The 57,360-nt window shown below is 71.1% G+C and carries 50 protein-coding genes (2 of these 50 only partly in view); 31 read left to right on the plus strand and 19 right to left on the minus strand.

Going from position 1 to position 57,360, the window contains the following annotated elements; genetic code table 11:
- Both AB0K28_RS04115 and AB0K28_RS04120 read right to left on the minus strand, forming a co-directional pair.
- Positions 1-151 carry the beginning of a MurR/RpiR family transcriptional regulator gene (locus AB0K28_RS04115; RefSeq protein WP_364364839.1) on the minus strand. 710 nt of this gene lie to the left of the window's left edge, so the window shows 151 of its 861 coding nt (coding positions 1-151); its start codon is at positions 149-151; its stop codon lies off the left edge, out of view.
- Positions 148-1,578 (minus strand): glycoside hydrolase family 3 N-terminal domain-containing protein, encoded by a 1,431-nt coding sequence (locus AB0K28_RS04120; RefSeq protein ID WP_364364842.1) that lies wholly within the window; start codon positions 1,576-1,578, stop codon positions 148-150. Before AB0K28_RS04120 ends, AB0K28_RS04115 begins: the two co-directional genes overlap by 4 nt.
- 86 nt (positions 1,579-1,664) lie before the next feature.
- Between AB0K28_RS04120 and AB0K28_RS04125 the strand changes: the two genes are divergently transcribed.
- On the plus strand, positions 1,665-3,194 hold the full coding sequence (locus AB0K28_RS04125) for a family 10 glycosylhydrolase (RefSeq protein WP_364364845.1): 1,530 nt from the start codon (positions 1,665-1,667) through the stop codon (positions 3,192-3,194).
- Positions 3,195-3,355: 161 nt separating this feature from the next.
- On the opposite strand, the gene AB0K28_RS04130 is transcribed toward AB0K28_RS04125, so the two are convergent.
- Complete coding sequence (locus AB0K28_RS04130; RefSeq protein ID WP_345396031.1) at positions 3,356-4,003, minus strand: FHA domain-containing protein; 648 nt, start codon at positions 4,001-4,003, stop codon at positions 3,356-3,358.
- A gap of 181 nt (positions 4,004-4,184) precedes the next feature.
- Here AB0K28_RS04130 and AB0K28_RS04135 point away from each other — a divergent pair, with 181 nt between their 5' ends.
- The 7 genes from AB0K28_RS04135 (at position 4,185) to AB0K28_RS04165 (ending at position 11,827) form a co-directional block, all read left to right on the plus strand.
- Complete coding sequence (locus tag AB0K28_RS04135; protein ID WP_364364848.1) at positions 4,185-5,306, plus strand: citrate/2-methylcitrate synthase; 1,122 nt, start codon at positions 4,185-4,187, stop codon at positions 5,304-5,306.
- Positions 5,303-5,602, plus strand: a complete 300-nt coding sequence (locus tag AB0K28_RS04140) for a DUF3017 domain-containing protein (protein WP_364364851.1) — start codon at positions 5,303-5,305, stop codon at positions 5,600-5,602. The genes AB0K28_RS04135 and AB0K28_RS04140 overlap by 4 nt, the downstream gene beginning before the upstream one ends.
- A gap of 53 nt (positions 5,603-5,655) precedes the next feature.
- Positions 5,656-6,873 (plus strand): NADP-dependent isocitrate dehydrogenase, encoded by a 1,218-nt coding sequence (locus AB0K28_RS04145; protein WP_364364854.1) that lies wholly within the window; start codon positions 5,656-5,658, stop codon positions 6,871-6,873.
- Between the two features lie 76 nt (positions 6,874-6,949).
- Positions 6,950-7,258 (plus strand): hypothetical protein, encoded by a 309-nt coding sequence (locus AB0K28_RS04150; protein ID WP_364364857.1) that lies wholly within the window; start codon positions 6,950-6,952, stop codon positions 7,256-7,258.
- Positions 7,259-7,432: 174 nt separating this feature from the next.
- Positions 7,433-8,461, plus strand: a complete 1,029-nt coding sequence (locus AB0K28_RS04155) for a polysaccharide deacetylase family protein (protein WP_364364860.1) — start codon at positions 7,433-7,435, stop codon at positions 8,459-8,461.
- Positions 8,462-8,622: 161 nt separating this feature from the next.
- A complete protein-coding gene (locus AB0K28_RS04160; RefSeq protein ID WP_364364863.1) occupies positions 8,623-10,770 on the plus strand; it encodes a transporter substrate-binding domain-containing protein in 2,148 nt (715 codons plus the stop codon).
- Positions 10,771-10,828: 58 nt separating this feature from the next.
- Positions 10,829-11,827, plus strand: a complete 999-nt coding sequence (locus tag AB0K28_RS04165) for a malate dehydrogenase (protein WP_364364866.1) — start codon at positions 10,829-10,831, stop codon at positions 11,825-11,827.
- Positions 11,828-11,895: 68 nt separating this feature from the next.
- Here AB0K28_RS04165 and AB0K28_RS04170 read toward each other — a convergent pair whose 3' ends face one another.
- Both AB0K28_RS04170 and galE read right to left on the minus strand, forming a co-directional pair.
- Entirely contained in the window at positions 11,896-12,048 is a 153-nt protein-coding gene (locus AB0K28_RS04170; RefSeq protein ID WP_364364868.1) for a hypothetical protein, read from the minus strand.
- 37 nt (positions 12,049-12,085) lie between these two features.
- Positions 12,086-13,033, minus strand: coding sequence for a UDP-glucose 4-epimerase GalE (galE, locus tag AB0K28_RS04175; protein ID WP_364364871.1), 948 nt, complete (start codon positions 13,031-13,033; stop codon positions 12,086-12,088).
- 86 nt (positions 13,034-13,119) lie between these two features.
- Here galE and AB0K28_RS04180 point away from each other — a divergent pair, with 86 nt between their 5' ends.
- Both AB0K28_RS04180 and trpS read left to right on the plus strand, forming a co-directional pair.
- Positions 13,120-14,433, plus strand: a complete 1,314-nt coding sequence (locus AB0K28_RS04180; RefSeq protein ID WP_364364874.1) for a hemolysin family protein — start codon at positions 13,120-13,122, stop codon at positions 14,431-14,433.
- Between the two features lie 14 nt (positions 14,434-14,447).
- A complete protein-coding gene (trpS, locus tag AB0K28_RS04185; RefSeq protein WP_345396061.1) occupies positions 14,448-15,446 on the plus strand; it encodes a tryptophan--tRNA ligase in 999 nt (332 codons plus the stop codon).
- A gap of 99 nt (positions 15,447-15,545) precedes the next feature.
- Here trpS and AB0K28_RS04190 read toward each other — a convergent pair whose 3' ends face one another.
- Entirely contained in the window at positions 15,546-15,758 is a 213-nt protein-coding gene (locus AB0K28_RS04190; RefSeq protein ID WP_345396064.1) for a hypothetical protein, read from the minus strand.
- A gap of 89 nt (positions 15,759-15,847) precedes the next feature.
- Positions 15,848-17,038 (minus strand): helix-turn-helix transcriptional regulator, encoded by a 1,191-nt coding sequence (locus AB0K28_RS04195; RefSeq protein ID WP_364364879.1) that lies wholly within the window; start codon positions 17,036-17,038, stop codon positions 15,848-15,850.
- A 350-nt stretch (positions 17,039-17,388) separates the two neighbouring features.
- Between AB0K28_RS04195 and AB0K28_RS04200 the strand changes: the two genes are divergently transcribed.
- A complete protein-coding gene (locus AB0K28_RS04200; RefSeq protein ID WP_364364882.1) occupies positions 17,389-18,357 on the plus strand; it encodes a YihY/virulence factor BrkB family protein in 969 nt (322 codons plus the stop codon).
- Here AB0K28_RS04200 and AB0K28_RS04205 read toward each other — a convergent pair.
- Entirely contained in the window at positions 18,346-19,485 is a 1,140-nt protein-coding gene (locus AB0K28_RS04205; protein ID WP_345396073.1) for a D-alanyl-D-alanine carboxypeptidase, read from the minus strand. The genes AB0K28_RS04200 and AB0K28_RS04205 overlap by 12 nt on opposite strands.
- Positions 19,486-19,613: 128 nt before the next feature.
- On the opposite strand from AB0K28_RS04205, the gene AB0K28_RS04210 reads away from it, so the two are divergent.
- Positions 19,614-19,799 carry a hypothetical protein gene (locus tag AB0K28_RS04210; protein ID WP_364364885.1) on the plus strand — a complete coding sequence of 62 codons (186 nt, stop codon included), beginning with the start codon at positions 19,614-19,616 and terminating at the stop codon, positions 19,797-19,799.
- Here the strand turns inward: AB0K28_RS04210 and AB0K28_RS04215 are convergent.
- Positions 19,771-21,123: a peptide ligase PGM1-related protein gene (locus tag AB0K28_RS04215; RefSeq protein ID WP_364364887.1), complete on the minus strand. Its 1,353-nt coding sequence runs from the start codon at positions 21,121-21,123 to the stop codon at positions 19,771-19,773. The genes AB0K28_RS04210 and AB0K28_RS04215 overlap by 29 nt on opposite strands.
- Positions 21,124-21,667: 544 nt before the next feature.
- Between AB0K28_RS04215 and AB0K28_RS04220 the strand changes: the two genes are divergently transcribed.
- A complete protein-coding gene (locus AB0K28_RS04220) occupies positions 21,668-22,891 on the plus strand; it encodes a M20 family metallopeptidase (protein WP_364364890.1) in 1,224 nt (407 codons plus the stop codon).
- Positions 22,892-23,389: 498 nt separating this feature from the next.
- Here the strand turns inward: AB0K28_RS04220 and AB0K28_RS04225 are convergent, their stop codons facing one another.
- Positions 23,390-25,291, minus strand: coding sequence for a Xaa-Pro dipeptidyl-peptidase (locus AB0K28_RS04225; protein WP_364364893.1), 1,902 nt, complete (start codon positions 25,289-25,291; stop codon positions 23,390-23,392).
- Between the two features lie 298 nt (positions 25,292-25,589).
- On the opposite strand from AB0K28_RS04225, the gene AB0K28_RS04230 reads away from it, so the two are divergent.
- The 6 genes from AB0K28_RS04230 to AB0K28_RS04255 all read left to right on the plus strand — a co-directional run bounded on the left by AB0K28_RS04230 (position 25,590) and on the right by AB0K28_RS04255 (position 32,443).
- On the plus strand, positions 25,590-26,660 hold the full coding sequence (locus AB0K28_RS04230; protein ID WP_364364896.1) for a BMP family ABC transporter substrate-binding protein: 1,071 nt from the start codon (positions 25,590-25,592) through the stop codon (positions 26,658-26,660).
- 87 nt (positions 26,661-26,747) lie between these two features.
- Positions 26,748-28,355 (plus strand): ABC transporter ATP-binding protein, encoded by a 1,608-nt coding sequence (locus AB0K28_RS04235; protein ID WP_364364899.1) that lies wholly within the window; start codon positions 26,748-26,750, stop codon positions 28,353-28,355.
- Positions 28,355-29,497 carry an ABC transporter permease gene (locus AB0K28_RS04240; RefSeq protein WP_364364902.1) on the plus strand — a complete coding sequence of 381 codons (1,143 nt, stop codon included), beginning with the start codon at positions 28,355-28,357 and terminating at the stop codon, positions 29,495-29,497. The genes AB0K28_RS04235 and AB0K28_RS04240 overlap by 1 nt, the downstream gene beginning before the upstream one ends.
- Complete coding sequence (locus AB0K28_RS04245) at positions 29,494-30,774, plus strand: ABC transporter permease (protein ID WP_345396091.1); 1,281 nt, start codon at positions 29,494-29,496, stop codon at positions 30,772-30,774. Before AB0K28_RS04240 ends, AB0K28_RS04245 begins: the two co-directional genes overlap by 4 nt.
- Positions 30,771-31,166, plus strand: a complete 396-nt coding sequence (locus AB0K28_RS04250; RefSeq protein WP_345396094.1) for a cytidine deaminase — start codon at positions 30,771-30,773, stop codon at positions 31,164-31,166. Before AB0K28_RS04245 ends, AB0K28_RS04250 begins: the two co-directional genes overlap by 4 nt.
- Positions 31,166-32,443, plus strand: a complete 1,278-nt coding sequence (locus AB0K28_RS04255) for a thymidine phosphorylase (RefSeq protein WP_345396097.1) — start codon at positions 31,166-31,168, stop codon at positions 32,441-32,443. The genes AB0K28_RS04250 and AB0K28_RS04255 overlap by 1 nt, the downstream gene beginning before the upstream one ends.
- A 75-nt stretch (positions 32,444-32,518) precedes the next feature.
- Here AB0K28_RS04255 and AB0K28_RS04260 read toward each other — a convergent pair whose 3' ends face one another.
- From AB0K28_RS04260 to AB0K28_RS04270, 3 genes are all read right to left on the minus strand, one after another.
- On the minus strand, positions 32,519-35,005 hold the full coding sequence (locus tag AB0K28_RS04260; RefSeq protein ID WP_364364907.1) for an FtsX-like permease family protein: 2,487 nt from the start codon (positions 35,003-35,005) through the stop codon (positions 32,519-32,521).
- Complete coding sequence (locus tag AB0K28_RS04265) at positions 35,002-35,694, minus strand: ABC transporter ATP-binding protein (protein ID WP_364364910.1); 693 nt, start codon at positions 35,692-35,694, stop codon at positions 35,002-35,004. Before AB0K28_RS04265 ends, AB0K28_RS04260 begins: the two co-directional genes overlap by 4 nt.
- Before the next feature lie 136 nt (positions 35,695-35,830).
- Positions 35,831-36,217, minus strand: a complete 387-nt coding sequence (locus AB0K28_RS04270; RefSeq protein ID WP_364364913.1) for a MarR family transcriptional regulator — start codon at positions 36,215-36,217, stop codon at positions 35,831-35,833.
- Between the two features lie 135 nt (positions 36,218-36,352).
- Between AB0K28_RS04270 and AB0K28_RS04275 the strand changes: the two genes are divergently transcribed.
- The 10 genes from AB0K28_RS04275 (at position 36,353) to AB0K28_RS04320 (ending at position 49,562) form a co-directional block, all read left to right on the plus strand.
- Positions 36,353-37,711 carry an MFS transporter gene (locus AB0K28_RS04275; protein WP_345396106.1) on the plus strand — a complete coding sequence of 453 codons (1,359 nt, stop codon included), beginning with the start codon at positions 36,353-36,355 and terminating at the stop codon, positions 37,709-37,711.
- Between the two features lie 135 nt (positions 37,712-37,846).
- The gene (locus AB0K28_RS04280) at positions 37,847-38,224 is read left to right on the plus strand and encodes a YbaB/EbfC family nucleoid-associated protein (RefSeq protein ID WP_364364916.1); all 378 of its coding nucleotides are present in this window, start codon (positions 37,847-37,849) and stop codon (positions 38,222-38,224) included.
- A complete protein-coding gene (locus AB0K28_RS04285; protein ID WP_364364919.1) occupies positions 38,221-38,523 on the plus strand; it encodes a type VII secretion target in 303 nt (100 codons plus the stop codon). Before AB0K28_RS04280 ends, AB0K28_RS04285 begins: the two co-directional genes overlap by 4 nt.
- Before the next feature lie 6 nt (positions 38,524-38,529).
- Positions 38,530-44,517, plus strand: coding sequence for a proline-rich domain-containing protein (locus AB0K28_RS04290; RefSeq protein WP_364364922.1), 5,988 nt, complete (start codon positions 38,530-38,532; stop codon positions 44,515-44,517).
- A 36-nt stretch (positions 44,518-44,553) separates the two neighbouring features.
- Positions 44,554-45,111, plus strand: a complete 558-nt coding sequence (locus AB0K28_RS04295) for a hypothetical protein (RefSeq protein WP_364364925.1) — start codon at positions 44,554-44,556, stop codon at positions 45,109-45,111.
- 5 nt (positions 45,112-45,116) lie between these two features.
- Positions 45,117-45,467, plus strand: a complete 351-nt coding sequence (locus AB0K28_RS04300; protein ID WP_364364927.1) for a cupin — start codon at positions 45,117-45,119, stop codon at positions 45,465-45,467.
- A gap of 72 nt (positions 45,468-45,539) precedes the next feature.
- Positions 45,540-46,613, plus strand: coding sequence for an adenosine deaminase (locus AB0K28_RS04305; protein WP_345409532.1), 1,074 nt, complete (start codon positions 45,540-45,542; stop codon positions 46,611-46,613).
- The gene (locus AB0K28_RS04310) at positions 46,610-47,218 is read left to right on the plus strand and encodes a PH domain-containing protein (protein WP_364364930.1); all 609 of its coding nucleotides are present in this window, start codon (positions 46,610-46,612) and stop codon (positions 47,216-47,218) included. Before AB0K28_RS04305 ends, AB0K28_RS04310 begins: the two co-directional genes overlap by 4 nt.
- Positions 47,219-47,274: 56 nt before the next feature.
- Positions 47,275-47,760 carry a GyrI-like domain-containing protein gene (locus AB0K28_RS04315; protein WP_364364932.1) on the plus strand — a complete coding sequence of 162 codons (486 nt, stop codon included), beginning with the start codon at positions 47,275-47,277 and terminating at the stop codon, positions 47,758-47,760.
- A gap of 317 nt (positions 47,761-48,077) precedes the next feature.
- Positions 48,078-49,562 carry an MFS transporter gene (locus tag AB0K28_RS04320; protein ID WP_364364935.1) on the plus strand — a complete coding sequence of 495 codons (1,485 nt, stop codon included), beginning with the start codon at positions 48,078-48,080 and terminating at the stop codon, positions 49,560-49,562.
- Here AB0K28_RS04320 and AB0K28_RS04325 read toward each other — a convergent pair.
- From AB0K28_RS04325 to AB0K28_RS04345, 5 genes are read right to left on the minus strand one after another with little or no spacing between them, the layout of a single operon-like run.
- Positions 49,517-50,242 carry a hypothetical protein gene (locus AB0K28_RS04325; RefSeq protein ID WP_364364938.1) on the minus strand — a complete coding sequence of 242 codons (726 nt, stop codon included), beginning with the start codon at positions 50,240-50,242 and terminating at the stop codon, positions 49,517-49,519. The two genes, AB0K28_RS04320 and AB0K28_RS04325, sit on opposite strands and share 46 nt — an antisense overlap.
- A complete protein-coding gene (locus tag AB0K28_RS04330) occupies positions 50,239-51,882 on the minus strand; it encodes a phospho-sugar mutase (protein ID WP_364364941.1) in 1,644 nt (547 codons plus the stop codon). Before AB0K28_RS04330 ends, AB0K28_RS04325 begins: the two co-directional genes overlap by 4 nt.
- Positions 51,879-52,694, minus strand: a complete 816-nt coding sequence (locus tag AB0K28_RS04335) for a purine-nucleoside phosphorylase (RefSeq protein ID WP_345396140.1) — start codon at positions 52,692-52,694, stop codon at positions 51,879-51,881. Before AB0K28_RS04335 ends, AB0K28_RS04330 begins: the two co-directional genes overlap by 4 nt.
- A 2-nt stretch (positions 52,695-52,696) precedes the next feature.
- Entirely contained in the window at positions 52,697-54,001 is a 1,305-nt protein-coding gene (locus AB0K28_RS04340; protein ID WP_345396143.1) for a M20/M25/M40 family metallo-hydrolase, read from the minus strand.
- The gene (locus AB0K28_RS04345) at positions 53,998-55,002 is read right to left on the minus strand and encodes an Lrp/AsnC family transcriptional regulator (protein WP_364364945.1); all 1,005 of its coding nucleotides are present in this window, start codon (positions 55,000-55,002) and stop codon (positions 53,998-54,000) included. The genes AB0K28_RS04340 and AB0K28_RS04345 overlap by 4 nt, the downstream gene beginning before the upstream one ends.
- Before the next feature lie 110 nt (positions 55,003-55,112).
- On the opposite strand from AB0K28_RS04345, the gene AB0K28_RS04350 reads away from it, so the two are divergent.
- Positions 55,113-56,417 carry an MFS transporter gene (locus tag AB0K28_RS04350; protein ID WP_364364948.1) on the plus strand — a complete coding sequence of 435 codons (1,305 nt, stop codon included), beginning with the start codon at positions 55,113-55,115 and terminating at the stop codon, positions 56,415-56,417.
- Here the strand turns inward: AB0K28_RS04350 and AB0K28_RS04355 are convergent.
- Positions 56,414-56,866 carry a gamma-glutamylcyclotransferase gene (locus AB0K28_RS04355; RefSeq protein WP_345396149.1) on the minus strand — a complete coding sequence of 151 codons (453 nt, stop codon included), beginning with the start codon at positions 56,864-56,866 and terminating at the stop codon, positions 56,414-56,416. The two genes, AB0K28_RS04350 and AB0K28_RS04355, sit on opposite strands and share 4 nt — an antisense overlap.
- Before the next feature lie 72 nt (positions 56,867-56,938).
- On the opposite strand from AB0K28_RS04355, the gene AB0K28_RS04360 reads away from it, so the two are divergent.
- Positions 56,939-57,360: the 5' end (the start) of an NAD(P)H-quinone dehydrogenase gene (locus AB0K28_RS04360; RefSeq protein ID WP_364364951.1), read on the plus strand. 967 nt of this gene lie beyond the right edge of the window; only the first 422 of its 1,389 coding nucleotides appear in the window; the start codon lies at positions 56,939-56,941; its stop codon lies off the right edge, out of view.

Consider the following 57,360-nt stretch of genomic DNA (forward strand, 5'->3'; position numbering starts at 1 on the left):
TCCCCGACACGGCGCTGAACTCGGTGATCGTGCTGCGCACCACGAGGCCGGGGTCGTCCACGATGAGGCGGGCGATCGACTGCGCGGCGGGGGTGAGCGAGGGCAGGACGGCGCGTACGGACGCCACCGGGTTCGCCGGCTCGACGCTCATCGGGTCATCCACTCGGCCGCGGCCTGGGCCGACACGTGGGAGATGCCGTGCGTGTGGACGTGCGTGCCGCCTTCCGGCGTGGCGGGCACGCCGGTGTCCACCACGAACGCGTCGGGGCGGGCGGCCAGGGCCCGCGCGACCGTGTCGCGCACCTGCGGATGTCTGGCCGCGTCGTGCACCACCAGCACCACGGGACGCTCGCCGAACGCGGGCAGCTCGCCGCCCTGCTCCAGCCGCACCCGTGCGGTGCCCGGCAGCAGGGCGGTCAGCGCGGTGGCGACGCCGGTCGGCGTGTCGGCGTCGATGGCCTTGTTGAGCCGGGTGTTGACCTCGACGACCAGCGGGGCGCTCGTCAGCCTGCCGTCGCCGGTCGTGGTGATCGCGCGGCGGGCGGCGTCCAGGCCGACGCCCTCGTCCACGTCGCCGTGGGCCTTGGCGCGCAGCTCGGACTGGGCGGCGTACCAGGTGGACAGGGCCCGCACGCGGGCGGCGGCCTCGGCCAGCCGCTCCTCGGCCAGCCGGCCCTCGCGGACCGCCGCGACGATCGCCTCCGCGATCTCGCGCAGGCCGTGCTCGTCGCTCAGGCCGACGCAGACGGCGTCCACGCCGGCGGCGAGCGCGCGTACGGCGATCTCGCCGGGCGGCGCCATGGCGGCCACCGCCCGCATCTCGATCGCGTCGGTGACCAGCATCCCGTCGAAACCGAGCTCGCCCCTCAGGAGCTCGGTCATCACGGTACGGCTGAGCGTCGCGGGCACCGCGGGATCGAGTGCGGGCACGAGCAGGTGGCCTGACATGATCGAGCGCACCCCCGCCTCGATCGCGGCGCGGAACGGCGGCAGGTCGCGCTCCTGGAGCACCTCCCTGGTGGCGTGCACGGTGGGCAGGGCCAGGTGGGAGTCGGTGACCGTGTCGCCGTGCCCGGGGAAGTGCTTGGCGCAGGCGGCCACCCCGGCGCCCTGCACGCCCTCGACGTACGCGGCGGTGTGGCGGGCGACCAGCTCGGCGGCAGGCCCGAACGAGCGCACGCCGATCACGGGGTTGGCCGGGTCGGCGTTCACGTCGGCGGAGGGCGCGTAGTCGAGCGTGATGTCCAGGTCGGCGAGCATCCTGCCGATCTGCCGGCCCACCTGCTCGGTGAGCCGCACGTCGTCCACCACGCCCAGCGCCCTGTTGCCGGGGAAGGAGCTGCCGTCCGCCACTTCGAGCCGGGTGACCGTGCCGCCCTCCTCGTCGATGGCGACGACGACGTCCGGGTTCTCGGCCCGCAACTGGCGAACGAGATCGGCGCCGATGGCGTTGCGGGCGAACAGCACGACGCCGCCCAGACCCTCGCCCAGCGCGCGGCGCAGCCAGTCGGGAGCAGAGGTCCCCTCGAACCCCGGATGCAGCACCGTCATCGCCAGTCTGTACAGGTCACCGCTCATCGGCATTTTCCTTCACGGTTGTTGATCTGAAGGTAATTTTCTGTCATCGTCGCCTTCGATACAACCACTTCCGAGAGGCACCCCCCATGCCCAGCAGAAGGACTCTCCTCAAGGGTCTCGCTCTCGCCGCCGCCGCATCGGCCGTTCCCCTCCCGGCCTTCGCCCAGCCCGGGTACGTGCCCCCGCTGCGCCAGATGCGCGGCATGTGGATCGCGTCGGTGGTCAACATCAACTGGCCGTCGAAGCCGGGACTGACCGCCGAGCAGCAGAAGGCGGAATACCTCGCCTGGCTCGACGTGGCCGTGCAGCGCAAGCTCAACTCGGTGTTCGTGCAGATCAGGCCCACGGCCGACGCGTTCTGGCCGTCGCCGTACGAGCCGTGGTCGCAATATCTCACCGGCACCCAGGGCCAGGACCCCGGCTACGACCCGCTCAAGTTCGCCGTCGAGGAGACGCACAAGCGCGGCCTGGCCTTCCACGCCTGGTTCAACCCCTACCGCGTCTCGATGCAGGCTGACCCGGCCCAGCTGCACCCCGACCACCCCGGGCGCAAGCACCCCGACTGGATCGTGCCGTTCGGCGGCAAGCTCTACTACAACCCCGGCATGCCCGAGGTCAGGAAGTTCTGCCAGGACGCCATGATGGACGCGGTCACCCGCTACGACATCGACGGCCTGCACTTCGACGACTACTTCTACCCGACCAACACCGCCGACTTCGACGACGCGGAAGAGTTCGCCGAGTACGGCGCCGGCTTCCCCGACCTCGCCGCCTGGCGCCGCAACAACGTGGACCTCATGGTCCAGGAGATGCAGCAGCGCGTGCTCAAGGCCAAGCCGGAGATCGCCTGGGGCATCAGCCCGTCCGGCATCTGGCGCAACAAGGGCACCGACCCGCTCGGCTCCGACACCAACGGCGGCCAGTCGTACGACAACCTGCACGCCGACACCCGCGGCTGGGTCAAGAAGGGCTGGCTCGACTACATCGCGCCGCAGCTCTACTGGTACATCGGGCAGCCGCCGGCCGACTACTCCAAGCTCGTGCCGTGGTGGTCCGACGTGGCCGCGGGCACCAAGACGCTGCTGTGGATCGGGCAGGCGGCGTACAAGGCGGGCGACCCGGCGCAGGCGGCCGAGTGGCAGGCGCCGGACGAGCTGTCCAGGCACCTGACGCTCAACCGCGACCACCCCGAGATCGGCGGCGACATCTGGTACAACGCCAACGACGTCAAGGTGGACAGGCTCGCCTCCGTCACGACCGCGGTCAACGACCACTACCAGCGGCCCGCGCTCGCGCCGGTGCTGCCCCGGCTGGCGGGCGGCAGGGCGCCGTCGCGGCCGGTGGTGGCGTACGCGCTGCGCCGCCACGGCGGGGTCGAGGTGCGGGCGGTGGCCACCGGGAAGGACGAGCCCTTCCAGTGGGCCGTCTTCCGCTTCGACCGGCCCGCGAACTCCCGCGCCTTCGACGACGCCCGCAACCTGGTCGCCGTCTTGCCGGGCGACCGGCAGCTGCGCTGGGTGGACGCCGAAGGCGAGCGCGGCCACCACTACTACGTCGTCGCGGTGGACCGGGCGAACAGGACCAGCAAGCCCAGCAACGGGTTCAGGGTGATCTGAGAGCGTGCTGCGCCCGGCTGCGTCGCCGGTCGGACCGGCGACGAGCCGCGGCGCCGCCCTGAGCAGGGCGTACGCCGTTGCTCGCGCCCCCGTAGGGGGTGATGTTCAGGTTCCGACGCTGCCGGAACCCCTCGCCGTGGCCCCGGTCGCGAACCTTGAGACTACGAAGCCCTGCGCCCGGCCGCCGAAGCCTGCTCGGGTGCGGCTCCCGACGACCTCTGCGGTGGCACCACAGGGGTCGGGCGGACCAGCCCGAGCGCGACGACCTCGTTGGCCAGCCGTGTGCGCCGGTTGGTGCCCTCGGGAATCCTGAACTTCTGGTAGAGCCGCAGCAGATGCTGCTTGACCGCGGCCTCGGTCACGACCAGGTCGTCGGCGATCTCGCGTGCCGTCGCCGGAGCGACGAACGCCTCGTCGGACAGCGCCGGCCGGCAGAGCGAGGTCAGCACATCGACCTCGCGCCTGGTCAGCTCGGGTGCCGCCGCCCTGCGCAGCTCGACCTCGGGGGTGAAGTCCTCACGGGGGACTCCACCGATCCGGCCGCGTGCCGCGCCGAAGGAGACGACGTCGCCGTCGTCAAGGACCCTCCGGGCGATCGGCCTGCCGTTCACCCGCGTGCCGTTCCTGGACAGCCCCAGGTCGACGACATACAGGTAGGGTCCTCGTCTGACGAACTCGGCATGGAGTCGAGACACGCTGGGGTCGGTGAGCCGGATGTCTACACCCCGGCCCCTTCCGACCGTCGTGATCTCGGGGCGCAACGGGACCACCTCGCCAGTGTCCTCGATGCGTATGAACGGCCCCTCCACGGCAGTTCCTCCCCAGGTAGCCCGCCGTAACTATTACTACAGCTCCGGCTTACCCAACCGAGGGGATGCGGAATCTCCTTTGCCGAAAGGAGAATCCGTCGTGAAATTGGTCTGGACCTTTGCCGTCGGTTTTGCCTGCTCACGGGTAGACTTCGGGCGGAGATAAGCGGAGGAAACACTCATGGCGGACAAGCCAACGAAAGGTCTGGCCGATGTCGTCGCCGCGTCCACAGCGCTGAGCGACATCGACGGAAAGGCCGGTCGCCTCTTCTACCGTGGATACGACATCCACGACCTGGCCGGCCGCGCGACGTTCGAGGAGACCGCGCACCTGCTCCAACGTGGCAAGCTGCCCACCCGCTCCCAGCTCGACGCCTACGGCGACGAGCTGGCACGGGGCCGCGAGCTGGGCGCCCTGGTGTCCGCGAACATCGCCGAGATCGCCGAGAAACAGAAACCCATGGAGGCGCTGCGCACGCTGGTCTCCCTGGCGGGCGCCGACGACGCCGACAAGGACTCCATCGACCCCGAGGCCAACCTGCGCAAGGCCGCCCGCCTGGTGGCCCAGCAACCGCTGCTCGTCGCCCGCTACCACGCCGCGCGCACCGGCTCGGAGGTGCCCGAGCCCGACCCGTCGCTGAGCATCGCCGCCAACTTCCTGCTCCAGGTCACCGGCCGCACCCCCGACCGGCGCGAGGTCGAGATCTTCGACGAGTGCCTGGTGCTGCACGCCGACCACACCATGAACGCCTCCACCTTCGCCGCCCGCGTGTGCGCCGCGACGCTGTCGGACATGCACTCCGCCATCGTCGCCGCCATCGGCACCCTCAAGGGCCCGCTGCACGGCGGGGCGAACGAGCAGGTCATGAAGACACTGGAGTCGCTGTCGCCGGGCGGCGTCGCCCAGGCCGTACGCGACAAGCTCGCCGCCGGCGAGAAGATCATGGGCTTCGGCCACCGCGTCTACAAGACCGAGGACCCCCGCGCCACGCACCTGCGCCGCATGTCCGCCGAGCTCGGCGAGGCCGGCGGCGACGACACGTATTACCGGATGTCGAAGGAGATGGAGGAGGTCGTCTTCGAGACCAAGGGCCTCTATCCCAACGTCGATTTCTACGCCGCTTCCGTTTACCACTACCTTGGCATTCCGACAGACCTGTTCACGCCGGTCTTCTCCGTCAGCCGCATGTCAGGCTGGACGGCTCACGTGATCGAGCAGCACGCCGACAACCGGCTGATCCGCCCCGACAGTGAGTACATCGGTGAGACCGACCAGAAGTGGAAGCCGATAGAAGAGCGTTGAGCAACGGGACCGAACGCGAGACCTGGGGGCCGTACCCGCTGATCCTGGTGGGTGCGGCCGCCGGTGTGCTCGCCATGTTCATCGCCGACCCGCGCTGGGGCGGGTTCGTGCTGGGGGCCGTCATCATGATCGCGGCCGCGCTGCGTTTCGCCGGTTACGGCGGTCAGCTCGCACTCAGGAGCAAGAAGATCGACGTCATCACGCTGTCCGTGTTCGGATTCGTGCTGGTGCTGACCTCGCTCCTTCTCGGTAACAACGAGCTGAAAGCGATCATCCTGTCCCTTTTCGCCCCGTGACCAGACGGTCCGATAGCCTCAACGCATCCATTCATTGAAGGGGAACCATTCGCATGCCCAAGATCAAGGTGGAGGGCCCCGTCGTCGAGCTTGACGGCGACGAGATGACCCGGATCATCTGGCAGTTCATCAAGGACCAGCTGATCCTTCCCTACCTCGACGTCGACCTGAAGTACTACGACCTCGGCATCGAGCACCGCGACGCCACGGACGACCAGGTCACCATCGACGCCGCGAACGCCATCAAGAAGTACGGCGTCGGTGTGAAGTGCGCCACCATCACCCCGGACGAGGCGCGTGTCGAGGAGTTCGGCCTCAAGAAGATGTGGAAGTCCCCCAACGGGACCATCCGCAACATCCTCGGCGGCGTGATCTTCCGCGAGCCGATCATCATGTCCAACGTGCCGCGCCTGGTGCCCGGCTGGACCAAGCCCATCGTGGTCGGCCGTCACGCCTTCGGCGACCAGTACCGCGCGACCGACCTGAAGATCCCCGGTGAGGGCACGCTGACCCTGACGTACACGCCGAAGGACGGCTCCGAGCCGATCGAGCTCGACGTGTACGACTTCCCCGGCGGCGGCGTCGCCATGGCGATGTACAACCTCGACGAGTCGATCCGCGACTTCGCCCGCGCCTCCATGCGCTACGGCCTGGCCCGCAACTACCCGGTCTACCTCTCCACGAAGAACACCATCCTCAAGGCCTACGACGGCCGCTTCAAGGACATCTTCGCCGAGGTCTACGAGACCGAGTTCAAGGCCGACTTCGAGAAGGCCGGCCTCACCTACGAGCACCGCCTCATCGACGACATGGTCGCCGCGGCGCTCAAGTGGGAGGGCGGCTACGTCTGGGCCGCGAAGAACTACGACGGCGACGTCCAGTCCGACACCGTCGCGCAGGGCTTCGGCTCCCTCGGCCTGATGACCTCGGTCCTGATGACCCCCGACGGCAGGACCGTCGAGGCCGAGGCCGCCCACGGCACCGTGACCCGCCACTACCGCCAGCACCAGCAGGGCAAGCCCACCTCCACCAACCCGATCGCCTCGATCTTCGCGTGGACGCGTGGCCTAGCCCACCGCGGCAAGCTCGACGGCACCCCCGCCGTCACCGACTTCGCCGACAAGCTGGAGCAGGTCTGCATCGAGACCGTCGAGAGCGGCCAGATGACCAAGGACCTCGCGCTCCTGGTCGGCGGCGACGCCGCGTGGCTCACCACGCAGGACTTCCTCGCGGCGCTCGACGAGAACCTCAAGAAGAAGATGTCGGCCTAGCCGGAAACGGCCTCTACCTGCGACTACGCCGCATGGTGGGGGCCGTTTCGCATGCCTGGGCCGTCGTCACCCTCGCATGTCAGCAGTGATCGATACGCTCCTGCGCCATGTCGACATCATCTACGTCGCTGGACACGAACACAGCGGTGACCAGGAGCTTCTCGGGCGCGTGCGTATCGCGGTGGTCGCCGAGGCGTTCCGGGAGTTCCTGCACAGCAGACTGCCGCAGGATCTGCTCGCCGACCTCGGTGTGAGCCTCAAGGACGGCGACTTCGCGGTCAACGTCGAACTGCGTCGCGAGCCCACCGAGGACGAGCTTGACCAGCTCAACCGCGTGGTCCAGACCGCCACCGCCGAGTTCCGCCGCCGCGGCTCCGCGAGATGACATGCAGGAAGGGCCACGGCGGCTGCGTACGGCCTCTGCCTCCCCGGCAGGGGCCGGTCGTTTTGTCGGGCCCGGCGCGTTTTCCCAGCTCTTGACCCCGAGGGCGGCGTGGCGTAGTTGATCACGTGGGTAAGAGCCAGCTCAGAACAGTCGTACGCGTTTCGGGGGGTAAGGATGCGACTGCGTTATCTGAGTGGGCTGGGGGCGCTCATCGCCGCCGCTCTCCTCACGGGCTGCGACTCTCAGCCCGAGACCGCCAAGCTGACCAACAACAAGGTCGACGCGGCGGCCAAGGCCAAGGCGGACAGGGCGGCCAAGGTGAAGCGGGCCGCCGCGGTGAAGGCCAACGAGCTGGGGCAGATCCCGGTGCTGATGTTCCACCGCATCGTGCCCAAGCCGCAGACCACCGACGACCGGTCGCCCCAGCAGTTCAGGGCCGATCTGGAACGCCTGGTGAAAGAGGGCTACGTGCCCGTCTCGGCCGCCGAACTCGTGACCGGCAAGATCGACATCCCGGCCGGCAAGCACCCCGTGGTGCTGACGTTCGACGACTCGTCGCCCTCTCAGCTCACCCTGAACGCGATGGGCGTGCCGCAGAAGGACACCGCGGTGGCGATCCTGAAGGAGGTGGCCGCCGCGCACCCCGGCTGGAAGCCGAAGGCCACCTTCTACGTGACGCGCGACATGTTCGGCAAGACCGTGCGCGAGGAGCAGGCCCAGGCGCTGCTGTGGCTCAAGGACAACGGTTTCGAGCTGGGCAACCACACCCGCGACCACTTCAACCTGCGGGGCCGCTCGCAGAAGGAGGTCGAGGAGCAGATCGGCTCGATCGGCAAGGAGATCGAGGCCCTGTCGTACGTCAAGCCCGTCACCATCGCCCTGCCGTACGGCAACCAGCCGAGCAAGAAGAACTGGGCGCTGCGCGGCAAGGCGTACAAGCACGCGGGCGCGTTCCTGGCCGGCTACACCCCGGCACCGGCGCCGTTCAGCAAGGCGTTCGACCCGGCCGGCATCCCGAGGATCAAGGTCATGGAGAAGAAGGGCGACTGCGCCCAGTTCTGCTCCGAGGCGTGGCTCGACTGGCTGAAGAAGAACCCGGACATGCGCTACACCTCCGACGGTGACCCGCGTACGGTGGCGTATCCCAAGTTCAAGGCGCCCTCGCTGCGCAAGGCGTTCGCGACCTGGAGCCTGCCCTACTGATCGGCCTCACCCGCGACCCACGTCAACCCCGGCGCCGGAGATCGGCGCCGGGGCGGGAAAGAGGCGAACCCGTGACGTACCTAAGCCTCAACCGATCCCTGAGAAGTTGCTGAGCGTCGTAAAGTTTGCGTCGATGGGTTCAGTACACGTGGGGATGACGAATGCCGCAGATCTCGCCGCTGGTCGCCGGCGATCCCACCGAGCTGGGGTCCTTCCGGCTGTCAGGACGGGTCGGGGAGGGCGGGCAGGGCATCGTCTATCTGGGGGTCAACAACCAGGGTGAGCGGGCCGCGATCAAGCTGCTGCACGTCAAGTTCAGCGGTGACACGATCGCGCGCTCGCGCTTCGCGCGGGAGCTGAAGGCGGCGCAGCGGGTGGCGTCGTTCTGCACGGCGCGGGTCATCGAGGCCGACCTCGACGGTGACACGCCGTACATCGCGAGCGAGTACATCGACGGCCGGCCGCTGCGCGAGATCGTCGAGACCGACGGGCCGCTCACCGGCACCGTGCTCGACCGGCTGGCCATCGGCACCGCCACCGCGCTCACCGCCATCCACCACGCCTCGATCGTGCACCGCGACTTCAAGCCCGACAACGTGCTGATCGCCGCCGACGGGCCGCGCGTGGTCGACTTCGGCATCGCCCGCATCATCGACTCCACCGGTACGATCACCAGCCGCGCCATCGGCACGCCCGCCTACATGGCGCCCGAGCAGATCGCCGGCGACGACATCGGGCCCTACACCGATGTGTTCTCCTGGGGCGCGACCATCGCGTTCGCCGCCACGGGGCAGGTCGCCTTCGAGGGCAAGTCGATCGCGGTCGTGCTCAACCGCATACTCAACCACGAGGTCGACGTCACCATGATGGCCGAGCCGCTGCGCGGCGTGGTGAGCTCGGCGCTGGCGAAGAACCCGGCCGACCGGCCGTCCGCCGACCAGATCCTGCTGCGGCTGCTCGGCCAGTCGTCCACGGCGGGCGCCTCGACGGCGGTGCTGACCAAGGGCGTGCAGGTGGCGAGCGACGACACCACGCCGTTCCTGCGGGTGTCGGCGGGTTCGATCACCGACCGTCCCGGCGTGACGGGCGCCTCCCCGGCCCAGCCCGCCCCGACCGGCCCCCAGACCGAGCAGAGCCCCCAGCCCGCGCAGAGCCCCCAGACCGGCCCCCAGACCGGCCCCCAGACCGGCCCTCAGACCGGCGGCCCTCCAACCGGCCCCCAGACCGGCTCCCACACGGGCTCGCAGGCCGTCCCAGGTCCGCACACCGGCGCCCAGGTCCCGCATCTGCCGGCTCCCCACGCGGCTCCCCACACGGCTCCCCACGCTGGGGCATCAGCGCTCCAGAACGCGCCGACCGGCCCCGGGCAGCACCCGGGCGGCGTGGGGCCGGAGGGGGGTGCGGCGCCGTACGCGCCGACCGGGCCCGCCGCGCCCGCACGGCGCGGGCGGGCCAGGCTGTGGATCGCGGTGGCCACCGTGCTCGTGCTGCTCGCCGCCGCCGCACTGGCGCTGTTAGCGAACGGCTGGCGCCCGCTCGCCTTCTTCGAGCAGGTCGATCCGCCGCCGCAGGACTCCGGCGGTGCGGCCACGTCGGTCGTGGACAAGGTGGCCCAGACCGGGAAGATCGTGATCGGGGTCAAGGGCGACCTGCCGGGCATCGGGCTGCAGGACGGCGGCTCCTTCGAGGGCTTCGACGTCGACGTCGCCAAGCGCATCGCGGCCGAGCTGGGCGCCAGGGAGACGACGTTCGTCAGGGTCGGGCGGGACGACCGGGCGTCCGCGCTGGCCGAGGGCCGGGTCGACCTGGTCGTGGCGACGTACTCGATCGACAGGAGCGACACCCAGTTCGCCGGGCCCTACTACCTGGCCCACCAGGACGTCCTGGTGCGCGCCGGCGACATCGACGACATCGACGAGCTCAAGGGCAAGCGGGTGTGCGCGCTCAACAGCCCGTCGGTCGGCGCCGTCCAGGACCGCGTGCCGGTCAAGCCGGTCGCGGCCAGCGACTACGCCGCCTGCATGGACCTGCTGCGCACCGGCAAGGTGAGCGCGGTGCCCGGCGAGGACCTGATACTCGCCGGGTTCGCGGCCCGCGAGAACCAGCGCTTCAAGATCCTCGGCGCCAAGCTCAGCAACGAGCGCTACGCGGTCGGCATCAAGGACGGCGACGTCAAGACGTGCAAGGCCGTGTCGGGCGTGATCGCCGACATGTACGCCAAGGGCGTCATGGAGCAGCTCCTGACCAGCTATTTCGGCAGGGTCGACTTCAAGGAGGAGCTCAAGGTGCCCGCGATGGAAACCTGCTGATGACGAGCGGGTAACATCCCGAACGTCAATGATTCTCGCTGCGAGTTAGGGGAAGGCCATGGCGTCGTCAGCCACTGAGCCCGTCAAGGTGCCCGTCAAGGTGACCGTCACCGGAGCCGCCGGCCAGATCGGCTACGCATTGCTGTTCCGCATCGCGTCGGGGCAGCTGCTCGGCGCCGACACGCCGGTGAAGCTGAGCCTGCTGGAGATCCCGGCGGCGGTGAAGGCGGCCGAGGGCACCGCGATGGAGCTGGACGACTGCGCGTTCCCGCTGCTGTCCGGCATCGAGATCACCGACGACCCCAACGTGGCCTTCGACGGCGCCAATGTCGCGCTGCTGGTCGGCGCCATGCCCAGGAAGGCCGGCATGGAGCGCGGCGACCTGCTGGGCGCCAACGGCGGCATCTTCGGCCCGCAGGGCAAGGCCATCAACGACCACGCGGCCGACGACATCAAGGTCCTGGTCGTGGGCAACCCGGCCAACACCAACGCGCTGATCGCCCAGCAGAACGCTCCCGACGTCCCGGCCGAGCGCTTCACCGCGATGACCCGCCTCGACCACAACCGCGCGCTGTCGCAGCTCGCGGCCAAGCTCCAGGTGCCGGTCACCGAGATCAAGCACATGACGATCTGGGGCAACCACTCCGCGACGCAATACCCCGACCTGTTCCACGCGGAGGTGGGCGGCAAGGTCGCGGCCGAGCAGGTCGACGGCGACTGGCTGCGCGAGACGTTCATCCCGACCGTGGCCAAGCGCGGCGCGGCCATCATCGAGGCGCGCGGCGCGTCCTCGGCCGCCTCGGCGGCCAACGCCGCGATCGACCACGTCCACGACTGGGTCAACGGCACCGAGTGGACCTCGGCCGCCGTGGTCTCCGACGGCTCCTACGGCGTGCCCGAGGGGCTCATCTCGTCCTTCCCGGTGCGTGCGGCCGACGGCAGGTTCGAGATCATCCAGGGTCTCGAGATCGACCCGTTCTCCCGCGAGCGCATCGACGCCAGCGTGCGCGAGCTGGCGGAGGAGCGCCAGGCGGTCAAGGACCTCGGCCTCATCTGACGTACTTTCGCTGACGCGCGCCTTCCGCTTCGCGGGGGGCGCGCGTTCGCGTCCCGGGGGTCAGCCGGTCACGGAGTGGCCGCCTCGTCGCTCGGCGCGGGGTCGGCGGCCGGTACGGGGCCGGGCGTGGCGAAGACCACACCGGCGGCGGTCAGGAGGCTGCCCGTCACGACGAGGGCGACGAAGAGCAGCTTCGTGACCCTTGGTGAAAAGCTCCTCACATTTGCGTATCACAGCACAGATCGCACACGCGTAGGGTCATTTCCGAGAAAGCGCTCCCCAGGCGTCGGCGACGATGTCGCGCAGCGCCGGCCGCTCGGCCTTCCACCCCAGCTCACGCTGGATCTTCGCGGACGACGCCACCAGCACGGCGGGGTCGCCGGGCCGCCGCTCGCCGACCACCGCCGGGATCTCGTGCCCGGTGACCTCGCGGCAGACCGAGATCACCTCCTGCACGGAGAAGCCGGCGCCACTGCCCAGGTTGTAGATCTCGTGCCGGCCGGGCGTGATCGACTCCAGCGCGAGCAGGTGGGCCCTGGCCAGGTCGGCGACGTGGATGTAGTCGCGCACGCAGGTGCCGTCGGGCGTGGGGTAGTCGGTGCCGAACACGCTGACCGACTCGCGCTCGCCCGTCGCGACCTTGAGCACGTTGGGGATCAGGTGGGTCTCGACCGCGTGCCGCTCGCGGTAGCGGCCGTAGGCGCCGGCCACGTTGAAGTAGCGCAGGCTCACCGCGCCGAGGCCGCGCAGGCCCGCGTACGCGGTGAGCGCGCTGTCCACGGCCAGCTTGGTCGCGCCGTAGGGATTGGTCGGGCGCGTGGGATCGCTCTCTTCGATGGGCGAGCGCTCGGGCTCCCCGTACGTCGCCGCCGTCGAAGAGAACACGATCCGGCCCACGCCGTGCTCCCGCATGGCGTCGAGCAGCGCCAGCGTGCCGCCCAGGTTGTTGGCCCAGTAGCGCGCAGGCTGCTGCACCGACTCGCCGACCAGCGACTTGGCGGCGAAGTGCAGCACCGCGTCCACGCCGTCGAGCGCCTGCCCGGCCTCGGCGATGTCGGCGCGCACGAACCGCGCGCCCTCGGGCACCGCGTCCTCGTGCCCGGTGGACAGGTCGTCGAGCACGGTCACCTCGTGTCCCGCCTCGACGAGCTGGGCGGCGACGACACTGCCGACGTATCCGGCCCCTCCGGTGACCAGCAGTCTCATGTGCACTCCTGTGGAGATATGTTTGATTTTGTAAGGCTTGCCGTTCAGCATACGCGGGAGACCCGGCGAGTACGCTGCCAACCACCATGTTTGACACCGTCGCGGCCAACATCGCCCTGGTCCTGCTGTTCATTCTGATCGGGGGCTTCTTCGCCGCCGCCGAGATAGCCATGGTCTCCCTGCGCGACAGCCAGGTGCGCAAGCTCGCCCAGCAGGGCAGGCGCGGCGAGCGGGTGGCCAAGCTGGCCCAGGACCCCAACAGGTTCCTGTCGGCCGTGCAGATCGGGGTGACCGTGGCCACCATGCTGTCGGCCGCGTTCGGCGCCGACCGGCTCGCCGCCCAGTTCGAGCCCGTGCTCGTGAGCTGGCAGGTGCCCGAGGCCGTCGCGCCCGTGCTCGCGCTGGTGCTGGTGACGCTGGCGATCTCGTACGTGTCGCTGGTGCTCGGCGAGCTGGCGCCCAAGCGGCTGGCGCTGCAGCGCACCGAGGGCCTGTCGCTCCTCGTGGCGCCCTTCCTCGACCGCATCGCCGCCCTGTCGCGCCCGGTCATCTGGATGCTGTCGAAGTCGACCGACCTCGTGGTCCGGCTGCTCGGCGGCAACCCGTCGGCCGACAGGGAGGAGGTCACCACCGAGGAGCTGCGCGACATGGTGGTGGGACACACCGACCTGACCGCCGACGAGCGCAAGCTCATCGCCGAGGTGTTCGCCGCCGGGAAACGGCAGCTCAGGGAGGTGATGCTGCCGCGTACCGAGGTCGAGTTCATGGACGCCGACACGCCGCTGACCGAGGCCGCCAGGCTGGCCGCCACACTGCCGCACTCGCGCTTCCCCGTCTACCGGGAGTCGTACGACGAGGTGGTGGGCTTCGTCCACGTGCGTGACCTGCTGGACCCGGAGCTCATCGGGCGGACCGAGCCGATCAGCGCGGTGGTGCCGATCAGGACGGCCAAGTTCGTGCCCGCGTCCAAGCGCCTGCTCACCACGCTCAACGAGATGCGCGACGAGGGCCAGCACCTGGCGATCGTGGTGGACGAGTACGGCGGCACGGCCGGCATCGTCACCATGGAGGACCTGGTGGAGGAGCTGATCGGCGACATCAGGGACGAGTACGACCTCGAGGAGGACGTCGTCGTCCTGCCCGCCGGCGAGATCGAGATCGACGGCCTGACCAACCTCAACGACTTCGCCACCGAGACCGGCATCAGGCTGCCGGACGGCCCGTACGAGACGCTGGCCGGCTTCGTCATGGCCATGCTGGGCCACGTGCCCGCGGTGGGCGAGCGGGTGGAGTTCAGCGGCTTCGAGCTGGCCGTGACCGAGCTGGACGGCCGCAGGATCGCCCGCGTCAGGGTGAAACGCCGACCGGCCGTCGAGTCGGCACCTGAGCAGGATTCCTGACACAATTGCCTGCTATGGCCAGACCTCGTGTTCTCTCCGGCATCCAGCCCACAGCGGACTCTTTCCACCTGGGCAACTACCTGGGTGCGCTCCGTCAGTGGGTCACGTTGCAGGAGACCCACGACGCGTTCTACTGCGTGGTCGATCTCCACGCGATCACGGTGCCGACCGAGCCCGCCGCGCTGCGCCGCCGCAGCCGCGTGGCCGCGGCCCAGCTCTTCGCCGCCGGGCTCGACCCCGAGCGGTCGACGGTCTTCGTGCAGTCGCACGTGCGTGAGCACACCGAGCTGGCGTGGATCCTCATCTGCCTCACCGGCATGGGCGAGGCGGCCAGGATGACGCAGTTCAAGGACAAGTCGGCCAAGTTCGGCGAGAGCGCGGCCAGCGTCGGCCTGTTCACCTACCCGATCCTGCAGGCCGCCGACATCCTGCTCTACCAGGCCGACAGCGTTCCCGTGGGCGCCGACCAGAAGCAGCACCTCGAGCTGACCCGCGACCTCGCGCAGCGCTTCAACCACCGCTTCGGCGACACGTTCACGCTGCCCGAGCCGTTCATCCCGAAGGAGGTCGAGAAGATCACCGACCTCCAGGACCCGACGTCGAAGATGTCGAAGTCGTCCTCCAGCCCCGCGGGCATCCTCGACGTGCTGGAGCAGCCGGGGCCGCTGCGCAAGAAGGTCATGCGCGCGGTCACCGACACCGGTTCCGAGGTGCTGTTCGACGAGGAGAACAAGCCGGGCATCTCCAACCTGCTGCGCATCCAGTCCGCGCTGACCGGCACGCCCATCCCCGAGCTGGTGGCCCGCTACGAGGGCCAGGGCTACGGCACGTTCAAGAAGGACGTGGCGGAAGCGGTGGTCGAGACGTTCACGCCGATCAGGGAGCGCACGGAGAAGCTGCTCGCCGACGAGAAGGAGCTCGACCGGCTGCTCGCGATCGGCGGCGAGCGCGCGTCGGCGGTGGCCAGGCAGACGATGGAGCAGGTGCGCGACCGCGTGGGCTTCCTGCTCTGACCGCACCGGCTCGCTGAAGGGCCAGGACCGCCGTCGGCGGTCCTGGCCCTTCGCCGTCGCGGGCCGGGCGCGGGGAAGTGCCGGCTCGCGACGGGCGCACTAGGCGCACGGGCACTCCGGGTCGTGGCGGACGGCTCGGTGCACGCGCAGGATGGCGCGTAGGGCGGCCAGACTGGGCCTGTGCAGGCGGGTCCCGTCGCGGGTGGCGGTCCAGCCCGAGCGGTCGCGTTCGAACGACCATCCGGGGAACTCCCGCGTGGCCTCCTGGAGCAGGTGTTCCATGACGAAATCGGCACTCGGCGCTGTGGTCATGGACGCAGCGTGGCACTCCAGCGCCTGACGGTGACGAACTCCGGCGAAGGATCTCCCCGTTCGCAGTGACCGAACTCGGAGTTCGGGGTTCAGACCGTGATGTGGTGGCGCTCGGCGAGGTGGCGTACCTCGGGGGCCCACGACGGGCGGGCCCGCCGCGCCAGCGACCTGACCATCTCGCGCAGCAGCAGCTTGTGGTCGAGCTCCTCGGGGCTCTCCCGCTCGATGCGCAGCAGGTGGAGCAGGCTCGCGGCGTCGTCGCCGAGGTCCTCGCAGGCGCGGGCGACCTGGGCGAGATGGGTGGTGCGGCGCTCGATGGACGGGGTGCGGCGCAGGTCGATGTCGTCGGCGATGCGCAGCACGGCCTCGGGGCGGCCGATGTCGTTCTCGATGCTGGCCATGTGGATGGCGACGTTCGTGGGGCCGAAGAAGGCCAGGTCGTAGCCGCTTGAGGTGTCGTCGACCCGCTCGGCCAGCCGGGCGGCGGCGCCGCGCAGGCGCTCCTTGGCGGTGTCGTCGTCGCCCATGCGGGCCTCGCCGATGGCGGCGAGCAGGTGGAGCGCGCCGAGCGCCTTGGTGTGCCGCTCGTCGCCCTCGGCGAGGTGGGGTTCGAGGAGTTCGAGGCCGCGCCGGGCGACGTCGTACGCGATCTCGTGCATGTCGTCGGAGAGCATCGACTGCCCGAGGCTCCAGTACGCCCACGCCGTCATCAGCGGGTCCTCCGACTCCTCGGCGAAGCGCATCGCCCGGTCGGCGGCCAGGTGCGCGAGGTCCACCCTGCGCAGGTGCTTGAGCACACCTCGGGCCAGCAGATACGCGTCGGTCGCCACGCCGCAGGCCCGTGGCGTGCGCTCCAGGGCGAGGCTCTCGGCGTCGGTGATGATCGACGGCAGCGCGGCCATGAGGATGGAGTAGCGGTGCGTCGAGGCGAACCAGGCGTTGCGGGCGGCGGCCACCCGCTCGGCCAGCTGGTCGGCGTCGGGCGGCTCGATGTCGGGCGTCTGCGAGCGGCTGGTGAACAGGGCCCGCTCGATGTCGCCGATCTGCGGCCTGCTGGGCTCGTGCGAGTCGCGCGGGGTCTCGCCGAGCAGGACCGCGGTGCGGACGCCGAGCACTTTGGCGATCTCCCTGAGCAGGGGGAGCGAGGGGGTGCGCTTGCCGTGCTCGATCAGCTCGATGTGCCTGGGGGTGCAGCCGGACTGCGTGGCCAGCGCGGTGGTGCTCATGCCTCTTCGCTCGCGCTGGAGCCTGACCATGTGCCCGGTGCTGATTTCGGCCATGGGCGGGACGCCTCCTGGGTCGGTCGGAACATCCCAAAGGCTAGGGCTCCCGCTGTCCGGCCGTCCTGGTTTCCGCCCTGCTCAGAGGCCCTATCGGGGGGTGTGGAACGCGTGAAACGCTCGCGTTTTTCGGTCGGCGGAGGCGGCGCCCGCCGAGGGGCGCGAGGACCTCGCGGAGGGCGTCGGCCGCCTCGATGCGCTGCGGCTCTCTTCGTCGCCGGGCGTGCCGTCAAGTGTGCTGGGCAGTTGCTCCATCATGAGGTGGCGACGGTCGTCGCCGCCCTGGCCGACAATGCCCGCGCGGTGGTCGTGGCCTGATCACCGCCCCGGGCCCGGGGTGAGAGGGTGAGATGGCGAGTCTGACGGAGCGCGTGGCGGCGGCCAAGGCGCGGGGGCGCGGCAGGCTGAACGACTGGCGGGTGCGCCGGCCCGCGCTCGACCACCTCATCAGGGCGGTGCAGCGCTACCAGCTCCAGTCGGGCGACCGGCTGGCGGGCGCGGTCACCTACTTCGCGTTCCTGTCGTTCTTCCCGCTGGTGGCGCTCTCGTACGCGGTGCTCGGCTTCGTGGTGGCGACCAGCGAGACCACCAAGTACGCGCTCACCAAGGCCATCGAGGAACGCCTGCCCGGCATCTCCGACCAGCTCGACCTGACCGCCATCGCCACGGCCAAGGAGACCGCCGGCATCATCGGCCTGCTCGGCCTGCTCTACGCGGGTCTCGGGGCGCTCGACGCGCTGCGCGGCGCCCTGCGCGAGATGTACATGACCACCGTGCCGCCGCTCGGCTTCCTCGTCGGCAAGTTGCGCGACCTGGTCTCGCTGCTGCTGATCGGCGTGACCGCGATCTCGTCCGTGCTCGTCGCCGGGTTCGCCACCACGGCGACGAACAACGTCATGCACTTCCTGTTCGGCCAGGAGTCGGTGCTCGCCAACCTCGGCTTCCGCGCGGCGGGCGTGAGCGCCGGCGTGGGGGCCGACTGGCTGCTGTTCGTGATCCTGCTGGGCTGGGTGGCGCGGACCGGGCAGCCGTTCCGGGTGATCGCCAAGGGCGCGCTGCTGGGCGCGATCGGGTTCGGGGTGCTCAAGCAGATCGCGACGCTGCTGCTGGCCACCACGCTCGGCAACTCCGCCCTGTACGGCGTCTTCGCCGTCATCGTGGGTCTGCTGGTGTGGATGAACTTCTCGGCCAGGCTCGTGCTGTTCGTGGCCGCGTGGACGGCCACCGCGGGGTTCAGCCCGCCGCCCGCTCCGTCCCCCATTCCCGCCGTCGAGCAGGCTCAGGAGGAGGCGGAGCGGGCGCAGGCGTCAGAGACCTGAGCGGCCGCGCCTGCGGCGGATGCCGAACCCCAGCCAGATCAGCCCGAACAGCAGCCCGCCGCCGATCACGATCGAGCCGACCATCTTGGTGGAGTCGGTCTGCTTGGACGCGGCGGTGTCGAGCAGCGGCGGCTGCGCGGCCGGAGTGACGGACGCCCCGCCGGACGGAGCGGTCGTGGGAGTGGCTGTGGCGGCCGTGTGCGGGCCCGCGAGCGCGGTGGCGGGCAACGGGTCCACCAGGCGTCCCACGGGGGCCGCCTTGCCGCGTACGGAGAAGCCCCAGTCGAGCAGCTTGGACACCTCGTCCCAGAAGAAGCCCTCGTGCCGCATGATGCTCACCACGATCGTGTGGCCGCCCCTGGTGGCCGCGCCGACGAAGCTGGCGCGCGCCTTCGACGTCCAGCCGTTCTTGATGCCGATCATGCCGTCGTAGCGCCAGAGCAGCTTGTTGTGGTTGCTGATCTCGTAGTGGCCCTTGGGCGCCGGGAACTTCGCGGTCTTGGTGCTGATGTAGCGGCGGAAGTCGGGGTTGGCCAGGCCGGCGCGGGCGATGAGCGCCAGGTCGTACGCCGAGCTGCGCTGCCCCTTCTCGTCGAGGCCGCTCGGCGTCTTGGCCACCGTGTCGAACGCCTGCAGCCGCTTGGCCTCGGCGTTCATGTCGGCCATGGTCTTGGCCACGCCGCCGTTCGTCTCGGCCAGCGCCATCGCGGCGTCGTTGCCGGACGACATCATCAGCGCCCTGAACAGGTCCTCGATCTTGTACGACACCTTCGGTGACAGGCCGACCGCGCTGCCTTCCTGGTTGCACGCGTTCCTGCTGGGCTTGATCTTGCGGTTCTTGTCCAGCTTGGGGATCAGCGTGAGCGCGGTGAGCGTCTTCAGCGTGCTGGCCGGCAGGTAGTGCCCGTGGGCGTCCTTGGCCGCGAGCACCTGGCCCGTGTCGGCGTCCGCGATGACGTACGAAGTAGCCTTGCTCTTGGGCGGCTTCTTGACGCCTGCGGGGGCGACCAGGCCGCGGCTGCCCAGCGCCTCGCCGCCGACCGGCGTCGTCGGTTCGGCGTGCGCGGTCCCGCCGGTGAGCGCGACCGAGGCGATGAGTGCCGTGACCGGCACGAGTTTCGTCCACATGGCGGTCTCAGCGTAGCTCCGTGATAGTGCACATGTGGCGACACATCCCCCGAAGATCCACGTTCGATGCTAGAGAGGCACATGTGTCACGAAAGATCGCCGGATTCCTCATCATCCTAGGCGCATTCATGATCTTCGAGTGGGTGAACCTCGGGTTTAACTTGGCCGACGGCCACCCCACCGCGTTCTACGTGGTGCACGGCGTGCTGATCGCGGTGAACATCGTGCTCGGGGTCGTCCTGGGGGTGATCGGCTGGCGCGCGTTGCGCGGCGGGGGCAGCGGGATCAAGGGCCGCACAGGAGGCGGCGGGTGAGCGCGTGCAGCTCGTCGGCCTCCTCGCGGGAGTCGCCGATCGTGGTGAAGCCCAGCTTGCCGTGCTCGGGGATGGCCCCGAGCAGGTGGAACACGTTGCCGGTACGCCGCTCGGCGTCGAAGCCGACGCCCAGCCGGTCCGCCTTCCGCATCAGCTCGCCGGGCGTGCGCCCGCGCAGGCAGGCCGAGGCGCAGTTGTCGGTCGCGGTGTAGTACTTCGGCCGGTCGCCTGACATGAGGTGGCCGGTGGCCTGGTCGTACGTGGCGCCGGTCGTCAGGACGGCGGCGCCGTACGGGTGCGTGGTGCCCCCGATGCGCAGGTTGATCTCGCACAGCAGCGCCGCGTACCCGGCGTCGGCCTTGAGCGCGAAGAAGTCCATCCCGAACAGGCCCACCACGCCGCGCTCCGCGAGCACCTGCGCGATGCGGCCCGCCGACGCGCCCACCTCGGCGCGGTACTCCGGCGCGGCCGGGAACGTGCAGCCCTGGTAGACGTGGCCGTTCGGGCCGCCGAGCACCTGGTCGTGGGTGGCCAGCACCCTGGCGTGCCCGCCGGGCGTGATGCCGGCCAGCGCGCTCGGGTAGTACAGCGGCCGGTGCTCGATGAACTCCTCGACCACCGCACCCCGTTCCCTGATCTTCGCGGTGAAGCTGCCCCAGTCCTCGCCGTCGGCGGAGAAGCTGATCAGCGACCGGTCGGACCTGGTGACGATGGCGTTGCCGAGCCCCGAGTAGCCGTCGTTGAGCTTGACGATCACCCGGTCGCCCGGCAGGGCCTCGATGGCCTCCTCGATCTGGAGTGCCGTGCGCACGTCGCCGAAGCCCCGGGCCATCGGGACGCCCGCCTCATGTCCCACCTCTCTGGCCCCGCTCTTGGAGCCGTAATAGGAAAGGGACGTGGCGGGTCCGTAGAGGGGCACGCTGAGTAGCGACGCCAGCTCCTCCTCGAGCTCGCTCAGCACGAAGGGCACCAGCCAAGCGTCCCCGTCGATCGCCGCGCGCAGCTGCTCGATCACGTCGGGACGGTCGAGCACGCCCCTGGTCAACGGCTGGGACCAGGGGTCGTCGAGGCTGATCAGCGTCAGACGCTTGGCGGCGTCATCCGGATCGGGCAGGAAGCCGAAGTAGTAGTCGACGATCTCGGGATCGACCGGCGCGGAGGAGAGGTAGACCACTTTGACCCCGGGCTCCCGGAGCGTCAGGAGCAGGAAAAGCAGGCGCTCCTCGTAGGATCTGGCCCCCGTGATCCGGCGGAGCTCATCCTGCGGAAGGGAGAGCGAGGGCACGACCACCAGGGTCCCCTCGCCCGGCTCGAAGATGCTCAACCCAGCATACTTCTCCCCGAACGGGATATTAGTGATCATATAGCGAGTGAAACACGCAATCCCCCCGAAAACAGCAACCGCTGAAGTGTGATGACCATGACGGAAGGTGACAGGATTCGGAATCGCTGACCACGTTTGAACTGGCAGCATCGGGTCACGATCTACTGATCCCTTGTGACTATTTAGGGATCACCAGCGCCCGTACGGAACGTGACAACCTGCGATTTCGGACGTGCCGCGGGCCAACATTTGGGGTATCTGTCGGCGTGCAGGCGCGAGAGGGCGATAAAGTCGAAGCATCGCCATCAGGCACACGGCCGACCGCCGTGCTCCCTGGCTGCGGCGGCACTCGCGATCGATGGAATGCGAAGCCCGTGCTTGACGATCCGCGCACCGAATCCGGCGGGCCGATCTTTGGTTTCCGCCGCACACCGGCCGCTCAACCAGGTGGCCCCGGCGGCGATGGAGAGGTTTTTTGGAGCGCATGAGCCGTGCAGCCCAGCAGTCCGCTGGGAGCGCATGGCATCGGACGGGACGGTGACATATGCGGGGACGTGAGCTTCGAGGCGAACTCGACGCGTTCCTGGCGGAGACCGAGCAGGATCTCGTGGCATTCCGCCGCGACCTCCACATGCATCCTGAGCTGGCCTTCGCCGAATATCGCACGACACAGCGCATCGCCGAGCGGCTCACCGCCGCCGGCCTCAGCCCCTCGGTGCTGCCCAAGGGCACCGGGCTGATCTGCGACGTCGGCAGCGGCGACGGCCCGACCATCGCCCTGCGCGCCGACATCGACGCGCTGCCGCTGCAGGACGAGAAGGACGTGCCCTACCGCTCGACCGTGGCGGGCGCCTGCCACGCCTGCGGCCACGACGTGCACACCACGGTCCTGCTCGGCACCTCGCTCTTCCTGGCCCAGCAGGCCGCCGCCGGGTCGCTGCCCGGCCGCGTACGCCTGATCTTCCAGCCCGCCGAAGAGCTGCCCGGCGGCGCGCTCGAGGTCATGGCCCACGGCGGCATCAGCGGCGTCGACCGCATCTTCGGCCTCCACTGCGACCCGCGCGTCGACGTCGGCCAGTTCGGCCTCAGGACCGGCCCCATCACCTCCGCCTGCGACAAGATCGCCGTGCGGGTGTCCGGGCCTGGCGGCCACACCGCCCGCCCCCACCTGACCGCCGACCTCGTCTTCGCGCTGGCCAAGATCCTCACCGAGCTGCCCGCCGCGCTGTCGCGCCGCGTCGACCCGCGCTCCTCGCTCAGCCTCGTCTGGGGCAAGGTGGTGGCCGGCACCGCGGCCAACGCCATCCCCGACGACGGGGTCGCCGAGGGCACCGTGCGCTGCCTCGACGAAGACGCCTGGCACGCCGCGCCCGACCTCATCAAGTCGCTGCTCGAGTCCGTCGCCGGCGCCTACGGCGTCGAGGCCACCCTCGACTACACCCGCGGGGTGCCGCCCGTCGTCAACGACGAGCTCAGCGTCGAGATGCTGTCCGCCGCCGCCGAGCAGGCCCTCGGGGCCGGGGCCGTCGTCCCCACCCAGCAGTCACTCGGGGGCGAGGACTTCGGCTGGTACCTCGAGTCGATCCCGGGCGCCTTCGCCCGGCTCGGCACGCGGTCGCCTGACGGGGTGACGTACGACATCCACCAGGGGACGTTCGACGTGGACGAGAAGGCGATCGCGATGGGGGTGCGGGTGATGGCCACCACAGCCCTGACCTCGCTGTGGGAGGTCGGCCCTCTCGACTCGATCACCAACGCCATGGCCTGACCACCCCTGCTGGGAAAGGACCCCGCCGCACTCCGGCCGGGGTCCTTTCGGGTGTTGGGGGCCGCCGTACTTCGGCCGGGGTCCTTTCGGGTGTGAGGAGAGGGACCCCGCCGTACTTGGGCTGGGGTCCTTTCGGGTGTGAGGAGAGGGACCCCGCCGTACTTGGGCTGGGGTTCTTTCGGGTGTTGGGGGGTGGGGGTTCCGCCGTGCTTCGGCTGCGGTCCTTTGGGTGTTGGGGTGGGATTCCGCCGCACTTTTGCCGGGTCCCTTGGGGACTCCACCCTCCACCCCGCCTTGGGGACCCTCGCCGAAGTGCGGCGGGGGTCCTGCGGGTGCTTCGGCTGGGGTCCCTCCGTGGGGCTCCGCGCCCCGTCCCACCCCCTTGAGGACCCCCGCCGAAGTGTGGCGGAGGTCCTGCCCGTCTTCGGCGGGGGACTCTTTGGGGCTTGGCACCCACCCCCTTAAGGCCCCCGCCGAAGTGCGGCGGGGTTTCCCCTCCTACGGGAGGCGGCCCAGGGTTATGGGGAGGTTGAGTTTGCTGTGGGAGGGGGCGATGGTGATCTTGGTGCCCACCGGGTAGCGGAGGGTGTAGTCGTAGTCGGTCGAGATGACGACCAGGCCCAGGCGGTGACCCTTCTTGAAGGTGTAGTCCGTGGGCTGGAAGTCCCAGGTGAAGTCGTAGTCCTTGCCCGGGCGGAGCGTGTCGGTGCGGTCGGGGCGGTGGCGGTTGCGGGTGTCCAGCCAGCCTCTTGTGACGATCTTGTACGGGGTCACGGAGGTGCCCAGGGTGCGGAGGACCGTGCAGCCGGTGTCGCCGGGGACGCCCTGCCCGTAGCAGTAGTTTTCGCCGGTTGAGAGCAGGCTGCCGTTCGGGCGGGTGTCGGTGCCGTAGTCGACCAGCAAAGCGGTCAGGTACGGGGAGGCGCCGTCCTTGAAGGAGGCGCGGACCTTCACCGTCGGGGTGCCGGAGATGCGGACGTCCGTGGGGAGGGTGGGGGTGGTGTAGGCGAGGCGGTTCGGGTCCTGGCCGGTGGCCTCGACCAGTTGCTCGGCCGTTCTCGTCTTCTGGTCGGTGAAGGTCTCCTTGGCCGCGCGGGGGCGGGGGAGCAAGCCGAGGGAGGAGCCGGGGCCGGGGTGCAGGGGGACGGTCACGGTGCCGGGGAGCGGCCAGGAGCGGTGCTGTTCCCACTGCCCGGCGGCCGCCTCGACGTCGGCCTGCGGCTCGCGCATGATGCCGGTGTCGATGCCGTGCAGCCAGTAGTCGAACCAGCCGTGCAGCTGGCGCAGCCATTCGACGGTACGCAGGCTGAACGGGTTCATGTGGGTGCCCTGGTGCAGCCAGATCTTGCGCGGCACCTTCTGCTTGGCCAGCGCGTACCACCACTGGGCGAACTGCTTGGTCTTGACGTTCCAGTCGTTGAGCCCGTGCACGACGAACACGCTGGCCTTGACCTTGCGTACGCCGTTCATGTAGTTGCGGACGTCCCAGAAGGCGCTGTAGTCGCCGGTGATCCGGTCCTGCTCGGCGGCGATGTCGTCGATGACGGCGCCGCAAGCCTCCTGGCCGTTCTCTCTGGTCAGGACGTACTTGGCGAGCACGTCGAGGTCCTCGCCCTGGAAGCCGCCGGGGGCCAGGACGCCGCCGTTGGCGCGGTAGTAGTCGTACCAGCTGGAGATGGCGGCGATGGGGACGATCGTCTTCAGGCCCTCGACGCCGGTGGCGGCGACGGCGTTGGGCAGCGTGCCGTTGTACGAGACGCCGATCATGCCGACCTTGCCGGTGGACCAGGTGGCGTCGACGGGGTTGCCGGCGGCGTCGAAGCCCTTGGCGCGCCCGTTGAGCCAGTCGATGGCGGCCTTCGGCCCGGCCGTCTCGTTGCGGTCGCCGGAGGTGGGGCAGCCGGTGGCGCGGGCGCTGCCGACGTTCTCGACCAGGGCGATGGCGTAGCCGCGGGGCAGGAAGTAGTTGTCGTAGTAGCCGTCGAACGGCCCGGCGTCCTGGCGGGCGCTGAGCGCGGTGAGCGCGGGCAGCGGGTTGCCGTGTTCGTCCACGTCCACGGGGTGGTTGGCGACGTCGTTGCCGGGGGCGTAGTACGGGCTCGCCTCCATGATGACCGGGACCTTGAGCCCGTGGTCGGTCTCCTTGGGCCGGAGGATGTCCACGGCCACCCGGTCCGGTTTGCCGTCGTTGTCGCTGTCGGTGCCCTTGACCTCGACGAACACCGTCTGCTGGATGGCGTCCGCCCGGGAGAAGACGGGCTGGGTCGCGTTGTTCTCGATCTTGATCGCGGGGGTGTCGGCCGAGGCGGGCGTCGTGCCGGTCACTGTGCCGGTCAGGGTGGCCACGAGTAACGCGGCCAGCGGCACGGCGAGCCTCCTGCGGGCCTTACGAGAATGCATGCGGGCTCCGATGAGAGTTTTCGACCTTCGCTGGGAATCTCCGTCACGATGAGCTCTGGGGCAAGGGGTGTCCGTGGGGCGAAGTTGGGGAAATCTTTCCGGATGTCGTACGGTGTGCCTGCTTCGTGCCGGATTCAGGTCCCAGGTCACGGACGCGAGTGATGTCGATAACGGAGCGGTTGCGACCCTGTGCGCCGGTTTGGTTGTCCCTGGTCAAGCAACTATCTTCCGTGCAGGTGCCGTTCGTTTCTTCGCGCCTGCGATGAGATTCGGCGGCGGGGAAATGGAAGGAGTCGCCTTGCTCGGCAAGCGATTCAACAAGCTGATGCTCGGCCCGGTCGCCGGCGTCATGCTCATGGCAGCGGCCGCCTGTGGTGGCGGCGGCGGTGGGGGAACCACGGCCAGCGAGGAGCCGACAGGGGGCACGAGTTCCGCGGCGGGCACCGGCTCGCTGAAGGTCGGCCTCGCGTTCGACGTCGGCGGGCGTGGTGACAAGTCCTTCAACGACGCGGCCTACACCGGCCTCGAGAGGGCGAAGACGGAGCTGGGCGCGGAGATCAAGGAGCTGAGCCCCTCCGCCGACGGCTCCAACCGCGGTGACCTGCTGCGTCAGCTCGCGGACGCCGGCTACAACCCGATCATCGGGGTCGGCTTCGCCTACGCCGAAGACGTCAAGAAGACCGCCGAGGAATACCCCGACCTGCAGTTCGCGGTCGTCGACTCCGCCTCCAACGCGCCCAACGTGACCGGCCTGCTGTTCGCCGAGGAGCAGGGCTCGTACCTGGCGGGCGTCGCCGCGGCGACCAAGTCCGAGAGCGGCCACGTCGGCTTCGTCGGCGGCGTCGAGTCCGACCTGATCAAGAAGTTCGAGGCGGGCTTCGTGGCCGGCGTGAAGTCGGTCAAGTCGGACGCCAAGATCGACGTCACCTACCTCACCCCTGACGGCGACTTCAGCGGCTTCAAGGCCCCCGACAAGGGCAAGGTCGCGGCCGAGAAGATGTACCAGGACGGCGCCGACATCGTCTACCACGCCTCCGGCGACTCCGGCCTCGGCGTGTTCCAGGCGGCCGCCGCGGCCGGCAAGAAGGCCATCGGCGTCGACTCCGACCAGCGGCAGACGGTCAAGGAGACCGACCTGCAGTCGGTGATCATGACCTCGATGCTCAAGCGCGTCGACGTCGGCGTGTTCGAGTTCATCAAGGCTTTCCAGGGCGGCGCCAAGGGCGGCACGAACGTGACGTACGACCTCAAGGTCGACGGTGTCGGCCTGTCCACCACGGGCGGCGAGATCGACGACATCAAGGACAAGCTCGACGCTGCCAAGAAGGACATCGTCGACGGCAAGATCACGGTTCCTGCCAAGCCGTAATCGGGGTACGAGGGACAGCTGAGGGCCCGGAGTCCGTAAACTTCGGGCCTTCTGTCTATGTCGCCCACCCGCTCTAGGAGAGGCGAAATGAGTGCTGACACCCTGGCCACGGCGCGACCCGCCGTAGAGCTGGAGGGCATCACCAAGCGTTTCCCCGGTGTCGTCGCGAACCACGACATCCGCATCACCGTCCAGCCCGGCACGGTGCACGCCATCGTAGGGGAGAACGGCGCGGGCAAGTCCACCCTGATGAAGATCCTCTACGGCATGCAGAAGCCGGACGAGGGCACGATCAAGGTCAACGGCACGGAGGTCAGCTTCCGTACGCCGAGCGACGCCATCGACGTCGGGATCGGCATGGTGCACCAGCACTTCATGCTCGCCGACAACTTCACGGTGCTGGAGAACATCGTCCTCGGCGCCGAGCCGAAGCGGGCCGGCCGGCTCGACACCGCCTCGGCCCGCAGGCGCATCACCGAGCTGGCCGCCACCCACGGCCTGCGGGTCGACCCCGACAAGCTGGTGGAGGACCTCGGCGTCGGCGACCGCCAGCGCGTCGAGATCCTCAAAGTGCTCTACCGCGGAGCCCGCATCCTCATCCTCGACGAGCCGACCGCCGTGCTCGTGCCGCAGGAGGTGGACGAGCTCTTCCAGAACCTGCGCGAGCTCAAGGCCGAGGGCCTGACGGTCATCTTCATCTCCCACAAGCTCGACGAGGTGCTCGGCATCGCCGACGCGATCACCGTCATCCGCCGCGGCACCACCGTGGCCAGCGTCGATCCCCGCGAGGTGACCGCGCGCCAGCTCGCCGAGCTGATGGTGGGCAGCGAGCTGCCCACGCCGGAGACCCGCGAGTCCACCGTGACCGACACGGTCGCGCTGCAGGTCTCCCACCTCACCGTGGAGGCCGACGGGCACCACCCCGCCCCCAAGGGCGTAGCGGCCGGTGAGTACGCCGCCAGGCTGCGCGACGAGGGCAAGCGGCTGCTGCTCGACGACGTGTCGTTCCAGGTGCGCAAGGGCGAGATCCTGGGCATCGCCGGCGTCGAGGGCAACGGCCAGTCGGAGCTGATCGAGGCCATCATGGGCATCAGGGCCGCGCACGGCCTGGTCGAGCTCGACGGCAGCGACATCAGCTCCTGGTCCACGCTGCGCCGCCGCGAGGCCGGCATCGGCTACATCCCCGAGGACCGCCACCGCCAGGGCCTGCTCCTGGAGGCGTCGCTGTGGGAGAACCGGGTGCTCGGCCACCAGACGAGGAAGCCCGCCCGCAAGGGTGTCTGGGTGGACAGGAAGGCGTCCAAGGCCGACACCCAGCGCATCATCGACGCGTACGACGTGCGTACCCCAGGCGTGGACACGATGGCCCTGGCCCTGTCCGGCGGCAACCAGCAGAAGCTGATCGTGGGCCGGGAGATGAGCGGCGAGCCCGTCTTCCTCATCGCCGCGCACCCCACGCGCGGCGTGGACGTCGGCGCCCAGGCCGCGATCTGGGACCACCTCCGCGACGCCCGCGCGGCCGGCCTCGCCGTGCTGCTCATCTCCGCCGACCTCGACGAGCTGATCGGTCTGTCCGACACGCTCCAGGTCATCTACCGGGGCCGGCTCGTCGCCGGGCTCGACCCCCGCGAGATCACGCCCGAACAGCTGGGCGGTTACATGACCGGCGCCATCGCCGGAAACGAGGAGACGTGATGCCCGCCGGGCTCAACCGGGCACTGCTCACCGTCGCCGGCGCCGCCATCGCCGTCGTGCTGGCGATCGCCATCTGCAGCGTGGCCATCGTGGTCGCGGGCGGCAGCCCGCTCGACGCGCTGGTCGCCTTCTTCGACTTCGGCAACAGCGCGCGGGCGGAGTCCAACTCCGTCGCGACCTTCCTCAACCGGGCCGTGCCGCTGTTCATCGCCGGTCTCGCGGTCGCCGTCGGCTTCCGCATGAACCTCTTCAACATCGGCGTCGAGGGTCAGTACCGCATCGCCGCGATCTGCGCGGCGTTCGTGGGCTCCACCTTCACCGCGCCCGCCCCCATCCAGATCGCGGTCATCATCCTCGTGGCGGCCGCCGTCGGCGGCCTGTACGCGCTCATCCCCGCCGTCATGAAGGTGACCAGGGGCGTGAACGAGGTCATCTCCACGATCATGCTCAACTACATCGCGATCGCGCTGTCGGCGTACCTGCTGCGCGAGCCGTTCGCGGGTGAGCGGGCGGAGGGCCAGCTCAACACGACCACGCCGCCGCTGCCCGACTCGGGCATGTTCCCCGACCTGAACTTCGTCTTCGAGTGGTTCGGCATGCTGCCGCCCACCCGCAACGGCGGCCTGTGGGGCTTCCTGCTCGTGGCCGTCGTGCTCGGCGTGGTCATCTGGGTCGTGCTGGAGCGCACCAGGTTCGGCTTCAACGTCAAGGCCAGCGGGCTCAACGGCCCGGCCGCCCAGGCATCCGGCGTCAACCCCAAGAAGATGATCATTGCTGCCATGGTGCTGTCGGGCGGCATCGCCGGGCTCATCGGCCTGCCGGAGATCCTCGGCGACCGGGGCGCCTACACCAACAACTTCACCGCCGGCCTGGGCTTCCTCGGCATCGCGGTGGCGCTGCTCGGCAGGAACAAGCCCGTCGGCATCGCGTTCGCCGCGCTGCTGTTCGCCTTCCTCGACCGGGCGCAGGGCGCGCTGCAGTTCGCCGACATCCCCGCCTCCGTCGTCACCATCATCCAGGGCGCGATCGTGCTGCTCGTCGTCGTGGCCAACGAGGTGACCAACCGCATCGCGCTGAGGATCGAAGAACGGCGAGCGGCCCAGCAGCTCGGCAGGAACACTCCCGTTGAGGTGGCAGCATGACCAGGGTCCGCAAATACCACCTCGCGCTGATCGGCGTCGCCGCGCTCATCGTGGTGGTGTCGCTGGTCCGCGTGCTGACCGGCTTCGACGACCTCACCTCGTCCGGCACCGTCGGCGCCGCGCTCATCCTCGCCGTGCCGATCGCCCTGGCCGGTCTCGGCGGCCTGTGGGCCGAGCGGGCCGGCGTGGTCAACATCGGCCTCGAAGGCATGATGGTGCTCGGCACGTGGTTCGCCGGCTGGGCCGGATACCAGTGGGGTCCGTGGGCCGCGCTGGCCGCCGGGCTGATCGGCGGCGCGCTCGGCGGGCTCCTGCACGCCATCGCGACCGTGACGTTCGGCGTCGACCACATCATCAGCGGCGTCGCCATCAACCTGCTCGGTCCCGGCATCACCCGCTTCCTGTCAGAGGTGCTCTACAAGGAGGGCACGCCCGCCGCCGAGGCGGGCGCGGGCATCACCAGCTCGCCCGCGGTCAGCGGGGACACGCCCACGATCAGCCTGCCGCTGCTGTCCTCGGGGCCCGACCTGCTCGGCAAGCTGGAGAGCACCCACTGGTTCCTCGTGGCCGACGTCGCGGGCGTGCTGCGCGGGCTCACCCACCAGATGAACCTGCTGGTGGTCCTGGCCGTGCTGCTGCTGCCGCTGACGTTCTTCGTGCTCTGGCACACCGCCTTCGGCCTGCGGCTGCGCTCGGCCGGTGAGAACCCGTGGGCCGCCGAGTCGCTGGGCGTCAACGTCTATCGGATCAAGTACGTCGCCGTGGTGCTCTCCGGTGCCTTCGCCGGGCTCGGCGGCGTGTTCCTGGTCTTCGTCTCCGACAAGTACGTCGAGGGCCAGACCCAGGGCCGCGGCTTCATCGGCCTCGCCGCCATGATCTTCGGCAACTGGCGTCCCGGCGGCCTGGCCGCGGGCTCCGCCCTGTTCGGCTACGCCAACGGCCTGCAGCTGCGCAGCGCCCAGACCGTCACCACGTTCTTCCTGTTCGGCGCGGTGCTGCTGCTGGCCTACCTCGTCCTGCAGGTCCACCGCCTGACCGCGCCCGACCGGCCCGCCGAGCTGGCCGCGCCGGGCGTCAGGCAGTATGTGGTGATGGCAGGGGCCGTCGTGGGCGCGGCCGTGCTGTTCTGGCTCTGGCTGGTCATCGACGAGCTGCCGAACGACTTCGTCTTCATCACGCCACACGTGCTCACGCTGCTCGTGCTCCTGATCGCCTCCCAGCGGCTGCGGATGCCCAAGGCGGACGGCGTGAGCTATCGCCGGGGGGAACAACATTGAACATCGACTGGGACGGCCTGCGCGACGAGGCCGCAGAGGCCATGCGGCACGCGTACGCGCCGTACTCGAAATTCCCCGTGGGGGCGGCTGCGCTGGTCGACGACGGCCGGATCGTCACCGGCTGCAACGTCGAGAACGCCTCCTACGGCGTGGGCCTGTGCGCCGAGTGCGGCCTGGTCTCGGCGCTGCAGCGCTCGGGCGGCGGCCGGCTGGTCGCCTTCACCTGCGTGGACGGCCACGGTGAGCTGCTGATGCCGTGCGGGCGCTGCCGCCAGCTCCTCTACGAGTTCGGCGGCGAGGACCTGCTCGTCGAGACCGAGGACGGGCCCAAGCGCATGGCCGAGATCCTGCCGTACGCGTTCGGCCCGCAGGACCTCAGCAGGAGCTCCTGATGGACGCCATCGAGGTCATCAGGGCCAAGCGGGACCGGCGCGAGCTGACCACGGCGCAGATCGACTGGGTCATCGACGCGTACACGCGCGGCGAGGTGGCCGACGAGCAGATGTCGGCCCTGGCCATGGCGATCCTGCTGAACGGCATGGACCGCCGCGAGATCGCCGACTGGACCCTGGCCATGATCCGCTCGGGCGAGCGCATGGACTGGTCGGCGCTCGACCGGCCCACCGCCGACAAGCACTCGACCGGCGGGGTCGGCGACAAGATCACGCTGCCGCTGGCGCCGCTGGTGGCGGCCTGCGGGGCGTACGTGCCGCAGCTGTCCGGGCGCGGGCTCGGCCACACCGGCGGCACGCTCGACAAGCTGGAGTCGATCCCCGGCTGGCGGGCCTCGCTGTCCAACGCGGAGATGCTGGACGTGCTGCGCGCCGCCGGCGCCGTCGTCTGCGCGGCGGGCTCCGGCCTCGCCCCCGCCGACAAGAAGCTGTACGCCCTGCGCGACGTCACCGGCACCGTCGAGTCGATCCCGCTCATAGCCTCGTCGATCATGTCGAAGAAGATCGCTGAAGGCACCGGGTCGCTCGTCCTCGACGTCAAGGTCGGCTCGGGGGCGTTCATGAAGACCGTCCACGACGCCAGGGAACTGGCCGAGACCATGGTCGCGCTCGGCACCGACGCGGGCGTGCGCACGGTCGCCCTGCTCACCGCCATGGACCGGCCGCTCGGGCGGGCCGTGGGCAACGCGCTGGAAGTCGCCGAGTCGGTCGAGGTGCTGTCGGGCGGCGGGCCGGCCGACGTGGTCGAGCTCACCGTACGGCTGGCCCGCGAGATGCTGGAGGCCGCCGGGATCACCGGGGCCAAGGACCCGGCCAAGGCGCTGGAGGACGGCTCCGCCATGGACGTGTGGCGGCGGATGATCTCCGCCCAGGGCGGCGACCCCGACGCGCTGCTGCCGCAGGCGGCCGAGACCATGACGGTCGAGGTGCCCGCCTCCGGCGTGCTGACCAGGCTCGACGCGTACGCGGTGGGCCTGGCCGCCTGGCGGCTGGGCGCGGGAAGGGCGCGCAAGGAGGACCCGGTGTCGTTCGGCGCGGGCGTCGTCCTGCACGCCAAGCCGGGCGACCTGGTACGCCAGGGGCAGCCCCTCATGACCCTGCACGCCGACGAGACCGGGCGCTTCGAGCGCGCTCTCGCGGCGCTGGAGGGCGCGTACGAGGTGGGCGAGGTGGCCGGGCCGCAGCTGCCGCTCGTCATCGACCGCATCACCGTCTGAAGACCGACGGCCAAGGGGCGCCCCCGAGTGCCCCTTGGTCACCCCACGACCCACCGGCGTCCGGTGGGTCGTGCGTCACGAGCGCCGGGGCGCGAGGGACAGCCTGGTCCTGGTGAGCAGCGCCACCAGGGTCGCGAGCAGGGGCAGCCCCACCACGACGGCGGCCAGGAACGGCCACGGCAGGGCGAGCGTGGCCGGGTCGCCGGAGCCCTGCGACGTCATCGGCCGGCTGAGCGCCACGCCCGTCACCCCTCCCGCCGCCAGCCCGATCAGCGCGCCGAGACCGGCGATGTAGAGCGCCTGCCAGGCCACGACCATGCGCAACGTCCTCGGCGGGGCGCCGATCGCCATCATCGTCGAGCGCTCGGGCCGCATGTCGGCGGCTGCCAGGCCGGTGGCGGCCAGCGTGCCGCCGACGACCAGCACCAGGGCGCCCACGAGCCAGCCGCCCAGCCCGGTGCTCGGCAGGTGCCGGTAGCCGTCCTCCATGGCGACCGTCACGCGGGAGGTCACCTTGTGCAGGTCGCCGGACAGCGTGTCCGGCGGCCGGTGCATGGCGTAGAGCTGGCGTTCCAGGGTCGTGAAACCGGCCTGTTCGACCAGGCCGCGCGGCAGCAGCGCCCCGCCCTGGTGCTCGTCGGCGGGGGTGGCCGTCACCGCGGGCACCTCGAAGGTGCGCGGCGGGCCCGACGTCGAGCCGGCCCGCAGCCGGAGCTTGCCGTCGCGCACCGCGGCCGGGTCGAACACCACGGCCTTGCCGCTGGCCAGCGCCGCGGCTGCCCGCGGGTCGTGGCGTCCCTGCAGGAGGGTGAGCAGGGGCTGGTCGCCGACGGCCACCGTACGGCGGGTGCGCGTGCCGTTCCAGCGCACCGAATAGCGCAGGGCGTAGCGGCGGCCTTGGGCGTCCTGCACCTGGTAGCCCGAGGCGAGCGGCACTCCTGGGAGCCCTCGTACCGCCTCGGCGCGCAGCCTGGTCCAGGTCCTGTCGCTCATCACGCCGCCCCAGACGGCCAGTGTGCCGGTCGGGCGCGCCGAGGTGTAGGCGCGTTGCTGGTCGACGTACTCGCTCTGCGCGCTGATGCCCACGGCGACGACCGTGGCCGTGACCGCCGTGACGGCCGCCACCGCGCTCGCCGTCCTGGAGCGGTGGCGCACCGCGTCGCGGACGGCCACCCGCAGCGACAGCGGCAAGCGGCCGGCCACGTGCCCGGTCAGGCCGATCAGCCACGGTGTCAGCACCACCAGGCCGATCATGATCAGCAGCGCGGCGGTCCACACCGTCGCCGGGTCCTGCTGGCGGCGGGCCAGTACGGTCGCCACCAGCCCGGCCAGCACCAGCACGCCCCCGGCCAGGGGCCAGCCGCGCCGGATGGTCACGGCGGGCGGGCGGCCTGCCAGCACGCTCACGGTGTCCTGCCGGGCCGCCTGCACGGCGGGCACCAGCGCCGCCACGATCCCGGAGACCAGGCCCAGCACGGCGACGCCGAGCACCGTGAGCCACGGCACGTCCAGCGGGCCGACCTGCCCGCCCCAGTGCGCCCCGATCTCGGCGGCCAGCCCTCCCGCGCCGACGCCCAGCGCCGCCGCCACCAGCGTGGCCGTGCCGCCGAGCACCAGGCCGTCGGCCAGCACGATCAGCCGCAGGTGCCCGGCCGAGCCGCCCTGCGCGGCGATCTCGGCCAGCTCCCGCCGCCGTCGCCGCAGCCCGACCGCGAAGGCGGGGCCGGCCAGCAGCACGGTCTCCAGCACGAGCATGATCACCATGGCGCCGAGCGCGACCGTCTGCGGCAGGCCGCGCACAGCCGTCCTGTCGGGCACGTTCACGAGCATGTCGCGGGAGGTGACGTGGATGCCGGCGGTGTTCAGCGCGGCCACGTCCGTCCAGGTGACCGGGCCGGGGGTGTCGACGAGCCAGGCGGCGCCGTACTCGGTCCGGTAGTTGATCATCTTCGACCGCACCACCGGGAGGTCGGGCCCGACGACCTGCCGCAGCGTCGGCCGGTACGGGTGCTCGACCATGCCCACCACCTTCAGCGGCGCCGCGCCGGTCGGCCGCAGGAGGTCGCCGGGCCGCAGGCCGGTGGCGGGGGTCACCGCGACCTCGCCCGGCCCGGCGGGCAGCCTGCCCTCGGCCGGTGTCAGCATGCCCTTGGTGAGGGGGTCGCGCAGGTCGGTCTCCAGCGCGTCGATCCGCCCGGTGCTCAGCTCGATCTCGCCGGCGTTGCAGGGGATGGCCCGGGTGCCCGGCGCGAGCAGCGCCGCCACCTCGGCGGCACTGCGCTCGGGGATGACCCCCTTGTCGCCGTCTCCTTGCCAGACCGTGCCGCGCGGCTCCTGGTGAATCCTCGTGCCTTCGGGGAACTGCACGAGGCGGGCGTCGGCCGTGCCCAGCTCGGTCTCCACCATCTCCAGCCCGGAGACGCTCCGGGTGGCGAACCACGTGGCGACCCCCGTGATCACCAGGACGGGCAGTGCGATCATCACCATGATGAGCGCGCTTCGGCCCTTGGCCCGCCACGCGCTGCGGCGGGAGATGCGCAGCGCGGCGCGCATCGCGCTCATCGAGCGCTCTCCAGCGGCACGTCCGTGGACTCGGTGAGCATCCCGTCACGCAGGAACACCACCCGATCGGCCCAGCCGGCGTACCGCGGCTCGTGGGTGACGAGCAGCACTGCGGCCCCCGCGTCGCAGCGTGCCCGTAACGTGCGCAGGATCTCGTCGCCGGTACGCGTGTCGAGGGCGCCGGTCGGCTCGTCGGCCAGCAGCAACCGCCGCTCACCGATCAGCGCGCGGGCGATCGCGACCTGCTGGCGCTGGCCGCCGGACAGCTCCTCGGGGAAGCGGCCGGCCAGATCAGCCCCGTCGACCTCCGCCAGGGCGGCCATGGCCTCCTCGCGGGCCCGGCCTGAGCGCACGCCGTCGAGCTCGCGGGGCAGCATCACGTTCTCCGCCGCCGTCAGCGACGGGATCAGGTTGAGGTCCTGGAAGACGTAGCCGACGCTGCGTCGCCGCAGCGCCGCCAGGTCACGTACGGTGGCGAGGTCCTGCCCGTCGAGGTGCACCGTCCCCGACGTGGGCCGGTCGAGGCCGCCCGCGAGGTTGAGCAGGGTCGACTTGCCGGACCCCGACGGGCCCATGACCGCGACCAGTTCCCCCAGCCCCACCTCGAGGCGCACGCCTTTCAGCGCGTGCACGGCCGCCGCCCCTTCACCGTGCACCCTGGCCACATCGGCCAGTTGTACGAACGTCATCGCTCCTCCATCGACCGACATGCGTACTAAGTATGCATACTCGGTATGCACGCCTCAAGCGGAATGCACGAGCCTGAGGGAAGACATGACGAATGCCCGCCTTCGCAAGGAAGGCGGGGAGTGCGGGGTGCGGAGGTCAGCTCGTGAGGGCGGGGGCTTCGCTGAAGATCTCGGCGAGGACGGCGCGATGGGTGGGCACGGCCTCGGCGTGGCGGGCGCGGCCCTGGTCGGTGATGCGGACGTAGACCCCGCGCCGGTCGTCGCGGCACACGTCGCGTGAGACGAGCGCGGCCTTCTCCAGGCGGCCCACCACCCGCGACAGCGCGCTCTGGCTCAGGTGGACCTCGTCGCACAGCTCCTGGATGCGCAGCTTGCGGTCGTGATGGACGATCCGGTCGAGCACTTCGAACTCGCTGGGTCCCAGCCCGTGCCGGGCGCCCAGCTCGCGCTCCAGCGCGCACATCGTCTTGGCGTGCTTGGCCAGGACGTAGTGCCAGGTCTCGACCACGTCGTCCGCGTCCATGTCGCGGAGGTTACCACCAGCCCAACTCTCATGCAACGGCATTAAATGCGCTTGCATTAGATGCGGGTGCATGTATTGTTCTGGCTCATGACTTCTCCTTCTTCGCGCTGGGCCGCTTTGGCCGTGCTCTGCGCAGTGATCTTTCTTGACGCGCTTGACGTCTCGATGGTGGGTGTCGCGCTGCCCGCCATCCAGCACGACCTGGGGTTGACCACGTCCTCGCTGCAGTGGGTGGTCAGCGGCTACGTGCTCGGCTACGGCGGGCTGCTGCTGCTCGGCGGCAGGACCGCCGACCTGCTCGGGCGGCGCAGGGTGTTCCTGGTGGCTTTGGGCGTCTTCGCCGTGGCGTCGTTGCTGGGCGGCGTGGTGGACGACGGCGGGTTGCTGATCGCCGCGCGGTTCGTGAAGGGCGTGGCCGCCGCGTTCACCGCCCCGGCCGCCTTGTCGATCATCACGACCACGTTTCCCGAGGGCCCGCAGCGCAACAAGGCGCTGAGTTTCTTCACCGCCTCGGGCGCGAGCGGCTACTCGCTCGGCCTGGTGCTGTCGGGGTTGCTGACCGAGATCGGCTGGCGGTGGACGTTGCTGATGCCGGTGCCCGTCGCGGTCATCGCGCTGATCGCCGCGCTGAAGGTGCTGCCGCGCGGCCGTGAGGAGCGGGCCGAGGGCGGCCACGACCTCGTCGGCGCCGTGACGATCACCGGATCCATGTTGCTGCTGGTCTTCACGGTCGTGCAGGCTCCCGAGGCCGGATGGGCGTCCGTGCGGACGATCGGCTCGCTCGCCGGGGTGGCCGCGCTGCTCGGGCTGTTCGTGTTCACCGAGCTGAAGGTGCGCCACCCGCTGGTGCGGCTGGGCATCCTGCGCTCCGGGCACATCGTGCGGGCCAACCTCGGGCTGGTCATCCTCATGGGCTCGTACGTGGCCTTCCAGTTCGTGGCCATGCAGTACTTCCAGAACCTGCTGGGCTGGTCGGCACTCGGCACCGCGATGGCGTTCCTGCCCGCCGGCGTGCTGGTCGCGCTCACCTCGACCAAGATGGGCGACTTCGCCGACAGGTTCGGCACCGGCAAGCTCATCGTGGTCGGCGCGGCGGCGCTGGCCGGCGGCTACGCGATCTTCCTCGGCATCGACCGCACCCCCAGCCTGGGCGGCATGGTGATCCCCGGCATGGTCCTGCTGGGCATCGCGTTCGCGCTGTCGTTCCCCGCGCTCAACATCCAGGCCACCAACGGCGTGGACGACGACGAGCAGGGCCTCGCCTCCGGCCTGCTGAACACCTCAGGGCAGGTGGGCGGCGCGATCGTGCTGGCCGTGGTGACCGCCGTGCTCACCTCGGGCGGCGGCGAGACGCTCTCGATCGGCTCGCTGCGCGCGGCGATCGTGGTGTCGCTGGTGCTGGCGCTGGTCGGGCTGGCGATCTCGGCGACGGGGCTGCGGGCGCGCAAGGCGGTCCCGGCGGCGGAGCCGGTGCGGACCTACGAAACGGTGTAATCTTCGCAGATTGCTCAGTGGCCTGGCTTTGCGTCAGAGAAGTTAATTCTCTGCTAACAGCGCCCGAATGTGACGTCGTGTCCGTTCCTGTCATATTACGATCCCTGTGATCATTCACAGGGGGAGAGTGCATCGGTGGCCGACGCGTTCGAGGCGACGATCGAGGAGATGGCGCGGGAGATCGACCAGCAGGTCGCCCGGCTGCGGGAGACGTACGCGGAGTACAACGCCGTAGAGCGTACCTCGCGCTCGAAGGACGGCATGGTCAGCGTCACCGTCGGCCCCAACGGGCGGCTGCGCGGCATCGAGCTGAATCCGCGCGTCTACCGCAGCCTGTCGCCGTCCGAGCTGGCCGAGGCCATCATGCGGCAGGCCGAGGCGGCGGCGGGCGAGGTCGCCGAGCAGAGCAGGACGCTGATGGAGCCGCTCATGCCGGACCCCGAGCTCCTCGACGGGGTTTTCGGACAGGGGCTCGACGCGTTCCTCCCCGGCCCGCGGAAGGGTTCCCGGTGAGCGACGGATTCACCGTACGCGCGGCGGCGCTGCGCAGGCACAGCGGCGTCTACCAGGAGCTGAAGAGCAACGCCGAGGAGGCGAGAACCGCCCTGCGCGCCGCCTTCGACCTGGACAGGAAGACGCTCGGCGACGACATGTACGGCGCCGAGCTGACCAAGAAGCTGCCCGGCATGGAGCAGGCCATCGAGGACGCCTTCAAGGACCTCCTGGACGACCTCGACGACCTCACCACCGGCCTGCACGTCTCCAGCCGCAACTACGAGGCCGCCGACCAGCCGCCCGCCCGCCACGACTGAGCGACCATGGGCTTCGACGGGTTCCTCACGCCCGACTGGGCCAAGCCGTACGTGGGCTGGGTCGTCGGCATGGACTGGCCGGAAGGCGACGAGAGCGGCTGCTTCCGGATGGCCGACGCGTGCATCACGGCCGCGTACCGCATCGTCGAGGGCACCGACGCCCACCTGCCCGCCGGCGCCCGGCTCATCGGCGCCGACTGGGACGGTGACGCGCACCTCGCCTTCGTCGGCCACGTCAGGAAGACGGCCGACGAGAAGGTGGCCACTCTCGTCGAGCGGCTGGTCAACACCGCCGTCGCGCTCAACGGCGTGGGCGTGCAGATCCAGTACGCCAAGTACATGATCGAGGCCACCGTGTGGCTGCTGATCGCGACCCTGGTGGTGCTGCTGCACCTCGCCGTCACCAATCCCGCGGCCCTGGGCCTGATCCCGCCGCGCGTGCAGATCGCGCGGCTGACCGTCGCGCAGATCGCCCGGCGGACACTGCGCAACATCGCCATCTTCGCCGGGATCATGGGCGGGATGGACGCGGGCATCCAGGCGCTGCAGCTGACCAACCGCAGGGACGAGTTCGACGTCAAGCAGCTCGCGATCTCGGCGGCGAGCGGCGGCGCGATGGGCGGCATGATGGGGCTGATGTCGGGCGCGCTGTCCCGGCTCGCCACGCCCGCCCTGCGGGCCGGGCTGACCCGGGCGGAGATGTCCACGTTCGAGAAGCTGCTCGCCGCGGCCAACTCCTCCCTGTACGGTCAGGCCGCCCAGTACGCCGTCACCGGCGGCCTCACCACGGCCGGCACCATGCTGGCGCAGGGGCACTTCAGCTGGGACATGCTGGCCAAGGGCATCACGTCCAGCGCACTCGGCGCCGACGGCCAGCACCTGGTCAGAGGTCTGCCTCCCGAGATCCCACCGACCACCTCAAGCGGCCTTCCCCCCACCCCCGACCCCGGCCCCGGTGGCCCGAGCCCAGGCGCCGGTACGGGCGACCCGGGCCCCGGCGTGGGGGAGCCGGCCTCCGGCACCCCGGACCAGCGCTCCGGAGCCGGCGTCCCCGACCCCGGCTCCGCAGCGAGCGGCGGCGAACCCCGTTCCGGTGGGGCGGCGCATGAGGCCGGGCAGGTCCCCACGACCACGCTCGCGTCGAGCCCGGACCCGCAGCCCGCCCACCAGCAGCCCGCCCACCAGCAGCCCGGTTCACAGCAGCAGGGCATCAACGCGATCCCTCCGGCGCACGCCCCGGAGGGCGGTGCCTCGGTGGTGCGGCCTGACGGGACCGGTCAGGTGGCGCGGCCTGACGGGGTGGCGCGGCCTGATGCGGGTGAGCCGGGGCGGGCGACGGTGCGGCCGCCGCGTACCACCGAGATCGGGGCGCTCGGGGAGACGGCCGTGCATGACGTCAAGGTGCCGCAGGACGCCAAGGCGGCGGCGCGGGCGCTGGCCGACGGGATCGAGGGCGCGACGAAGCGGGAGCGGGCGGCCGTCCGCGACTGGCTGGAGCAGGTGCTCGCCGACGGTGACCGCGACGCCTGGACCGAGCGCCTGGCGAAGGGCGCGGCCCTGGACGTCGGGGACAAGGCGATCTACGTCAAGCTGCGCCCCGAGGGGTTCACCCATGTGGAGCACCCGGACCTGGCACCGGAGAAGCCGGTCGCGTTCGGCGGCGACGGCGTGGAGGGCAAGTCGGTACGCGCCACGTCGAGGGAGGTGAGCGGCGGCCTCGTCCGCAACCTGACCGAGTCGCCCGACGCGGCCGAGGAGTCGACGGCGCTGCCGCGTACCGGACTGCTCGACACCTCCAGGACCACGCACACCAGCAGCATCGAGCTGATGAGCGGCCACAAGGTCATCAGCCCCAAACACGACTACTTCCTCGCCGACGTCGCCGTGGACGTCTACCGCGACGGCGCGAAGCTCGCGACCGCCGGCAAGATCCAGGACCTGGCGGTGACCCTGCCCTTCCCCGAGCAGTTCACCAGGGAGGGCCCGCCGCGCCCGTCCGACCACCCGCCGGCCCGCCCGCGCCACGAGGTGCCGCAGGGGGCGGCGGGCAGGTTCCGCGACCACGGCATCACGGTCAGCGGCCTCGACCTGACGCCGCTGGTGCTGGAGGTGCAGCGCCGCGCGCTCGCCGAGGGCGTGCCCGCCCGCGAGGTCGTCAAGATCATCGACCACCTCACCTCGACCATCCTGCACGAGCAGGGCATCAAGAACCGCAGTCAGGCGCTGCTGTCGAGCGGGGCGGTCACGGAGGCGGTCAGGTTCAGGGCGTCGGCGCTGCGGTCGGCGGAGGAGTCGATCAGGATCACCGGCGAGGTGACCAGGATCGAGCGGGTGGACGGCGACGGGCGGCCTCCCGTCGAGGGCATGCTCCGCGACGACCTCGGGCGGCGCAACGCGGAAGGCGTGGCGTACCGGCAGGGCAGGGACCTCAACCTGCACGTGGGCGGCAGGCTGGGCGTGCGCGCCGGCCACTGGGCGGAGGCGATCGGGCGCGGCATCGTCGGCTTCGGGTTCGGCTCCGACCACGTCGCGACGGCGAACCGGGCGCACGGCAACCACACCGTGGTCACCAGCCGGGCCGACCTCACCATGTACGACGCCCACCTGCGCCTGAAGGTCGAGACGGAGACGATGGGCACGTTCACCGTGGACGTGCCGGCCGAGCTGGCCCTGCCGACGCGCGACGCGCCCGGCCTCGAACGGGACGTCTTCGGCCACGACCTGCGGCCGCCCGGCGAGTTCAACAGGATCCAGCACGAGCTGGCCGGCCTGCACCGCGAGATGGAGCGCGTACGCCAGGAGTTCGCATCCGGCAGGACGGGCTACGACCCGCACCCGCTGGAGCCCAGGACGCTCGCCGCCGGTCGCGGGCCAGGACTCGGCACCGGCGTCAGGGTGCACGCGGACACGCGGCTGTTCGCCGAGCTGCGCCAGGCCGTCGAGGGGGCGCTGCCGGACCTGCCGCAGAACATCAGGCGGCAGATCGTCCGCGACCTGGAGCTCAGGTACGGGGGCGCCGCCCTGGAGGCGGACCTGACGTACGCGCTGCACGGCATCAGGTACGAGACCACGATCGCCGGCCACACGGTCGAGGTCGTGGCGCAGGGCGTGCTCGGCCCCCGGCACGAGGTCGGCGCGACGGCCGTGACGATCAACGAGCGCAGGATCACCTCCTGGAACGGCACCAGCCAGCGCGAGGTCTCGCACGGCGTGCGCGGCGAGGTGGCCGCCGTGGCGCGGGTGGACGTGGGCAGGGCGCTCAGGACCGGCCTGCCCGAGGGCGTGCTGAAGGTGGACGCCCCCAACATCGCGGGCATCGCGAGCGGCTCCAAAGCGGAGACGGTCGCGGTCGGCGCGGGGCACACGCGATACGACCGCACGGAGGCGGGCGGCGGCTTCACCTTCACCAGGGACCTGTCGTTCGACGTCCAGCTGCGGGTCTCGAAGGACGGCGCGGTGGTGGCCGACACGTCGTGGCGGGTGGACGGCAGCCGGGCGGAGATCGTCGTCCCCGAGCCGCACCTGCAGGAGACGCCGCTGCTGGCCGGTGACGTCACGACCGTGGGCCGCGTGGAGCGGCTCGACGGGCCGCCCCGCGACGTGTGGGCGCACGACGACCGGCTGCACGCGATCGTCCGCCTGGGCGCGATGCCGGACCTGGCGCGGGCGGTGGCCGAGGTGCACGCCGCCTGGGCGGACCTACCGGTGCCTGCGGGGCGCCTGGACGTGCCGGTGACGATCGAGAACGTCGTGGACGTCATCACCCTGGAGACCATGATCACGTCCCATCCCGGCGGGCTGCGGCACGTGGTGGCCGAGCACGGCGGCCGGCGCTACGAGCTGCACGTGCAGGCCGACGTGGCGGGAATGACGTACGTGAAGTCGGAGACCGGGGTCGAGCACGAGGCGTACGCGAACAGCAACTCGCGCGTCGTCGAGGGGGAGCGGGGCGCGCGCGGAGTCGGCGGGCACGCGCGGGCCGGCGTGCGGGTCACGCTCGGCGGCTCCCCCGAGGGCGGTCACCCGGTGACGGGGACCGAGCACAAGGTGCTGGCCCGGGTGGGCGGGCACGCCGCGGCCAAGCGGATGTCGCTGGAGAGCTCGTACCGGGGCGGCGGGGACATCAGCCGGGTCACGTACGGGGACGGCGGCGTCTCGCACTGGTACCGGGGCGACCTGGTGCTGACCGTGACGCCCAGCAGGACTGCCGGGACGGTCGTCGAGCACGGGGAGCCCGTTCACCTGCGCGTGTCCGACATCATGGACATCGTGCTGCCCGACGAGGTGGCCCGCCGCCACGACCTGGACGTCCCAGAACCTCCCGCCCCCGAGCCGGGACACGCCCCGGAGCAGGCCCCCGAGCAGGCCCCTGAGCAGGCTCCCGAGCAGCCCGCGGACGTCGCTCGTACCTATGTGGCGCCCGAGGCGGCGATGAGCACCGCTTCCGTGCACCACCTCGACGCGCGCGGCGTCCTGCCCGCGATCGTGGAGACGTTGCGCGGCGAGGGGCTGCTCTTCCCCGGCCAGGAGCTGACCGCCCACCCGGTGGCCGAGCAGCTGCGCGGCCACTTCGGACAGGAGGCGCTCGGGACGAAGCTGGGCGAGCTGCGCGGGAACGGCGTGACGTCCTGGCTGTTCGTCACCGACGAGGCGGGCCGGGTCACCGAGCGCGTGGGGATCAGGGTCACGGCCAGGCTGGGCGACGGGGTGCACGTCGGTGAGCGGGCCGACACGGGGCTCATGCTGCGCAGCGAGCGGCTCGGCGGCGACCTGAACCTCCAGGAGAAGGGGTCGGACCGCGGCAAGGAGGTGCTCGCCCGCTACATCAGGACCTCGGACGGCGACATCGCCGGCGGCGAGGCCGGGGTCACCACCTCCCGCGACGGTCACGCCGTGGATGCCCGCGGCACCAACGTCAAGGACATCAACCGCTTCCAGACCCGGGAGGCGCCGCAGGAGTTCCGGCATCCTGTCACGTACGACATCACGCTCGAACGCTCCAAGGTCAGCCCCGTCATGGAGCCGGTGCAGGGCGCGGCCCGCGGCATGCTGCTCAAGGCGGGCGAGCTGACCGGCCACGACGGCGCCGTACGGCTCTTCGACCGGCACGTCGGCGTCACCACGACGTCCGGCGCGGTGGCGCACGGCGAGGTCGGCCTGCTGGTGGCGGGCCACCTGACCACGGAGGTCCCGCACGGCACGCCGGTCGCGGCGCACACGGAGGTCGTCGCCACCCGGCCGCGCTGGGCGGAGCAGGGCGGGCCTGGCCCGCTGACCGCCATGCTCGGCGACGCGGTGCCCAAGGGTGACGTCAGCCAGGTCGCCTTCCCCGCCGCCAGGCTGGTCGAGGAGTGGGCGCCGCTGGCCTCGGTGCCGCCCAGGCTGCGCGGCGAGGCGCCGGCGGTGGCCGACCGGCCCGGCGGGTTCGAGCTGTCCCGTCAGGACGGCATCGCGCTGACCGAGGCCACCAAGGAACGGACCATGCGGGCGCACCTCGGGTCCCTGCTGGGGCACGCGTACGAGCTGCCCGGCGTCGGCACGGTCGGCATCGAGGTCACCGGCGTCCGCGAGGTCGCCGAGGCGCGGGTCAAGCAGCGCGTCTACGCGCAGACCCTGGACACGTCAGGGCACGGCCAGGGCGAGGGCCGCGGCCTGGCCGCCCGCGCCGGTGTCTCCGGCAACCTGCGCAACCCGTCGGACGGGGGCGCGGAGTCCGGCGGCGGGCACGAAGGGCCGCCGACCGTCGGGTACGGCGGCGTCGGCGGCGCCTCCAAGACCAGGGCGGAGGCCGGGTCGCGCAACGGCGACGTGCTCGAACGCAACTACCTGGAACAGGAGCACGTCAACACCTACCTGGAGTGCGACATCCAGGTCGTGGTCAGGGGCAAGGGGACGCCGCTCGTGCTCGACGTGGACCGTGGGCTCTATCTGCGGCTCACGCCGGAGGGGCTCGCCGCGCTGGCGGAGGCGCATCGGGGAGTCGTCGGGAGATGAGCGCTTGCAGACTCGTACGCTGGGCAAATACCGGTCATGCGCCCGCCGAGTGTCCGCCTGCTGTTCCCACTCGTTCTGCTGAGCGTGCTGACCGCGTGCGGCACCGCGCAGCAGGCCACGCTGCCGCAGAGCCCGTCGTCCTCCGGGCCGGCCGCGCAGCCGGGCCCGACGCGTACGGCCGAGGTGGAGGTCGATCGGGGCGGCATGGAGCCGGCGGTCGTGACGAACGTACGGTATGCGGCTCACGACACCTATGACCGGCTCGTGGTCGACCTGCGCGGCGGCATACCCGGATATGACGTGAAATGGGTGGACGGGTTCGTCCAGGACGGCTCGGGCAAGCCCATAGACGTACGCGGCGGCGCGTACCTGCAGCTCACGCTCTTCCCCGCGCACGCCCACGACGACGAGGGCGAGCCCACCTGGGGCGGCGGCCCCGTCTACGCCGCCGGGCTCGGCAACCTCACCAAGGTCGTCAGGACCGGCGACTTCGAGGGCCGCGTCGGGATCGGGCTGGCGCTCGACCGGCGGGCCGGGTTCCGGGTCACCGAGCAGGGGTCGCCGGATCGGCTCGTGCTCGACGTGGCACACTGACCGTCGTGGTGAGAAAGATCGAGGGGGCCTCGCGCATCCCCGTACCCGGTGGCAAAGTGATCGACGAGCACGTGGGCCGCGTCAACAGCGGCGACGAGGCGGTGTCCATCGCCCACATGACCGCGCCGCCCGGGTGGGAGGAGCCCGCGCAGACGCCGGCCTTCACCGAGTACACCGTGGTCCTGCGCGGCACCGTGCTCGTCGAGCACGCCGAGGGCACCACGCGGGTCGACGCCGGCCAGTCGGTGGTGACCTCGCCGGGCGAGAAGGTCCGCTACAGCGTCGGCCCCGAGGGCGCCGAGTACATCGCGGTGTGCCTGCCCGCCTTCGCCCCCGAGGCCGCCGGACGCGACTGACCGCGGGCCGCGCGCCGGGATCGCGCCCGGTGGTGGCGAGTGAAAGCCGGGCCGTCCTCATATCATGGGCGGATGAGCCCCACGCTTGACGAGATCCGGCGGGCTCCCAAGGTGTTGCTGCACGATCACCTCGACGGCGGGCTCCGCGCCGAGACGATCGTCGAGCTGGCCCGGGAGACCGACTACGGCCGGCTGCCCACCCACGACCCCGACGACCTGCGCCAGTGGTTCGAGGAGGCGGCCGACTCCGGCTCGCTCGAACGCTACCTGGAGACCTTCGACCACACGGTCGCCGTCATGCAGACCCGCGAGTCGCTCGCCAGGGTCGCCCAGGAGTGCGCGGAAGACCTGGCCGCCGACGGCGTGGTCTACGCCGAGGTGCGCTTCGCCCCCGAACAGCACACCACCCGGGGCCTCAGCCTCGACCAGGTGGTGGAGGCCGTGCTCGACGGGTTCGAGCGCGGCTCCCAGGGGCGCGGCATCCGCGTCGGCACGCTGCTGACCGCCATGCGCCACCAGGCGCGCTCCCGCGAGATCGCCGAGCTCGCGGTCCGCTACCGCGACGGCGGCGTGGTGGGCTTCGACATCGCGGGCGCCGAGGCCGGCTACCCGCCCACCCGCCACCTCGACGCGTTCGAATACCTGCAGCGGGAGAACGCCCACTTCACCATCCACGCCGGCGAGGCGTTCGGGCTGCCGTCGATCTGGCAGGCCATCCAGTGGTGCGGCGCCGACCGGCTCGGCCACGGCGTTCGCATCATCGACGACATCTCGGTCTCCGAGGACGGCACGGCCAAGCTGGGGCGGCTCGCGGCGTACGTCCGCGACAAGCGCATCCCGCTGGAGATGTGCCCCACCTCCAACCTGCAGACCGGCGCCGCCGCGTCGATCGCCGAGCACCCCATCGGGCTGCTGCGGCGCCTGCACTTCCGCGTCACGGTCAACACCGACAACCGGCTGATGAGCTCCACCACCGTGTCGGACGAGTTCCGCAAGCTGGTCGAGGCGTTCGGCTACGGCTGGGACGACCTGCAGTGGTTCACGGTCAACGCGATGAAGTCGGCGTTCCTGCCGTTCGACGAGCGGCTGGCGCTCATCAACGGCGTGATCAAGCCCGGGTTCGCACGGCTCAAGTGGCAGCCGTGAAGCAGACCTACCGCTCCAAGACCGCCTATGTCCTGGCGTGGATCTGGCTGGTGTTCGTCGCGCTCAACGTCGTCGACCTGGTCGTCCGCTTCAGCGGCAAGGCGTCGCTGGTGGCGCTGGCCGTGCTCGCCGTGCTGACCGCGCTGGTCTACGCGGTCGCGCTGCGGCCCGCCACCGTGCTCACCGAGGAGGGGCTGGTGGGGCGCAACCCGTTCCGCACCACGTTCCTGCCGTGGGCCTCCATCGACGACGTCGGCGTCTCCCACTCGATCAACGTCCGCTACGGCGACGACCAGGTGCTGCGGCTGTGGACGCCGATGAGCAGCGCGCGCGAACGGGCCAAGGCGCAGCGCCGCGGCGCCCCCGCCCAGCAGCGGGGGCGCTTCGCCACCGAGCCGGCCCTGTCGAAGGGCGAGCAGGCGGCGGCCGAGGCGTTCGCGGGCAAGACCCACGCCGACTGGGTGGGCGACCAGATCCGCGACCGCGCCGAGTCCGCCAAGCGCCGCTCCAAGGAGGCCGGGCCCGCCCGGGTGACGTGGTCGTACGACTCGATCGCGGCGCTGGTCGTCGCGCTCGCTCTGGTGATCGCCGCCGTCGTCGCGTAGGTCCGATGAGTTTCGCGGGCCTCATCGGTCTGATAGGGGAGAAGGAGGTTTCACCCATGCCTGAAATCGTGGAGCTCCCCGACCGTCCGTACGTCGGGGTGCGCGGCGCCATCACCATGAACACCGTCCCGGTCGTCGCGGACCGGATCGGCGAGATCGCCGGCTGGCTGCTGGGACGCGGTGCCGCCATCGCCGGGGCGCCGTTCCTGCGTTACGAGAGCTTCGACACGGAAGGCGACGGGCTGGTGATGCAGGCCGGGGTGCCGGTCGCGGGGCCGGTGGAGGTCGAGGGCGACTACATCGCCGGGGTCCTGCCCGCCGGCCGCTACGCCACCCTCACCCACCGCGGCCACTTCGACGGCCTCATCGAGGCCACCCGTGTCCTGCTGGCGTGGGGCGAGGAGCAGGGCCTGAAGTGGGACATGACCGAGGGCGACGGCGCCGAGCACTGGGGCTGCCGCCTGGAGGTCTACAACACCGACCCCCGCGTCGAGAACGACCCCGCCAACTTCCTCACCGACCTCCAGTTCCGCCTGTCCTGACCGCCCGCCCGGCCGTCCGCGGCGCCTGAGGCCCCGAACCGGCGCCGCGACGCCGGTTCGGGGCTCGGGGGTCGGGCAGCTCCGCCGACGGCCCTTGGCGTCGGTCCTGGGCTCGGGGTCGGGCAGTTCCGCCGACGGCCCTTGGCGCTGGTCCTGGGCTTGGGCCAGGGGCCGTGCCGCCGACGTGCCTTCCGCCGGTTCGGTGTGGTCGGCTGCGAGGGGTGGCTTGGCCGGGCTGGTCCTAGGACGGATGGCCGAGTCGGTCCCGGGCCGGCGGCCGATCCGCGCAGACGTGGCCGGCCTGGACACTGCTGCGGGTGCGATTCTCCTCCTCGGGCAGCCCTGCCGTGCGTCCCTTCCTCATCGGCATGTTCGTCGACGCCCTCGGCAGCGGCCTGTACGTCCCACTGACGCTCCTGTTCATCCAGCAGGTGACCGGCCTGCCGCCGGCGACAGTCGGGCTGGGGGTGACCGTGGCGGCCGGGCTGGGGCTCGCCGCCAACCCCGTGGCGGGCGTGCTCATCGACCGGTTCGACGCGCGTACGGTGCTGGTCGGCACCTACGTGATCCGCGCACTCGGCTTCGCCGTCTACCCGCTGGTGGACGGCTTCGGCCCGCTCATCGCGATCGCCGCCGTCATCGCGGCCGGCGACCGGGCCTACTACCCCGCCTCAAGCAGCTACGTGGCGGCGATCAGCGAGGGCGGCGGCCGGGACCGCCTCTACGCGACCCAGGCGACCGCCCGCAACGTCGCTTTCGGCCTGGGCGGCCTGCTGTCGGCGAGCGCCGTCTCCCTGGCCGGCCAGACCGGCTTCACCATCATCGCCCTCCTCAACGCGGCCAGCTTCGCCCTGGCCGCCACCTGCCTCCTCCTCCCGGCCAACCGCCTGCCCAGCTCGCGCCGGACGGGGGAGCGGAGGGAAGAGGAGGCGCGGAGCCCCCGCCAGAAGGCGCAGCCCTCCGGCGAGATGCCGGATGCACGCCGAGCGGAGGAGCCCGAAAGGGATAAAGGGGCGGATGCGCGCCGAGCGGAGGAGCCCGTAAGGGGTGAGGGGGCGGATGCGCGCCGGTCGGAGGAGCCGGCGCGAGAAGAGGGAGCGGGGGCGCGGGGTGAGAGGGAGCGATCGGGGGGTGGGTATCGGCGGGTGCTTCGGGATAGGCCGTTCATGGGGTTGGTGGTGGCCGAGCAGGCGTTCACCCTGGCTCATCTGATCCTGTCCGTGGGGCTGCCTCTCTACGCGGTTACCGTCCTTGAGCTGCCTCCCGCCCTGCTGGGGGTGCTGTACACGGTCAACACGCTGCTGGTGGCGGCGGGGCAGATGCCGGTGCGGCATGTGCAGCGGCATGCTCGCCGTACGCACGCGATGGCACTCGCGGGCGGGGTCTTCGTGGTCGCCTGCGGTCTGTACGCGGTGACGGCGGCGGTCCCGGCCGGCCTCGCCAGGGTCGTGGTGCTGGTCGCGGCCACGTTGGTGTTCACGTTGGCCGAACTGCTGCACACCGCGCCCGCCGCGTCGCTGGCGGCCGGGGCCGCGCCTACCGCGATGCGGGGCCGGTACCTGGCGATTCACCAGATGACGTGGGCGGTCGGGCAGGTGGTGGCGCCGGCCGGGTTCTCGGCGCTGGTCGCGTTGTCGCCGCCGCTGCTCTGGGCGGCGCTCGGCACGCTCCTGGCGCTCGCCGCCGCGGGGCTGCTCAGACTGGCGGCGCGGCTACCGGCCGAGGCGGTCAGCGCCCCCGCAGGAACGCGAGCTGGTCAGCGGCCCCGCAGGAACGCGAGGTCCGCGCCCCACGAGTCGTAGATCTCGCCGTGTCCGGCCGCCCTGGCATGGGGTTCGAGGTCGTTGAGCAGCGTCCGTACGGCGCCGTCCGCCTCGAGGGTCAGGGCGGCGGCCAGCAGGGGCAGCAGCGCGTCGGCCGCCCACAGCGGCCCGCCCAGCGGATGCCGCCGCAGCTCCCACTCCAGGTACTTGTTGTAGGGCCGCACCCGCCCGTGCAGCGCGAACACGTACGTGAGGTAGGCGGGGACCGTCTCGGCGCCGTCCAGCAGCGTGCCCATGACGTTGCCGTCGCGGGCGTTCTTCAGGCACCGGTAGGCGCTGTTGAGGAACGCCCCGAGCGCCTCGTGCGCCACGACGCCCGCCTCCTCGGCGGCGAGCCTGCCCTTGGCGGCGGCCAGCGAGGCGATGAGCCCGTCGGGCGTGTCCTTGAGCACCTGGGAGTAGGCGAAGGCGTAGCGGTTCCACTCGGTGCCCGACCCGGGCAGCGCGTGCGCGCGGAACTCGTCGAGCGTCATGACCACCACGTCCAGCAGCGCGTCCCGCCGGGGCGCGAGGGAGGCCGCGGGGGTGACGACCGCGTACAGGTCGTGGTCGGAGTGCGAGGTGGCGGTGCCCTCGCGGGCGTGCGAACCGCTCAGCACCAGCCCGAGCACCTCCTGGTCCGCCATGACCCGGTCCAGGAAGCGCTCGAACTCCGTCACCCGAGCCCCAGCCGCGCGGCGAGGTCGGACTTGACGGCCTCAAGCCGCCGCGCGGCAGCCGCGCGCGCCTCGCCGGGCGTCGTGGTGACCGGCACGACCACCTCCAGGTAGCACTTGAGCTTGGGCTCGGTGCCGGACGGCCGGACGACCACGCGGGCGCCGTCCGCCAGCCGGTAGCGCAGCCCGTCGGTCGGCGGCAGGCCGCCGTCGCCGCGCGCGAGGTCGTCGGCGGCGGTCACCTCAAGGCCGCCGAGGCCGGAGGGCGGCTCGGCCCGCAGCCGGGACATGGCGTCGGTGATCAGCGACAGGTCGGCGACCCGGAAGGAGAGCTGGGTGGTGGCGTGCAGGCCGTAGCGGCGGGCCTGGTCGTCGAGCAGGTCGAGCAACGTACGCCCCTCGCGCTTGGCGGCGGCGGCGATGCCCGCCACGGTCAGCGCGGCGCCGATGCCGTCCTTGTCCCGGACCGGCAGCCCCGCGTCGGACCCGACGCTGTAGCCGATGGCCTCCTCGTAGCCGAACACCAGCCCCGGCCCGGCCTTGATGATCCACTTGAAGCCGGTCAGCGTCTCGCCGTACCGCACGCCGTGGGCTCGGGCGATCTTGGCGAGCAGGGTGGAGGAGACGATGGTGGTGGCGACCATGCGGTCGCCGGTGGTGTGCGTGATGACGTGCTCGGCCAGCAGGCCGCCGACCTCGTCGCCGGTCAGCATCCGTACGCCGCCGCCCGGTAGCGGCACCCCCACCGCGCACCGGTCGGCGTCGGGGTCATTGGCCAGCACCAGGTCCGCGCCGGTCTTGCCGGCCAGCGCGGCGGCGAGGTCCATCGCGCCCGGTTCCTCCGGGTTGGGGAAGGCGACGGTGGGGAAGTCGGGGTCGGGGTTGCGCTGCTCCTCGACCGCCATCGGGCTCTCGAACCCGGCGGCGAGGAACGCGCCGGTCAGCGTGGCCGCGCCGACCCCGTGCAGCGGCGTGTACGCCACCCGCAGCTCGCGCGCGTCACCGAGGGGCAGCGCGGTGACGGCCTCGATGTAGTCGTCGACGATGTCCTCGCCCAGCTCCGTCAGCGTGCCAGGACTCCCGAGCGGCAGCTCGTCCACCCGGCCGACCGCGTCGATGGCGGCCGAGATGTCGGCGTCGACGGGCGGCACGATCTGGGACCCGTCGCCCCAATAGACCTTGTAGCCGTTGTCGCGTGGCGGGTTGTGGCTGGCCGTGACCGTCACCCCGGCGTCGGCGCCCAGGTGGCGGACGGCGAAGGCGAGCACCGGCGTCGGCAACGGGCGCGGCAGCAGGGTGGCGTGCAGCCCGGCGCCGGTCAGCACGGCGGCGGTGTCGCGGGCGAACACGTCGGACTTGTGCCGCGCGTCGTAGCCGATGACGACGTGCCGGCCGGGACCGAGCACGGCCGCGAGACCGGCGGCGGCGCGCATCACGGTGACCCGGTTCATCCTGTTGGGACCCGCGCCCAGCTCGCCGCGCAGGCCCGCGGTGCCGAACTCCAGCCGCGCCCCGAACCGCTCGCGCAGCGCGTCGAGGTCGTCCCGCTCGATCAGCCCGGCCAGCTCGGCCCTGGTGTCGGGGTCGGGGTCCTGCGCCAGCCAGGCTCGGGCCTCGTCCACGAGGCTCACCGCCGGGCTCACAGCCGGTCCACCACCTTGGCGAGCAGCACGCCCATGCGGGCGGCCGTCGCCCGGCCCACCTGCAGGACCTCCTCGTGGTCGAGCGGCTCGCCGGACAGCCCGGCGCCCGGGTTGGTGACCAGGGAGATGCCGAGCACCTCGACGTTCGCCTCGCGGGCGGCGATGGCCTCCAGGACGGTGGACATGCCCACCATGTCGCCGCCGAGCGTGCGCAGCATGCGGATCTCGGCCGGGGTCTCGTACGTCGGGCCCCTGAAGGCGACGTAGACGCCCTCGGCCAGGGTCGGGTCCACCTCGCGCACCAGCGCGCGCAGCCGCCGCGAGTAGACCTCGGTGAGGTCGATGAAGGTGGTGCCGGTGATCGGGTTGGCCCCGGTCAGGTTGATGTGGTCGCTGATCAGGACCGGGTCGCCGACGTTCTGCGTCTCGGGCCGCAGGCCGCCGGCCGCGTTGGTGAGCACCAGCGTGCGTACGCCGGCCGCGGCCGCCGTGCGTACGCCGTGGACGACCGCGTCGACCCCGAGCCCCTCGTACAGGTGGGTGCGGCCGAGGAAGATCAGCGCGTGCCGGCCGGACGGGGTGCGCACGACGCGGATCTTGCCGCCGTGCCCGGCGACGGCGGGGGCGCGGAAGCCGGGCAGGTCGGTGAAGGGGATCTCGCTCACCGTCTCGCCGAGCGCGTCGGCGGCGGGCACCCACCCCGACCCCATGACGAGCGCCACGTCGAGCGGCACGTCGAGTTCGTCGAGGCCCGCGGCGCTGCGCAGCGCCGCGGCGGCCTCACTGGCCAGGGTGTATGCGTCTTTGGTCACCTTCAGTAGTTTAGGAGCAGCCTGTCCAGTACCCGCACGCCGAACTGGAGGGCGTCCACCGGCACCCGCTCGTCCACGCCGTGGAACATCGAGGCGAAGTCCATGTCGGCGGGCAGCCGCAGCGGCACGAACCCGAACCCGCGCACGCCGAGGTCGGCGAAGAACGTCTTGTTGTCGGTGCCGCCCGACATGCAGTACGGGATCGCCCGCGCCGCCGGGTCCTCGGCCTTCAGCGCCGCGATCATCGACTCGACCAGCGCCCCGTCGAACGAGGTCTCCAGCGCGATGTCGTGGTGCACGAACTCGCGGCGCACCTTCGGCCCGAGCAGCCCGTCGATGGTCTTGAAGAACTCCTCCTCGTGCCCCGGCAGGAACCGCCCGTCCACCACGGCCGTGGCCTGGCCGGGGATGACGTTCGACTTGTAGCCGGCGCCGAGCTGGGTCGGGTTGGTGGTGTTGCGCAGCGTCGCGCCGACGAAGCGCACCAGCGGCCCGATCTTGTCGAGGATGGGCTGCGGGTCGTCCTCGTCGAACGGGATGCCGAAGGCGTCGGCCACCTCGGTCAGGAAGCGGCGCACGGTCTCGGTGTAGGTCAGCGGCCAGTCGTGGGCGCCGATCCTGGCCACCGCCTTGGCGACCTCGGTGACGGCGTTGTCGTCGTTCAGCATGGAGCCGTGGCCGGCGGTGCCGTCGGCGATCAGCTTCATCCAGGCCAGGCCCTTCTGGGCGGTCTCGATGAGGTAGAGCCGCAGCGACGGGTCCACTTCCAGGGAGTAGCCGCCGACCTCGCTGATCGACTCGGTGACGCCCTCGAACAGCTCGGGGTGGTGCGCGGTGAGGTATTTGGCGCCGTAGACGCCGCCGGCCTCCTCGTCGGCGACCCAGGCGAAGACGATGTCGCGGCGCGGCCTGATGCCCTCGCGCTTGAAGCGGCGCAGCACGGCCAGCATCATCGCGTCCATGTCCTTCATGTCCACGGCGCCGCGGCCCCAGATGTAGCCGTCGCGCACCTCGCCCGCGAACGGGTCGACCGACCAGTCGGCGGCGTTGGCCGGCACGACGTCGAGGTGGCCGTGCACGAGCAGGGCGGGCAGCGAGGAGTCGGTGCCCTCGACGCGGGTGATCACGTTGCCGCGGCCGGGCTCGCTCTCGATGTACGTCGGCTCGATGCCGACCTCGGCCAGCCTGGCCATGACGACCTCGGCGGCGGCGCGTTCACCGGGGCCGCTGCCGTCGCCGTAGTTGCTGCTGTCGGCGCGGATCAGCTCCACGCACAGGTCGGCGACTTCCCTCTCAGCAGGGGTCATGGTGTGTTCTCCCAACGGTGGTCGAGCGTGAGCAGCCCGGACTTGTGGAGGTGACCGCGCTTGTAGGCGCGGGTGATCAGGGTGAGGTCGACGTCGGTGATCTCGTCGTACCGGCCGACGACGCCGGTCATGAAACGGTAGAGCGCCGCCTCGTGCGCCGCCACGACCTGCACGATGAGGGAGTGCGTGCCCGTGGTCGCGGCGCAGTAACGGACGTGGGGGTGCGCGGCCAGTTGCCGGCCGACCCGGTCGAGGCCGTGGGGGCGGGCCTTGAGCCAGAGCATGGCCTCGACCTCCAGGCCGAGCAGCGCGGGCTCGACCTCGGCGCGCGGCAGCAGCAGCCGCCGCTCGATGAGTGAGGTGACCCGCCTGCGGGCGGTCGGCACGGAGATGTCGAGGCGCTCGGCGACCGCGGTGAACGCGATGCGCCCGTCACCGGCGAGCAGCTCGGCGATCTCCTGCTCCAGCGGCGTCAGGCCCTCCTCGTCGGGCGGCGGCTCCGGCTCCGACTCGGGGAGCGGGCCCGGCCGCAGCTCGGCGACCTCGCGCTCGGTGAGGTAGGGGGCGTGCCACTCGGCGACGGTCCTGAACGTGTGCAGCACCACCTGGGTCTGCGTCTGCAGCACGCCGTCGATGCCGGTGACCTGGGAGGACAGGATGTGGTGCAGGTCCTCCCTGGTGGGGGCGACCAGCTCGCAGCCGATGTCGGCGGCTCCGGTGAGCGCGTAGACCGAGCGGGTGTCGGCCCGGCCGGCCAGCGCCTTCGCCACCTCGGGCACGGTGCCGGGACGCACCTGGACGTGCAGGTGCACGGGACGGCCGTGGCCGGTGCGCAGGTCGTCGTAGATGGCGGTGACGCGGACGACGCCGTCGGCGATCAGCCGCTGCAGCCGCCGCGCGACCGTGCGCTCGTGCTCGCCCACGGCCCGGCCGAGCTCGCCCCACGACGCTCGGGGGCTGACTTGCAGGGCGGCGACGAGGCGCCGGTCGAGAACATCCACCTAGGGCCGTTTCTATGTCTGGTTTGTAAATGTTTGCCGAGACATTTGACTGTTTCGGTCGTCCGAATGCACAGTAAGCCATCTCTGCAGTTGTCAGCAAAGGAGCCCACGTGGCGACCTCCCCGGTGGCGCAATCACCACTCGGCATCCCCAAGAGCCGTGTCCGCCAGCTCACGGCGGCCAGCATCGGCAACGTCGTCGAGTGGTACGACTGGTACGCCTACAGCTTCCTCGCTCCCATCTTCTCCGCCCAGATCTTCGCCGAGAGCTCGGGCAACAGCCTGGTGCCGCTGCTCAGCTCGTTCGCCGTCTTCGCCGTGGGCTTCTTCATGCGCCCGCTCGGCGGCCTGGTGGTCGGCGCGTTCGCCGACCGCTACGGACGTAAGGCCGCGATGACGTTCACCATCATGCTGATGGGCGTCGGCTCGCTGATCGTCGGCCTGACCCCCACGTACGAGTCGGTCGGCCTGCTCGCGCCCGTCATCCTGACCCTGGCCAGGCTCATCCAGGGCCTGTCGGTCGGCGGCGAGTTCGCCGCCGCCACCACGTTCCTCGTCGAGTCGGCCCCGCACGGCCGCCGCGGCCTCTACTCGAGCTTCCAGTACGTCAGCACCACGATCGGCCAGCTGCTGGCCTCGGGCCTGGCCGCCCTGCTGGCGACCCTCCTGATCGAGGCCGACATGGACTCCTACGGGTGGCGGATCCCGTTCTTCGTGGGCGCCCTGCTCAGCCTCGTGGGCCTGTGGATCCGCAGGGGCGCCGACGAGACCTCCGCGGTCGCCGGCGAGATCCAGAGCGGCAAGGCCGAGCGGCCCAAGATGTTCGAGTTCCTCAGGAACTACCCGAGGTCCGCGGCCACCATCGTGGGCATCACGATCGCCGGCACCGTCGCGTACTACACGTGGACCACGTTCCTGCCCACGTACGCGCAGATCACCGTCGACTTCGACGTGGCGGACTCGCTGCAGATCGGCACGATCTCGCTGGTCTTCTTCATGATCCTGCAGCCGCTGCTCGGCATGCTGTCCGACAGGATCGGCCGCAAGCCCATGCTGATCACGTTCGGCATCGGGTTCGTCGTGCTGCCGGTGCCGATGCTCGGGCTGCTCACCGACGCCTACGCGAGCCTGCTGGTCGTCCAGCTCATCGGCATGGTCTTCCTCGGCTGCTTCACCTCGATCTCGGCGGCGGTCAACGCCGAGCTCTTCCCCACCCGGGTGCGGGCGGCGGGCGCCGGGTTCCCGTATTCGCTCACCGTGGCGATCTTCGGTGGCACCGCGCCGCTGATCGGGACGGCGCTGAAGGACGCGGGCAACCCCGGGCTCTTCCCGTGGTACATGTCGGCGCTGGCGCTGATCTCGACCCTGGTCTACCTCTTCGTGCTCAGGGAGACCAAGGACAAGCCGCTCAGCTAACCGCCGTAGGAGGTGCAGGGGCGCTCTCGCAGCTCTTTGACGTAGTCGTCGGGAGCGCCCGCCCGCTCGGCGGCCTCGGCCAGGCTGCCGAGGTAGCGGGCCGACGGCAGGCCGCCCTCGTAGCCGTCGAGCACGTAGAACCAGGCCACGACCTCGCCGTCGAGCGTCTGCACCCGCAGCCGCACCTTGTGATAGGCCCCGCGTACGGCGCCCTCCCACTGGTCGAGCGAGGTCTCCTCCCACTCGGGCACGTCGTAGAGCACCACGAAGACGTGCTCGTCGGGATCTTCGACGATGGTGGCGACCGCGCCCTCCCAGGCGAGGTCCATGCCGCCGAACGTCAGGCGCCAGCCCGGCAGCCATCCGACGCCCCTGATGGGGGAGTGCGGGGCACGCATGGCCATCTGCTCAGGGTCCATGTTGCTGCCGTAGGCGGCGTAGACAGGCACAGCTGACAAGAGTAGCGCCTGAGACCGCGCCCCGTTTCGACCTCGGGCCGGGGCATGCGGGACAATGGTGACGTGACGAGGATCGTGATCATCGGCGGCGGACCAGGCGGCTACGAGGCGGCGCTGGTGGCCGCTCAGCTAGGCGCGCAAGTCACGATGGTCGAGCAGGACGGCCCCGGCGGCGCGTGCGTGCTGACCGACTGCGTGCCGTCCAAGACCCTGATCGCGACCTCCGTGCGTAAGCAGGCGCTGCTCGACGCCCCCTCCTTGGGCGTGTCGTTCTCCGGCGGGCCCGACGGCGACGCCGGCACGGTGGGCGTCGATCTGCCGCTGGTCAACAAGCGGGTCAAGGAGCTGGCGCAGGCGCAGTCGGCCGACATCGCGACGCGGGTCGAGGCCGAGGGCGTCGAGATCATCAGGGCGCGGGGGCGGCTGGTCGATCCGCAGGTGGTGCGGGCCGGTGACCGGACGATCAGGGCCGACGTGGTGCTGGT

The organism is Nonomuraea sp. NPDC049504 (assembly GCF_040676845.1).
Taxonomy (GTDB): Bacteria; Actinomycetota; Actinomycetes; order Streptosporangiales; family Streptosporangiaceae; genus Nonomuraea; species Nonomuraea salmonea.

Excerpts from the sequence above, each read along its gene's own strand:
- AB0K28_RS04120 (WP_364364842.1), bottom strand. The coding sequence starts at position 1,578 with ATGAGCGGTGACCTGTACAGACTGGCGATGACGGTGCTGCATCCGGGG.
- AB0K28_RS04145 (WP_364364854.1), top strand. The coding sequence starts at position 5,656 with ATGCCCAAGATCAAGGTGGAGGGCCCCGTCGTCGAGCTTGACGGCGAC.
- AB0K28_RS04290 (WP_364364922.1), top strand. The coding sequence starts at position 38,530 with ATGGGCTTCGACGGGTTCCTCACGCCCGACTGGGCCAAGCCGTACGTG.
- AB0K28_RS04305 (WP_345409532.1), top strand. The coding sequence starts at position 45,540 with ATGAGCCCCACGCTTGACGAGATCCGGCGGGCTCCCAAGGTGTTGCTG.
- AB0K28_RS04165 (WP_364364866.1), top strand. The coding sequence starts at position 10,829 with ATGGCGTCGTCAGCCACTGAGCCCGTCAAGGTGCCCGTCAAGGTGACC.
- AB0K28_RS04155 (WP_364364860.1), top strand. The coding sequence starts at position 7,433 with ATGCGACTGCGTTATCTGAGTGGGCTGGGGGCGCTCATCGCCGCCGCT.
- AB0K28_RS04340 (WP_345396143.1), bottom strand. The coding sequence starts at position 54,001 with ATGACCCCTGCTGAGAGGGAAGTCGCCGACCTGTGCGTGGAGCTGATC.
- AB0K28_RS04235 (WP_364364899.1), top strand. The coding sequence starts at position 26,748 with ATGAGTGCTGACACCCTGGCCACGGCGCGACCCGCCGTAGAGCTGGAG.
- AB0K28_RS04160 (WP_364364863.1), top strand. The coding sequence starts at position 8,623 with ATGCCGCAGATCTCGCCGCTGGTCGCCGGCGATCCCACCGAGCTGGGG.
- AB0K28_RS04125 (WP_364364845.1), top strand. The coding sequence starts at position 1,665 with ATGCCCAGCAGAAGGACTCTCCTCAAGGGTCTCGCTCTCGCCGCCGCC.
- AB0K28_RS04265 (WP_364364910.1), bottom strand. The coding sequence starts at position 35,694 with ATGACGTTCGTACAACTGGCCGATGTGGCCAGGGTGCACGGTGAAGGG.
- AB0K28_RS04220 (WP_364364890.1), top strand. The coding sequence starts at position 21,668 with ATGCGGGGACGTGAGCTTCGAGGCGAACTCGACGCGTTCCTGGCGGAG.
- AB0K28_RS04195 (WP_364364879.1), bottom strand. The coding sequence starts at position 17,038 with ATGGCCGAAATCAGCACCGGGCACATGGTCAGGCTCCAGCGCGAGCGA.
- AB0K28_RS04295 (WP_364364925.1), top strand. The coding sequence starts at position 44,554 with ATGCGCCCGCCGAGTGTCCGCCTGCTGTTCCCACTCGTTCTGCTGAGC.
- galE (WP_364364871.1), bottom strand. The coding sequence starts at position 13,033 with ATGAGACTGCTGGTCACCGGAGGGGCCGGATACGTCGGCAGTGTCGTC.
- AB0K28_RS04180 (WP_364364874.1), top strand. The coding sequence starts at position 13,120 with ATGTTTGACACCGTCGCGGCCAACATCGCCCTGGTCCTGCTGTTCATT.
- AB0K28_RS04200 (WP_364364882.1), top strand. The coding sequence starts at position 17,389 with ATGGCGAGTCTGACGGAGCGCGTGGCGGCGGCCAAGGCGCGGGGGCGC.
- AB0K28_RS04255 (WP_345396097.1), top strand. The coding sequence starts at position 31,166 with ATGGACGCCATCGAGGTCATCAGGGCCAAGCGGGACCGGCGCGAGCTG.
- AB0K28_RS04270 (WP_364364913.1), bottom strand. The coding sequence starts at position 36,217 with ATGGACGCGGACGACGTGGTCGAGACCTGGCACTACGTCCTGGCCAAG.
- AB0K28_RS04205 (WP_345396073.1), bottom strand. The coding sequence starts at position 19,485 with ATGTGGACGAAACTCGTGCCGGTCACGGCACTCATCGCCTCGGTCGCG.
- trpS (WP_345396061.1), top strand. The coding sequence starts at position 14,448 with ATGGCCAGACCTCGTGTTCTCTCCGGCATCCAGCCCACAGCGGACTCT.
- AB0K28_RS04240 (WP_364364902.1), top strand. The coding sequence starts at position 28,355 with ATGCCCGCCGGGCTCAACCGGGCACTGCTCACCGTCGCCGGCGCCGCC.
- AB0K28_RS04190 (WP_345396064.1), bottom strand. The coding sequence starts at position 15,758 with ATGACCACAGCGCCGAGTGCCGATTTCGTCATGGAACACCTGCTCCAG.
- AB0K28_RS04150 (WP_364364857.1), top strand. The coding sequence starts at position 6,950 with ATGTCAGCAGTGATCGATACGCTCCTGCGCCATGTCGACATCATCTAC.
- AB0K28_RS04135 (WP_364364848.1), top strand. The coding sequence starts at position 4,185 with ATGGCGGACAAGCCAACGAAAGGTCTGGCCGATGTCGTCGCCGCGTCC.
- AB0K28_RS04210 (WP_364364885.1), top strand. The coding sequence starts at position 19,614 with ATGATCTTCGAGTGGGTGAACCTCGGGTTTAACTTGGCCGACGGCCAC.
- AB0K28_RS04245 (WP_345396091.1), top strand. The coding sequence starts at position 29,494 with ATGACCAGGGTCCGCAAATACCACCTCGCGCTGATCGGCGTCGCCGCG.
- AB0K28_RS04315 (WP_364364932.1), top strand. The coding sequence starts at position 47,275 with ATGCCTGAAATCGTGGAGCTCCCCGACCGTCCGTACGTCGGGGTGCGC.
- AB0K28_RS04225 (WP_364364893.1), bottom strand. The coding sequence starts at position 25,291 with ATGCATTCTCGTAAGGCCCGCAGGAGGCTCGCCGTGCCGCTGGCCGCG.
- AB0K28_RS04260 (WP_364364907.1), bottom strand. The coding sequence starts at position 35,005 with ATGAGCGCGATGCGCGCCGCGCTGCGCATCTCCCGCCGCAGCGCGTGG.